The sequence below is a fragment of the Streptomyces saintjeani genome (genome assembly GCF_055409605.1).
Map to the genome: position 1 here is coordinate 8,400,250 of NZ_CP189624.1, position 55,301 is coordinate 8,455,550.

Here is a 55,301-nt window from a genome sequence, read left to right on the forward strand (position 1 = left end):
AGGACGGTCAGGAGGACATCTACTACCTGACCGGCGAGTCCCGCGAGAGCATCGAGAACTCCCCGCAGATGGAGGCGTTCTCGGCCCGCGGCATCGAAGTGCTGCTGCTCACCGACGCAGTTGACGAAGTATGGGTCGACGCCGTCCCCGAGTTCGAGGGCAAGCGGCTGCGGTCCGTCGCCAAGGGCGAGATCGACCTCGACGCGAAGGACGACGAACAGGCCGGTGAGGAACGGGAGAAGCAGACCGAGGAGTACGCCGGGCTGCTCGACTGGATGAAGGAGCGGCTCGCCGAGGAGGTCAAGGACGTACGGCTCTCCTCCCGCCTCACCGTCTCCCCGGCCTGCGTCGTCTCCGACACGGACGACATCACGCCCGCGCTCCAGAACATGTACCGGGCCATGGGCCAGGAGATCCCCGCCGCCAAGCGCATCCTCGAACTCAACGCCGGGCATGCGCTCGTGCAGGGCCTGAACCGGGCCTACCAGGAGGAGGCGCGGCGCGAAGGGCTCGTGGAGACCGCCGAGTTGCTGTACGGGCTGGCGGTCCTCGCCGAGGGCGGGCGGCCGAAGGAGCCGGGCAAGTTCGTACGGGTGGTGGCGGAGCGGCTGGAGAAGTCGCTCTGACCCGCTGACGTACCCGGCCGGGCGCGCACTCCGAACGCGGAGTGCGCGCCCGGCTCATTTCCCCACATAATCCCCCCACTCTCTGGTTGCTTAAGTCAATCAATCGGGCGTACATTCGTCGGCGGCGTACCGGCCCGACATCCCCCCACGGAGGCCCGACCATGTCCCACGCTCAACCCCGGTCCGTGGCGCCGGGGGTGGAGCCCGCGCCCCGGGTGAACCTCGTCGTCGCGGTGCTCGCCTTCGGCGGGATCGTCGTCTCGCTGATGCAGACGCTGGTCATCCCGATCGTCCCCGAACTCCCGAAACTCCTGGACGCCTCGGCCTCCGACGCGACCTGGGCGGTCACCGCGACCCTCCTCGCCGCGGCGGTTGCCACGCCGGTGATGGGCCGCCTCGGCGACATGTACGGCAAGCGGCGGATGCTGCTGGTCAGCCTGGTGACGCTGGTCGCCGGGTCGGTCGTCGCCGCGCTCAGCGACGCGCTCGCCCCCATGATCGTCGGCCGCGCCCTCCAGGGACTCGCCTCCGGGGTGATCCCGCTCGGCATCAGCATCATGCGCGACGAACTCCCCGCCGAACGGCTCGGCTCCGCGACCGCCCTCATGAGTGCCTCCCTCGGCATCGGCGGCGCCCTCGGCCTGCCCGCCGCCGCGCTCATCGCCGACCACTTCGACTGGCACATGCTGTTCTGGACGTCCGCCGCGCTCGGCGCCGTCGCGCTGGTACTGGTACCGGCGTTCGTCCCCGAGTCCCGGGTGCGCACCGGTGGACGTTTCGACTTCCCCGGCGCCGCCGGGATGGCGGCAGGGCTGATCTGCCTGCTGCTCGGCATCTCCAAGGGCGCCGACTGGGGCTGGACCAGCGGGACGACGCTCGGGCTGTTCGCCGCCGCCGTCGTGGTCCTCGTCGGCTGGGGCTTCTTCGAACTGCGGGTCGCCGCACCGCTGGTGGACCTGCGCACCACCGCCCGCCGCCAGGTCCTCGTCACCAACCTCGCGTCCCTGGCCTTCGGGTTCTCCATGTTCGCGATGTCCCTCGTCCTGCCGCAACTGCTCCAGCTCCCCGAGGCCACCGGGTACGGACTCGGCAGGTCGCTCCTCGACGCGGGCCTCGTCATGGCGCCGACCGGGCTCGTGATGATGGCCGTCGCCCCGGTGTCCGCGCTCATATCCAGGAAGTGGGGCGCCAAGGTCACGCTGATGGCCGGGGCGGTGATCGTCGCCGTCGGCTACGGCCTCGGCGTCGTCCTGATGTCCGAGGTCTGGCAGCTCGTCCTGGTGTCCTGCGTCGTCGGTGCCGGGATCGGGTTCGCCTACGGCGCGATGCCCGCACTGATCATGGGCGCGGTGGACCCGGCCGAGACCGCCGCCGCGAACAGCCTCAACACCCTGATGCGCTCCATCGGCACGTCGACCGCCAGCGCCGTCGCCGGGGTGATCCTCGCGCAGCTGACGACCGGGTTCCACGGGGCGGCGCTGCCGTCGGAGAACGGGTTCAAGGTGGTCATGGCGGCCGGGTCGGGGGCGGCGGTGCTGGCGTTCGTGGTGGCGGCGTTCATTCCGCGACGGCGGACGGCGGGTACGGGTATCGAGGCTGGTACCAGTACTGAGGCCGGTACGGGTACCGAGCCGGTGACGAGCGCGCCGGATGCACGTGCAGCCGCACCGCAGCCGTACGGAGCGAACGCACCGGCATCCGCGAGCGCGGGCCCGCAGGCCGCGACTCCCGACGCCCGCACCATCGGTGCCGCCGTGGCCGTCCCCCTCTCCCGCGCCGTCGCCGAACTCGTCGCGACCGTCCCGCACCTCGGTGACGGCCTCCCGGGCGGCACCGGACGTCCGGTGCGCGGCCAGGTGCGCGGCGCCGAGAACGTCCCCGTCCCCGGCGCCGCCGTGACGCTGATCTCCCTGGACGGACGGCAGTTGGGCCGCGCGGTCGCCGGGACCGACGGCACGTACGAGGTCCAGGCGCCCGGTGAGGGCACGTACGTCCTGCTCGCCGCCGCCGACGGGCTCCAGCCGCAGGCGACCACCGTCGTCGTGGGCGCCACGCCCGTGTCGTACGACGTCCTCCTGAGCGGCGGCAGCGGCCTCGCCGGCGTCGTGCGCGGCGCGGACGGCGGCGCGCCGGTCGCGGGGGCGGTGGTGATCGTGACCGATGTGCGCGGCGACGTCCTCGCGACGACGCGCACCGACGGGCTCGGGGAGTTCGCGCTCACCGAACTGGTCCCCGGCGCGGTCACGGTCGCCGTCAGCTCGCCCAAGCACCGGCCCCTCGCGCTCCCCGTCGAGATCGCCGCCACCGGCGTCACCCGGATCGAGGCCGAACTCCAGCCCGGCGCGCACGTGCGGGGGACCGTGCGCGGCGCCGGGTTCCCGCTCGGCGACGCCCGGGTGACGCTGGTGGACGCCGCCGGGAACGTCGTCGCCACGACCACGACCGGCGCCGACGGCGCGTACGCCTTCTCCGACCTCGACAGCGGCCAGTACACCGTCATCGCGACCGGCTACCCGCCCCGCGCGACCGGCGTCAGCCTGGCCGGTGACCTCGACGGCCACGACATCGAACTCGCCCACGCGGAGTAGAAGTTGTCGGGTCCCGTGTGTGAAGTGCCGTGTACACGGGACCTGTTCGCGCACCGAACCGTTCGCGGGCCCGGGGCGTCCTACAGTGCGTCACTCTCTCAGCATCCGCACAAGGGGAAACAATGCGACGCACAGCAGCGGCAGTTGCGGCTCTGGCCCTCGCCGTGACGGCACTCGGTACCGCGGCGACCACCGCGACCGCGGCCACGGGGGAGACGGTCGCCGCCTGTCCCACCGGCTGGGGAAGCCTCGACAAGTCCACCTCCTCGTCCACCTACGCCTCGCTGACGAACATCCGGACCGGGCAGCACGACTGCTACGACCGCATGGTCTTCGACATACCGGGCGGCGGCACCGGTATCGGCTACAACGTCCGGTACGTCGACGCCCTGTACCAGGACGGCAGCGGCGACCTCATCCCCGTCTCGGGCGGCGCGATCCTGGAGGTCCGCGTCTCGGCGCCCAGCTACAACTACGAGACGGGCAAGCCGAGTTACCCCGGCCGCGCCCGGCAGCCCCTCCCCGGTGTCGACATCACCGGCTACAGCGCCTTCCGTGACACCCGCTTCGCCAGCAGCTTCGAGGGCGACACCCAGATAGGGCTGGGCCTGCGGGCCCGACTCCCGTTCCGCGTCCAGCAGTTGACGGACAAGATCGTCGTCGACGTGGCGCACTCCTGGTGAGACCCCCGCCGGGGGCCGGTCGTCCCGCACCGGCCCCCGGCTCCGCCCCGCAGGCGAGCTGGTTGACTGTGCACGAGCACGTGCACGGCGAAGGAGGACCATGCCCGACCTGCGGATCGACGGAATCCGGCTCCAGTACGACGACGAGGGCACCGGCGACCCCGTCGTCCTGGTGATGGGACGAGGCGCCGGGGGGCGCGTCTGGCACCTCCACCAGGTTCCCGCGCTCAAGGCGGCCGGGCACCGCGTCATCACCTTCACCAACCGGGGCATCCCGCCGAGCGACCCGAGCCCGCAGGGGTTCACCATCGACGACATGGTCGCCGACACGGCCGGCCTCATCGAGCGGCTCGGCCTCGGCCCGTGCCGCGTCGTCGGCACCTCCCTGGGCGCGTACGTCGTCCAGGAACTCATGCTCGCCCGGCCCGAGTTGGTCAGCCAGGGCGTCCTGATGGCCACCCACGGCCGCACCGACGCCTACCGCCGGGCCGCGATCGCCGCCGAACGCGCCCTGTACGCCGAGGGGTTGACGCTCCCCGCCGCCTACACCGCCTGGAACCGCGCCCTGCGCAACCTCTCCCCGGCCACCCTCGACGACGAACAGAGCCTCCAGGACTGGCTGGACCTCTTCGAGTTCGCCCGCGAGGACACCGGCCCCGGCAGCCGCGTCCAGCTCGAACTCAACGCCCCCGAAGGACGGTTGGCCGCCTACCGGCAGATCAGGACGCCCACCCTGGTGATCGGGTTCGCCGACGACGCGGCCCTCCCCGCCAGGCTCGGCCGCGAGGTCGCCGACGCGATCCCCGGGGCCGTGTACCGGGAGGTCAAGGACTGCGGCCACTACGGCTACCTCGAACGCCCGGACGCCGTCAACCGGTTGATGCTCGACTTCTTCCGGGGCGCCGGCCGCTGACTTCGAGGAACAAGCCGAGGCGTTCTTGAAGCCCCGCGCCGAGCCGCCGTACCGTGCGGGGACGATCGTCGTCGGGGAGAGGCGGGGCATGACCCACGTCGAGGACGAACTGCTGACCCAGCCCGAGTGCTGGACCCGCGCCGTGTCCCAAGCCGCCGACCACAACGCCGAGTTACCCGCACCCGGCGAACGCGTCGCGATCGTCGGCTGCGGCACCTCGTACTACATGGCCCAGGCAGCAGCGGCCCTGCGGGGCGGCGAGACGGACGCCTGGGCCGCCTCGGAGTTCCCGTACGACCGGCCCTACGACCGCGTCGTCGCCCTCACCCGCTCCGGTACGACCACGGAAGTGCTGGACCTGCTGCGGCGGGTGCGCGGACGGGCCCGCACGACCGCCGTCACCGCCGACCCGGACACGCCCGTCTCGTCGGCCGCCGACGCAGTCGTCACCCTCGCCTACGCCGACGAACGCTCCGTCGTCCAGACCCGGTTCGCCACCACGGCCCTCACCCTCCTGCGCGCCCACCTCGGCCTCCACCCGGACACGGCAATATCCGACGCCCGTACGGCACTTGCCGAGCCGCTGCCCCAAGGGATCGTCGGATGCGGCCAGTTCACGTTCCTCGGGCGCGGCTGGACCGTCGGGCTCGCGAACGAGGCCGCGCTGAAGATGCGGGAGGCGTCGCTGGCGTGGACCGAGGCGTATCCGGCGATGGAGTACCGGCACGGGCCCATCAGCGTCAGCGCGGCCGGGACGGCGACCTGGATGTTCGGCGAGGCACCCGACGGGCTCGCCCGACAGGTGTGTGACACCGGGGCGTTGTGGGTCCAGGGGGAGCTGGATCCGCTGGCCGAACTGGTCCGGGCGCAGCGGCTCGCGGTGGCCGTCGCGGCGGCCCGGGGGCTCGATCCCGACCGGCCTCGTCACCTCACGCGTTCGGTGATCCTCACGCCCTGACGTCCGGAGGCGCACGATGACCCTCACCACCACGGCCGACCTCGTCACCCGCGCCGCCCGACTCCGGTCCGCCGTCGCCGCGTTCAACATCATCACCCTGGAGCACGTCGAGGCGGTCGTCGAAGGCGCCGAGTCCCTCGGGGCGCCGGTCGTGCTCCAAGTCAGCGAGAACGCGGTCGGGTTCCGCCGTGGCCGCGTCCGCCCCCTCGCCCGCGCCGCTCTCGCCGTTGCCCGACAGGCCGCTGTACCGGTCGCGTTGCACCTCGACCACGTCCGTGACGATCGCCTCCTCCGGCAGGCCGCCGACGCCGGGTTCAGCTCCGTGATGTACGACGCCTCGCACCTGCCGTACGACGGGAACCTCGCCGCTACGCGGAGCGCCGTCGGCTGGGCGCACTCCCAAGGGCTCTGGATCGAGGCCGAGTTGGGGGAGATCGGCGGGAAGCGGGGTGCGCACGCGCCGGGTGTCCGTACCGATCCCGGTGAGGCGCGGGCGTTCGTCGCGGACTCCGGAGCGGACGCACTGGCCGTCGCCATCGGCAGCACGCACGCCATGACCAGCCGCACCGCCACCCTGGATCACGACCTGCTGAAACGGCTCGCGGACGCCGTCGACGTACCCCTCGTCCTGCACGGCTCCTCCGGCGTCCCCGACCCCGAACTCACCGCCGCCGTCGCGGGCGGCATCACCAAGGTGAACGTCGGCACGGCCCTCAACGTCGCGCTGACCGAGGCGATTCGCGTGCACCTGCGCGAGCATCCGGACGCGGCGGACTCCCGTGCGTACCTCGGCGCGGGCCGGGAGGCGATGGCGCGGGAGACCGCGCGGATCATCCGGGTGCTCAGCTCCGCTTGACCGCCCTCAGCACCACGAACTTCGGGTTCCCGGCGACGACTTCGCTGTTCCCGAACAGCTTCCGCAGCTTCACGTGGTACCCGAGGTGCCGGTTGCCCACCACCCACAGTTCGCCGCCCGGCCGCAGCACCCGCCGCGCGCCGGTGAACATGCGCCACGACGTCGCGTCCGTCGTCGCCTGGTGGGAGTGGAACGGCGGGTTGTTGAGGACGACGTCCACGCTGGCGTCCGGCACGCCCGTGAGGCCGTCGCCGACCCTGAACTCGGCATGTCCGGGTACCCCGTTGGCCTTGTACGTCGCCTCCGCCGAGGCCACCGCCTGGAACGACTCGTCCGTGAAGAGGACCTCGGCCTCGGGGTTGGCGAGCGCCACCGCCGTACCGACGACGCCGTTGCCGCAGCCGAGGTCCACGACCCGGCGCACACCCGTCGTCGCGGGCAGATGCGTGAGGAAGAAGCGCGTGCCGATGTCGAGGCGGTCGGCGCAGAAGACGCCCGCGTGCCCGACGACCGGGTGGCCGGAGAGGGCCCCGACGTCGTCCGGGAGGGTGTAGCCGTACGGCCACGGGTTGGCCGGGCGCTCCAGCGCCGGGTCCGGGGCGGAGAAGATCAGGCGGGCCTTCTGGTGGGCCAGGGACGTACGGGTCGGTCCCAGGATCCGCTCGAACAGGCGGAGCGTCGAGGTGTGGATCTCCTTGACCATGCCGGTGCCGACGACGACCGTGCCCGCGTGCAGCGACGGCGCGAGCCGCAGGAGCTGGTCCTCCAGGAGGGCGAGGCTCTTCGGGACGCGCACGAGCAGTACGTCGATACGGGCGGGCGGCGGGTCCTGCGAGGTCAGCAGCCGTACGGCGCCGGTCGCGACACCGGCGCGCGCGAGGTTGGCGCGGGTCGCCTCCTGGCCCAGCCACGAGTCGGTGATCTGCGTCGGCCCCGCGTGCGCGAGCGCCGTCACCAGCGCACCCCACCGGTCGCCGGACACGACGACCGTGCCGGTCAGCGGCACCGCCTGCTCGTGCAGATGCGTGAGCAGATACGCGTCGGCGGCGTCCCAGGCACGCAGCCGGTCGCGCGGGTCCTCGGGGTAGCGGCTCAGCTCCAGCTCGCCCCACGGCGTCGTCATACGGTCGTTCATCGTCAGCCAGGCTAGCCGAACCGCAGCTCAGACCGGGTGCGGCAGGATGGTCCGATGGACGACGAGCTGTTTCCCCGGGAACGTACGCAGGTCGCGCCGGGCGCCGTGCACGTGCCCGACTGGCTGGACGCCCCCGCCCAGCGCGACCTGCTCGAAGCGTGCCGGGAGTGGGCGCGCCCGCCCGCCGGCCTGCGCACGGTCCGCACCCCGGGCGGCGGCACCATGACCGCCCGCCAGGTCTGCCTGGGCTGGCACTGGCACCCGTACGCGTACTCCCGCACGGCCGTCGACGGCGACGGCAGCGCGGTGAAACCATTCCCCGCCTGGCTGGGGGAGCTGGGGCGGCGGGCGGTCGCGGCGGCGTACGACGGACCGCCGGAGCCCGGCCCGGCGTACGACATCGGCCTCGTCAACTTCTACGACGGCGACGCCCGGATGGGCATGCACCAGGACGCCGACGAGCGGTCGGACGCGCCGGTGGTGTCGCTGAGCCTGGGGGACCGGTGCGTGTTCCGGTTCGGGAACACCGCGTCGCGGGGGAAGCCGTACACGGACGTCGAGCTGCGCAGCGGGGACCTGTTCGTGTTCGGCGGGGCGTCGCGGAGGGCGTACCACGCGGTGCCGAAGGTGCTCCCGGGGACGGCGCCGGCCGGGCTCGGGCTCACGGGGCGGCTGAACGTGACGCTGCGCGTCAGCGGTCTCGCGCACGGCCACGGCACCGAGCGGATCATGGGAGACTCGCTCTCATGAGCGGCAAGGCGGACCCCCGGCCGGCGGGGGAAGGGACCACCTCAAGGGCGCGGCTGGACCGGGGGCGCGGCGCGCTCGGGCCCGCGCTGGAGCTCGTGCACACCGGGCGGGCGCCGACGCGCGCGGTCCTCACGGCCGAACTCGGTGTGACGCGTGCCACCGCGGGCGCGGTCGCCGCCGAGCTGGAGGCGCTCGGCCTGATCCGGGTCGACGCGCACCCCACGGCCGCCGCCGGCTCCCAGGGCCGCCCCTCGCACCGGCTCGAACTCGCCGAGGACGGGCCGGTGGTGCTGGCCGCGCAGGTCCATACCGACGGTTTCCGGGCCGCGTTGGTCGCGCTGGGCGGCCGGATCGTGGCGACGACCCCGAGTTGCGAGGCGGTCGACGCGGACCCGGCGAAGATCCTCAGCGCGGTCGTCGAGGCGGGCGCCGAGCTGCTGCGGACCAGCGGACGCCGCTGCGTCGGCGCCGGGCTCGCCGTACCGTCGGCCGTCGCCGAACCCGAGGGCCTCGCCCTCAATCCCCTTCACCTGGCCTGGCCGGTGGGGGCACCGGTGCGGGAGATCTTCGCCGAGCGGATCGCGGCGGCCGGTGTCGAGGGCCCCGCGTTCGCCGCGAACGACGTGAACCTCGCGGCGCTCGCCGAGCACCGGCACGGCGCCGGGCGGGGCGCTCGCGACCTGCTGTGCGTGGCTACCGGACACCGGGGCGTCGGCGGCGCGCTCGTCCTCGACGGCCGTCTGCACACGGGGAGTTCGGGGCTCGCGCTGGAGGTCGGCCACCTCACCGTGAACCCCGAGGGCCGCCCCTGTCACTGCGGCAGCCGTGGCTGTCTCGACGTCGAGGCCGACCCGCTGGCCCTGTTGACCACCGCCGGGCGCGAACCCGGGCCCGGGGGCTCGCTGTTGCACCAGGCGGACCGGCTGGTGCGTGATGAGTACGGCGACCCCGTGGTCCGTGCGGCGGCCGAATCCCTCATCGACCGGCTGGGGTTGGGGCTCGCCGGGCTGGTGAACATCCTCAACCCCGACCGGATCATCCTCGGCGGGCTCCACCGCACGCTCTTCGACGCCGACCCGGAGCGGCTGCGGGCCGTCGTCGCCGACCGGAGCCTGTGGGGCAGGAGCGGTGGGGTGCCGATCCTCGCGTGTTCGCTGGACCACAACAGCCTTGTCGGAGCTGCCGAGTTGGCGTGGCAGCCGGTGCTGGACGATCCGTTGGGGACGGTGAGCGCGTAGGCGGGGTGCGCCGGCTCAGAGGGTCGTCCCGCCGTCGATCACCAGGTCCGTGCCGACCAGCGGGGCCGCGTCCTGCGACGCCAGGTACAGGACGGCGCGGGCGACTTCGTCCGTCGTGACGGCCCGGCCCAGCGGCGACTGCTCCTTCATCCGTGCCGCGCGGCCCTCCTCCGTCTCGCCCGGCAGCAGGGACATGGAGGTCCGAGTGGCGCCGGGGCTCACGGAGTTGATGCGGACGCCGTCCCGGATGTGCTCCAGGGCGGCGCCCCGGGTGAGGGAGGTGACGGCGGCCTTGCTCGCGGAGTAGGCGGCCGAGCCCGGCTTCTGCGCGTGGACGCCGAGGGTGGAGGCGACGTTGACGATCGCGCCGCCGCGCGGCTGGGCGCGCATCTGCCGTACCTCGGCGCGCAGCGCGAGGAAGAGGCCGGTCAGGTTGGTGTCCATGAGCGCGTGCCAGTCCGCGAGGCCGGTGTCGGCGAGCGGCTGCCCGGCCCGGGCGATGCCGGCGTTGTTCACCGCGACGTCCAGGGAGCCGAACCGTTCCACGGCGGCCCCGATCAGCGCGTCGACGCTGTCGGGGTCCGTCACGTCGGCCGGCTGGGCGATCGCGACGCCGCCCGCCCGCTCGACGAGCGTGACCGTCTCCTCCAGCGCGGTCCGGGTGCGCCCGGAGGCGACGACGTACGCGCCCTCGGCGGCGAAGGCGAGCGCGAGGGCGCGGCCGATACCGGAACCGGCGCCGGTGATCAGGGCTGTGCGGCCGGAGAAACGGGGCTGAGGCATGGTGAACCTTTCGAGAATGGTCGGTCTTGAATGAGGGTGAGAGTGTCTGAGGCAGGAGGTGTCTGAGGCGGGGGATGTCTGTTGCCGGTGTCGGTCGAGCGGACCGTCAGTCGAGCAGCGTCAGCGCCTGCTCCACCGCGTCCCGCACCCGTGCCGTCGGATCGGCCGACGCCTTGCCGATGATCCGCAGGCCCTGGAGGAAGACCAGCAGCATCCGGGCGAGCGCGCGCGGATCGCGGTCCCGCGTCAACTCGCCCTGCGCCTGGGCCCGTACGAGGGCGGAGTGCAGCAGCGTCTCCAGCTGCTCCCAGCCCGCCTCGACGCGGCGCGCGGCGGCGGGGTCGTGCGGGGCCAGCTCGGCGGCCGTGTTGACGACGAAACAGCCGCATCTGCGGCCGGGGTCACCGGTGGCCTCGGCGGCGAACCGCCGCACGACCGCCCGGACGCCGGGCAGCGCCGGACCCGGTGCCGACAACTCCCGTACCAGAAAAGAGAGGTTGAGGTCGCTGTAGCGGTCCAGTGCCTTCAGGTACAGGTCGTGCTTGCTGCCGAAGGTCGCGTAGATGCTGGCGCGGGCGATGCCGAGGTGCTCGACGAGGTCGGCCATCGAGGTGGCCTCGTAGCCGCGCCGCCAGAACAGGTCCAGAGCGGACTGGAGGGCGGCGTCCGGGTCGAATTCCTTGGTCCTCGCCATGGGGGGAGCGTAGGCCATTCGAGAACGAGTGGTCAATTAAGGGCGGTGAGGGCCAACAGGCCCGCGTGGCCCTCGGGTTCGCACGCGATCTCGGGGGTTGTGCCCTGGGCCCGGAACCAGCGGTCGGCGGCTTCGCGGACCAGACCGCGTCGGTTCGCCCGCCCCGCACGTGACCAGCGAGGATGGGCGGGATCACCCCGCCCGGGAACCACCCCGCTGCCCCGGGACCACCCCCGCCGCACCAGAAAGCTGACGTCATGACCGAGAAACTCACCGTGACCGTCCTCGGCACCGGCATCATGGGCGCCGCGATGGCCCGCAACCTCGCCCGCGCCGGACACACCGTCCGCGCCTGGAACCGCACCCGCGCCAAGGCCGAACCGCTGGCCGCCGACGGGGTCGCCGTCGTCGACTCCGCCGCCGAGGCGGTGCGCGGCGCGGACGCCGTCGTCACCATGCTCTACGACGGCGGCGCGGTACGGGACGTCATGCGCGACGCGCTGCCGGGCCTCGGGGACGGGACGCTGTGGGTGCAGTCGACCACCGCGGCGCTCGACTCCGTCGCGGAATTCGCGGAGTTCGCGCGCGAGCACGGCCTCGTGTTCTTCGACGCGCCCGTCCTCGGCACCCGGCAGCCGGCCGAGGCGGGTCGGCTCACGGTGCTGGCGGCCGGTGCCGTGCCCCAACGCGCCGCCGTAGCCCCGGTGTTCGACGCGGTCGGCGCCCGCACCGTCTGGACCGGCGAGGAGCCGGGCGGCGCGACCCGCCTCAAACTGGTCGCCAACAGCTGGGTGCTGGCCGCCACCGCCGCCACCGGCGAGGTCCTCGCCCTCGCCCAGTCCCTCGACGTCGATCCCCAGGACTTCTTCGCCCTGATCGCCGACGGCCCCCTCGACATGGGCTACCTGCACGCCAAGGCGGCCCTCATCCTCGAAGACCGCCTCTCCCCGGCCCAGTTCGGCGTGACGACGGCGGAGAAGGACGCCCGCCTGATCGTCGAGGCGGGCAGGGCGGGAGGTATCCGCCTCGACGTGGCCGAAGCCGCAGCGGAGCGCCTGGCCCGGGCCGCAGCGGCGGGACACGGCGAGGAGGACATGGCGGCGGCGTACTTCGCGAGCTTCGGGCCGGACGCCTCGGGTACCGGCTCCGGCGAGCAGCAGAGCGGCTGAGCACTCGAACTCACCGCCACGTCCGTCCGGGCTCACCCCCCATATGCACGGCCGCCCCAACTCACCGCCACGCCACGGAGAACGCCCGCCCCGCGTTCTCCGTGAGCATCCTCCCCACCACCCCCTCCCCGACGACCGCCGTCAACCGCTCCCGCACCCGCCGCAACAGATACGGCATCCCCGGCCCCCCGTTCACCGACCGCGCGCCGGCGGTCGTCGTGTCGCCCCCGAGGAGCAGCCGGTCCCCGAACCCGGCCTCCACGAGGGCGAGTACGGCGTCCGGCATCCGCCAGTCGGTGGCGTGATGAGCGTGGGACGGACCGTCGAACGCCAAGTAGCAGCCGCTCTCCGCGATGTGACGGTGCGTCAAGAAGTCGGGTGAACGGTTCAGGTGCCCCAGGACCACGGACTCCGGCGCAACCCCCAACTCCCCGCACAGCAGGTCGAGTACGTCGAGCGCCCCCGTCCCCAGCTCCAGATGCACGGCGACCGGCGCCCCCGTCGCATGGTGGGCCTCGGCGGCGGCTGCCATGGTCCAGCGGGCGTGCGCATCCAGCCCGTGGAACCCGCCCGCCACCTTCACGAACCCCGCCCGCACTCCCGACGTCCCGATCCCCGCGGTGAGTTCGGCGACGAACACCTCCGCGAGCCGGGACCCGCGCACCTCCTCGACGACGCCCTCGTCGTAGTGCCGGGCCTGGTGCAACCCGGTCGCGGCGACGACGTACACCCCCGACTCCCGTGCCAGCGACGGCAGATCGGCCGCACGCCGGCCCATCCGGTACGGCGTCCACTGCATCACGGCCCCGCCGCCCAGCTCCCGGAACGCGGCCAGTTCCGCCCGTGCGGCCGAGGCGCTGCGCAGCTCCTGCCCGGGCAGGAGCGGGCTGCTGAGGAAGAGGTGGTCGTGGGCGTCGCAGATGCCGAGCCGTTCGGGCGGCACGTCGCCGACGACCGTCCGGACGGTCCTCACCACTGGCGTCCCCTCGGCAGGTCCGCGAGCCCCGGCGCCGACAGGTGCAGCACGCGGAACACGTCGCCCTCAGCCCCCGGCGCGTCGTGCGCCCACAGCGAGAACCGCACGATCTCCCACCGCGAGGTGTCCACCCCCGCCGCGGCCACCACCACCCCGTCCTCCCGGGCCAGCTTCCCGACCGCCTCCGCCTCGCCCTCCATCACCTCGGCGTACACCGCGCCGTCCGGCGGAACCGGTACCCGCTGCCGCACGGCCACGGCGGCGGGCGAGCCGACGGCGCCGCCGACGTCGTACGCCGCGCCGCTCCACTGCCGTACGGCCGGCCGGCCGAAGTCGTCGCTCAGCCGCTGGAACGCGCCGCCCCAGAGGAAACGGTTCATGCCCCGCGCGGTGTGCCACAGGTAGAACGGGGCGTACTGGTTGACGGGCGAGCCGTCGGCGCCGCGTTCGCGCAGGAGGTACGCCTTGAGGCCGAGGCCCTGCCAGTCGTCCAGGAGATGCCCGGCGCGGGCCACGCGCGCGTGCACGATGCTCATGTCGTAGTCGGCGGGGAGGGTGAGTTCGTACTGCATCGCATGCATGACGGCTCCTCAGGCGGAGTGCGCGCGGGCGTAGTCGTGCGGGTCGACGTGGTCGGCCCAGTCGACGGTCGTGCCGTCGGCGGCGGCCTCGACGGTGGCGATGTGCGACATGCCGGTGCGGGGCCCGGCGCCGTGCCAGTGCGACTCGCCGGGTTCGATCCACACGGTGTCACCCGCGCGGATCGCCTCCACGGCACCGCCCTCGCGCTGCACCAGACCCTCGCCGTCGACGACGTGCAGGACCTGGCCGTGCGGATGGCGGTGCCAGGCGGTGTGCGCGCCGGGGGAGAAGTGGACGTGGTAGATCCGCAGCCGGGACGGCGCGGGCGGCACGGCGATCTCGTCGAGCCGGACGGCGCCGGTGAAGTGCTCGGCGGGACCCTGTGCGGAGTCGGGCCGGCGTCGGGTGATGTGCATGGGAGTTCCTCTAACTCTGGGGTGCCAGCAGGGCGAGCAGACCTCGGACACCGGCGTCGAACGCGTCCGGGGAGCCGGAGGCGCGGGCCAGGACGTAACCGCCCTGGACGGTCGCGACGACCGCCGAGGCGATCTCCGTGGCGTCCAGTGAGGGCGCGAACTCGCCCTGCTCCTGGCCCAGTTCGACGACCTCGGCGATCCGCGCGCGGATGCGGGCGAGCGTCTCGTCGACGGGTGCGCGCAGTTCTGGGCTGGCCATGATGTCGGGGTCCATCGTGAGACGGCCGACCGGGCAGCCGCGCAGCACGTCGCGCTCACGGCGCAGGTACGCCGCGATGCGCTCGTACGGAGTGCCCGGCGCGTCCAGGACCGCCTCGGCCGTGGCCAGCAACTCCTCGGCCGTACGCCGGATCGCGGCCAGCGCCAGATCGGGCTTGCCCTTGAAGTGGTGGTACATGCTGCCCTGCCCGGCGCCCGCGCGCTCCAGGATCGCCTTGGGGCTGGTGCCCACGTAACCGCGCTCCCACAGCAGCTCGCGGGTGGACTCGATGAGGCGTTCCGAGGTGCTCATGACCGTACTGTACATACTAGTAGTTACAGAATCCAGGCTCCGGGGGAGTACCGCGTGATCCCTCACGTACTCCCCCGGAGGTACGCGAGGTACCGCCACCCGTGCGACGCCCCGACCCCCCTCCCGGCGAGAGCCTCGGCAGTGACAGATGAATCACTGCCGAAGGAGATGACCGGCGATGGACACCCTCGCGAGCGGATACGGCGGCCCCGGCCCCTGGATCCTGCTGTTCCCCCTGTTCTGGGCGGCTGCCGTGGCCGCAGTCGTCACCGTCGTACGCCGTACGGGTGGATGGCGCGGGCGCACGCGCCCCGGCACACGCCTCCTCGGGGACGCGCCCCTCGCCGTCCTCGGGCGGCGCTTCGCCGCCGGGGAGATCGACGAAGAGGAGTACTGGCGCCGGCAGTCGGTGCTGGAGGAGCACTTCGGGCGCAAGGGCGGTGACGCGTGATGGCGGCGACGGCCGCCGCGCGGGTCACCGGCGCCGTGAAGGTGTACGGCGCCGGAGACACCGCCGTACGCGCGCTGGACGGCGTGAGTGTGGAGTTCCCGGCCGGGCGGTTCACCGCGATCATGGGGCCGTCGGGGTCGGGGAAGTCGACGCTGATGCACTGTGCGGCGGGGCTCGACACGCTGTCCTCGGGGGCCGCGTGGATCGGTGACACCGAGCTGGGCGCGCTGGACGACCGGCGGCTGACGGTGCTGCGCAGGGACCGGGTGGGGTTCGTGTTCCAGGCGTTCAACCTGCTGCCGACGCTCACCGTCGCCGAGAACATCCGGCTGCCCCTCGACCTCGCCGGGCGGCGCGGGGACGGCGAGTGGATCGACGCGCTGATCGACGTCGTCGGCCTGCGCGACCGGCTCCACCACCGCCCCGCGCAGCTCTCCGGCGGCCAGCAGCAGCGCGTCGCCGTGGCCCGCGCCTTCGCCGGACGCCCCGAGGTCGTCTTCGCCGACGAGCCGACCGGCAACCTCGACTCGCGCGCGGGCGAGGAGGTCCTCGGCCTCCTCGGCCGTACCGCGCGGGAGACGGGCCGCGCGGTCGTCATGGTCACCCACGACCCGCTCGCGGCGGCCCACGCGGACGAGATCGTCTTCCTGGCGGACGGCCGCTTGGCCGACCGGATGGAGGCGCCGACGGCGGAACGGGTGCTGGACCGGGTGAAGGCGTTCGAGGTACGGCAGGGGGAGGTGCGGTCATGAACGACGTCACGCGCGACAACCCCCCAGCCACCGCGCCCACTCCCGCCCCCGCCCGCACCACCCTCCGCCTGAGCCTCTCCGCCCTCCGAGCCCACCGCCGCCGCTTCGCCGGAACCTTCCTCGCCGTGTTCCTCGGTGTCTCCTTCCTCGCGGGCACCCTCGTGATGGGCGACACCCTGCGCGCCGGCTTCGACACGATGTTCGGCAGCGCGACGGCCGGTACGGACGCCGTCGTACGCGGCGCGGACGCGATCACCACGCCGGGCGACAGCCAGGGCGTACGGCGGCCGGTGCCGACCGCGCTGGTGCGTGACCTGGCGGGCGTCCCCGGCGTCGCCGCCGCCGAGCCCGACATCCAGGGCGCCGGACAGCTCCTCGGCCGCGACGGGAACCCCATCGGCGGCAAGGGCCCGCCCACCCTCGCGGGCAACTGGATCACCGACCCGCGCCTCAACCCGTACCGCCTGGCCGAGGGCCGCGCCCCCGCGCACCCCGGAGAGGCGGTCGTGAACCGGGCCACCGCGAAGAAGGGCGGCCTGCGCCTCGGCGACACGACGATCCTGCGCACCCCCGACCCCGTACGGGTCAGGATCGTGGGCCTGGCGACCTTCGGCGGCGCCGACGGCATGGCCCAGGTCACCTACACGGGCCTGACCCGAGCGGACGCGGAACGGTACCTCACCGCACGCCCCGGCCTCGCGACGAGCATCCTCGTGCGGGCGGCGGACGGAGTGAGCCAGAAGGAGCTGGTCGAGCGGCTGACTCCCGTACTCCCCGAAGGAGTCGAGGCCATCACCGGCCAGGAGGTCGCCCGCGAGGACACGGACATGATCGGCCGTCAGTTCCTCGACGTCTTCACGGCGTTGCTGCTGGTCTTCTCCGGAATCGCCCTGCTGGTCGCGACGTTCTCCATCCACAACACGTTCGCGATCGTCGTCGCCCAACGCACCAGGGAGAACGCCCTGTTGAGGGCCGTGGGAGCATCCCGGCGCCAGGTCACGGCAACCACCCTCACCGAGGCGGCGGTTGTGGCGCTCACCGCGTCGGCCGCCGGACTCGCGGGCGGCATCGGCATCGCCGCCGGACTGAAAGCCCTGTTCCCGGCGATCGGATTCCCCTTCCCCGACGGCGAGTTGGTGATCGGCGCGCTCTCGCTCGCCCTGCCGCTGCTGGTCGGCACGGTGGTGTGCCTGGTCTCCGCGCTGCTGCCCGCCGTACGGGCCGGACGTACGGCACCGCTCGCGGCGCTGCGGGACATGGCGGTCGACGCGTCGGGTACGTCGCGACGGCGGGCCGTCGTCGGGGTCGCGCTGCTGGCGACCTCGGCCGGCGTGCTGGTCCCACCGTCCTTGTGGACGGCGGGAGTCGGCGCCGTCCTCGTCCTGGTGGCCTTCGTGGTGCTGGGCCCGGTCGCATCGTCGGCCGTGATCCGGGTGCTGGGCGGACCGCCGGCGAGACTGCGAGGCGTCACCGGTGCCCTGGCCCTGCGCAACGCCCTGCGCAGCCCCCGGCGGACGGCCGCCACGGCGAGCGCGCTGATGATCGGCGTGACCGTGGTGTCCCTGTTCACCGTGTTCGGCGCCTCGCTGAAGGCGACGATGGACCGGACCGTCGCGAGGTCGTTCGCGGGCGATCTCGCCGTGAGCGCACCGGCGTTCGGCGCGGGCGGCAGCGGACTGAGCCCGAAGCTGGCCCCGGCGATCGACAGGCTGCCCGAGGTCGACACGGCCGTCGGTCTCGGCAAGGGAGTGGCCGAAGTCAACGGCGACGGACGCGAGTTGACGGTCACCGACCCCACCGCCCTCGCCCGCACCTTCGAACTCGGCACGGTCCAGGGCGACCTGAACTCCCTCGGCGCCGACGGCATCGCCGTCACCCGCACGGAGGCCCGCAAGCAGCACCTCACGGTCGGCTCCACCACCCGTCTCACCTTCACCGACGGACAGCGCCTCACCTTCACCGTCCGCGCCCTGTACGGCCGTTCGGAACTCGCCGGCGACTACGTCATCACCCGCCAGGCATGGTCCCCGCACCGCACGCAGGACCACGACACCCTGGTCGCGGTGTCCCTCAAGAAGGGCGTCGGCGAACAGGCCGGCAAGGCGGCCGTCGAGCAAGTCGCCGAGCGGTACGGCGATCCGGAGGTGCGGACCCGGGACGAGTACGCCGAGTCCTCGGCGGGCGGCATCGACATGATGCTCACCCTCGTCTACGCGCTGCTGGCGCTCGCCGTCCTCATCGCCCTGCTCGGCATCGCCAACACGCTGACCCTCGCGATCCATGAACGCACCCGGGAACTGGGCTTGTTGAGGGCGGTCGGCCAGACCCGCGCGCAACTGCGGGCGATGGTCCGCTGGGAGTCCGTGCTGGTCGCGGCGTTCGGCACGACGGGCGGGCTCGCGCTGGGCGGCTTCCTCGGCTGGGTGCTCGTGAGGGCCTCCGACGGGGCGAGCGACAGCGAATTCGCCTTCGCCGTACCGGTGTCGCGGCTGGCGATCGTCGCGCTGGTAGGGCTGGCGGCGGGCGTCCTGGCCGCGCTGAGGCCGGCGCGCAGGGCGGCCCGGCTCAGTGTGCTGGGAGCCGTGGCCGTGGAGTGAGACCGGGAAGAACGTGCCGGGCCCGCATCGGTTGCGGCCCGGCACGTACCCGCCCCACCGGTTCCCAGGGGTTCGTCAGACCCGGGCCGCCGCCCGGTGCGGCTCGGCCACGGGCTGCGGGGCGGCGAGATCGGCGGGCGGCATCACGTTCCCCAGAGGGCTCGCCGGGTCCGTCGCCGACAGCGTGAACCACACGACCTTCCCGTCCGCCCCCTCCGACCGCGCGCCCCAGCTCTCGCTGACCGCCGCCACCATCGCGAGGCCCCGGCCGCAGGTGGCCAGCGCGTCGATGTCGTCCATCGCGGCCACCACCGGCAGCCGGGGATCCCGGTCGCGCACCGAGACGGTCAACTGCCCGAGCAGCAGTTCCATCTCCACCACGCAGGTGTTGTCCGGCCGCGCGTGCCGGTGGACGTTGGCCAGCAGCTCCGTCACACCGAGCGCGGCCCGGTCCATGAGGGGGTCCAGCTGCCAGTACCGCAGATGTGCGGCAACGATTCTGCGGACCTGGCCGATCCGAGACGGCAGAGCTTGCAGCTCCACCGTGCAGTGCCTGTTCGGGTTGCTGATCACGCTGCGACTCCCCGACGTGAGGTCCGGAGGAACACGGAGTTCGGATCGTTTCGGCAGCGCGTCCCGGACAGCGGCCGGCTGCGTTGGTGGCCGGCGGGCTGGTTCGCAGCGTTATCGCCGGTAAACCCAGAGTGACGTCAGTTCAGAGTGGCTCAGGGGGAGCGGGGGCGCAACTTCGGGCGAGAGGGGCGTACGGCTGTCTTGCGCGCCCCTCGGTACCGGCGCGCACGCCTGGCGATGCCGCGTGGTGTGCTCCCCGGCACCGGCGTGCGCGCCCTGCCGTACGGCATCACGCACCCCCGGCCGGTCTCACCCGCCCCCGGCCCTCCGCACCGCCTCGACGAACCTCCGCGCGGCCGGAGCCCCGGTCCGCCCCCGATCCGGCGTGGCTAAAGTCAGCGAGTACCGCGTCCCGTTGACCTCGGCACGCGCGCGGCCGTCCGCGCCGAACCAGGCCCTGGACGCACGGACCGAGCCCACGGGCGCGCTGTCGATCTCGCTGCCGTGGCTGTTGAGCAGCTCCAGCCGGCCGTCGCTGATCCGGACCCGCCCGGCCCGGGTCAGCGACCGGAGTCTTCTGCCGATGCGGACGCCCGTCGCCGTGAACTCCGGCTCCGCCATGCCGCTCCGCCCCCTCGCCGCCCCGTGAGTGATGTCTGCCCCCCGGTGCCGTGCAGTCTGCCGCCCGGGGGCGTACGGCACCAGTGGGTCGGGAGGACCCGTGGCGCTCGCCCGGAGCACTCGCGCGAATGCGCCCCCTGAGGGTTCCTTTGGGGTGCTCAAAGGTGTGTTTATGCAGGTGGGAAGCGTGTGACGGATGTCTATGATCGAGGCGACGGCCGCTTGAGCGAGCGTATGAGGAGCCCCACCGTGACCACCCCCCAGCAGACCTCGACCCTGGACGAGGACCGCAGCGACGACGCGTACCGCGCATGGCTGAAGGACGCCGTGCGCAAGGTGCAGGCGGACGCGAACCGCTCCGCGGACACCCACCTGCTCAAGTTCCCGCTCCCCGAGGCCTGGGGCATCGACCTGTACCTGAAGGACGAGTCGACGCACCCCACCGGCAGCCTCAAGCACCGCCTCGCCCGCTCGCTCTTCCTGTACGGCCTGTGCAACGGCTGGGTCCGCCCCGGGCGCCCGGTCATCGAGGCGTCCAGCGGTTCCACGGCCGTGTCGGAGGCGTACTTCGCGAAGCTGATCGGCGTCCCGTTCGTCGCCGTCATGCCGCGCACGACCAGCGCGGAGAAGTGCCGGCTGATCGAGTTCCACGGCGGCCGATGTCATTACGTCGACGACCCCCGCACGATGTACGAGGAGTCCGCCCGGCTCGCCGCCGAGACCGGCGGGCACTACATGGACCAGTTCACGTACGCCGAGCGCGCCACCGACTGGCGCGGCAACAACAACATCGCCGAATCCATCTTCAGGCAACTGGAGTCGGAGCCGTTCCCCGAGCCCGCGTGGATCGTCGCGACGGCCGGTACGGGCGGCACCTCGGCGACGATCGCCCGGTACGTCCACTACATGCAGTACGACACCCGGATCTGCGTCGCCGATCCCGACAACTCCTGCTTCTACGAGGGCTGGACGACCGGCGACCCCGACGTCACCTACGACTGCGGCTCCCGTATCGAGGGCATCGGACGGCCGCGCATGGAGCCGAGTTTCGTGCCCGGCGCGATCGACCGGATGATGAAGGTCCCGGACGCCGCGAGCGTCGCCGCCGTACGGGCCCTGGAGTCGGCCATCGGGCGCAAGGCGGGCGGCTCGACGGGGACCGGGCTGTGGAGCGCGCTGAAGATCGTCGCGGAGATGGCCGAGGAGGGGCGCCAGGGGAGTGTCGTCACGCTGCTGTGCGACCCCGGGGACCGGTATCTCGACAAGTACTACTCCGACGCGTGGCTCGCGGAGCAGGGGCTGGACATCACGCCGTACAGCGAGGTGATCGAGACGCTGCTGACGACGGGGAAGTGGCAGGACTGAACCTCCGGTCGCCCGGGGCGAGTTCGCGGCCGGGCCCTCAACTCCCGGGCTTCCCCAGCCTCTTGTCCAACTCCCGTACGGCGCCCCGGAACGCGGTCCCGAGCCCCGGCCGGGCCACCTTGAGCGCGACCCGCAGCGCCGGCACCCCGTCCGCCGCGAACGTCCACCGCACCCGCGTCCCCGCGCCCACCGGAATCAGCCGCCACTCCTCCACGAGGGCTTTCAGCCCCGGTGCGTTGAGGGTGTCCAGACGGTAGGCGTACACCTCGGGAGCCTTCGCCGCGAGGACCGTCTCGCGGAACCTGCCGCCGCCCACGAGGTGGATCTCCCGCTGCCCGCCGTCCCCGAGGGGCCGCGCGAGCCTGACCTGACGGAACCAGTCGGCCCAGCCGGGGACGTCCTCGGCGAGGGCGTGGAAGACGGCCTCGGGAGCCGCGGACATCTCCTGCGCGAACAGCAAGCGGACGGGGGCGGTCTCGACGAACTCAAGACCCACCGGGGCCAGATGACGCTCCACGCGAAGTCCCCTCCCGCTGACGCACTGCGACGATCAGGAAACCCACCCTAGTTGACGGACCGTCAGAAGTCGTCGCCCGTGCGTCACATGTCCACGGCCCGCACGGCTTCCCCCGCCACCACGACCCGCAGATGCTCGGCCATCTCCGCACGAGCCGCCGCCGGCAGCCCCGCGTCCGTCACCAGCGAGTCCACCTGGTCCAGCGCCGCGAACGAACTCAGGCCCACGACACCCCACTTGGTGTGGTCGGCGACCACCACGACCCGTCGCGCGGAGTGCACGAGGCGCCGATTGGTCTCCGCCTCCGCGAGGTTGGGCGTCGACAGACCCGCCTCGACCGATATGCCGTGCACGCCGAGGAACAGCACGTCGAAGTGGAGCGCGGCGATCGCCTGGTCGGCGACGGGGCCGACGAGGGAGTCCGAGGGGGTGCGGACCCCGCCGGTGAGGACGACGGTCGCGGCGCCCTGACGCGGCCCGGACGTGCGCTGCGCGGCGTGGAAGACGTCCGCGACACGCACCGAGTTGGTGACGACGGTCAGGTCCGGCACGTCCACCAGCCGGTGGGCGAGCGCGAAGGTCGTCGTACCGCCGGAGAGGGCGATCGCACTGCCGGGGGCGACGAGCCCGGCGGCCGTACGCGCGATGTCCTCCTTCGCGGTGAGTTCGAGGCCCGACTTCGCCTCGAAGCCCGGCTCGTGGGTACTGGCCTCGACGACCGGTACGGCGCCGCCGTGCACCTTCTCGACGACGCCCTGCTTGGCGAGCGCGTCGAGGTCGCGGCGGATCGTCATGTCGGACACGCCGAGCCTGCGCGTGAGTTCGTTGACGCGGACACCGCCCCGGCGGCGCACCTCGTCGAGGATCAGGGCGCGGCGCTGCTCCGCGAGGAGGTTCTGATTCTCGCTCACGTACGCTCCGGTCCTTCCCGCGTCGAACCCCGCCCGGTCGGGTCGGGACGGCCCATCCTCGCACGTCGCAGGCGCTGTCGCGGCCCGTTCGGAAGGGACCGGAGAGCACAAGCGCTTGCTCCCGCACACCGTCTCGTCACGGTTGCCTCACGGAACGGGGAGATTCCGTGACAACGGGTGTGTTCAAGGGCCGTAGCGGCCATCCTGGCTGGGCACGGAAAGATGCCGACGGCGCGTCACGGGGGAAGTGCGGAGTGGAACTCATCGTGGGCGGGGTACCGAGCCCTGCCGCACCACCAGCGGAAGAACCGACCGGACGGGAGAGGGCGACGCAGCCGGTGGCCGCTCTCGAACTCCTCGTCCACGGCGTGGGCGGGGCCACGCCGGAGAAGATGCTCGACGACCCGCGCACGGTACGGGTCACCGGCGACGACACGGCGGCCGTCTACCGCCGGGCCGACGACACGGAGGCGGAGACCCGCGCGGGCGCGCGCGCCGACCGGCCGATCCCGGAGGCGTACGTCTGGTCCAACCTCACCTCCGGCAACGGCACCCGCGCGCTGTGGCTGTTGCTGCTGCCGTTCATGGTCGTCAACCTCGCCCACTGGATGCGCCCGGCGGCCCGCGCGGGCACGCGTACGGTCCGTGCCTACGGCCTCCTCGTCCGCCTCGCCGCCCTCTCCCTGACCGTCCTCCTGGTCGCCGCCGCCTGCGAGGTCGCCCTCGACCTCACCGCCTGGCAGTGCGCGGGCACGCACGCGTGCGCGCAGGCCCACTCCTGGCTCGGCTTCCTCGAACCCGGCGGCTGGTGGGGCCAGCCCGGCCGCCGCCTCGCGCTCGCGGCCCTCGTCCCGACCGCCCTGGTCACCCTGCTGTGGTACCTCTCGCACCGCACCTGGCGCGCGTACGAGTCGCAGGAGCCGCTGCCCCGCACGGACGGCGCCGACGCGGTGACGACCCTCAGCCGCCCCGGCTTCTGGTACGGCCGCCGCCTGGTCTCCCGGCTGCGTGCCGCGCACACCGCGGCGGGCCTCCTGACGGTCGCGGCGACCGTCGGCACGGCCGCGGCCCGCCGGGACCACGAAAGCGGCTCACCGGCCCTCCTGGACGCCCTGGGGCACATCCTGGAGGCCGTCCTGCTCGTCGGCGCGGTCTGTGTCGTGTGGGTGGTCTGCGGCCGGGGCCGCACCGAGGAGCGCCTCGACCACAAGATCGACCGCCACCTCGTACGCCGCCTGCCGCTCGGCTCCCTCGCCGTGCTGGCGTTCTCCCTGCTGTACGCGGCCTGGTCGCGGCCCGGCTGGACGTCGACGGGACGCCTGCCCGGCGACCTCACGTTCGGCGGCATCGCGGTCGCCCAAGGCGTGGTCGCGGTCGCCCTCGCGGTCGTCGCCCGCAAGCTGTACGGCGCCGACCCCGAGCACCGCTCGGCCCTGCGCGGCCTCGGCGGCCCCGCCGTCGTCATGCTGGCGTGCGCGCTCGGCGGCGTGATGTCCGGCGGCGTCGCCCAGCGCGTCGCCGACTGGCTGGACGGCACCGGCGGCATCCTGCCCGGCCCGCCCGTCCTGCTGACCTGGCAGGCGTCCGTCATCCCGGCCGTCCTGCTCGTCGTGCTCGCCCACTGCTCGCTCCTCGGACAGCGCGCCATGAGCAGGGCGAAGGCGCAGGAGCCGGCCGTCGAGAAGCAGTACGGCGTTGATGACGGCGACCCCGCGCGCACGCGCACGATCTCCCGCGCGCGGGCGATGGCCGGGCTCACCGACCGGGCGCCCCTGCTCGTCGGCGTCACCTCAGGGGCGACGCTCCTGCTGGGCGCGGCGGCCGTCGTGGGCGCGCTGGCCAGCGGGAAGACCCCGGTGGGGGCCGCCGCCGGGACGTACCCGTTCGTCGAGGGGGCCGCGCGCACGGGGCAGGCGCTCGGGTCGTGGCTCATCGGGTTCGCGTTCCTGTCGTTCGTCACCTGGGGGCGGCGCGCCTACAAGGACCCGCACGCCCGGCGCACGATCGGGATCCTCTGGGACGTCGGTACGTTCTGGCCGCGCGCCGCACACCCCTTCGCGCCCCCCTGCTACGCCGAGCGCGCCGTCCCCGACCTCACCTGGCGCATGACGACCTGGACCCGCGCCACCGGCGGCCGGCTCGTCATCTCCGGCCACTCCCAGGGCAGCGTCCTCGCCGCAGCCGCCGCCTGGCAGCTGGAACCCGCCGACCGCAAACGCGTCGCCCTGCTCACCTACGGCTCGCCGATCGAGCGCCTCTACGGCCGCTGGTTCCCCGCCCACTTCGGCCCCGCCTCCCTCAAGGCCCTCCACGAAGACGTCGACTGCTGGCGCAACCTGTACCGCCTCACCGACCCGATAGGCGGCCCGGTGCGCCTCCCGGACGTCGACTGCGGGCCGTTCGCGGACCCGCTGGAGTACGGCCGGACGACGCTGCACCCGCTGCCGGCGCCGTTGCTGGGGCACTCCGACTACCAGGCCGATCCGGGGTTCGCGCGGGAGCGGGGGCATCTGCTGGCGCGGCTGGGGCTGGGGGGACGGGTGGCGCGGCCGACGGGGGAGGTCTGACCGAGGGTGCCCCGGCCGTCGGAGTTCCCGGCCGGTGAGTGGCCGGGCCGACCACCGCCCCGGTCAGTCGCAGACGACATCCCGCGCGGGCCGCTCGCCCGTCACCAGGTACCGGGTCACGAGCCGGTCCGCGCAGGGGTGTTGACCGAGGTAGACACCGTGTCCGCCACCTTCCACGGTGACCATCCGCGCCCGGTCGCCGAGTGCCGAGCGCAGCTTCAGCGCGCCCGCGTACGGGGTGGCCGGGTCGCGGCGGAACTGGACCATCAGCACGTTGGACGGACCCTCGCCGGTGATCCGGACCGGCTTCTCGGTGGGCGCGTCCTTCCAGAACGAGCACGGCGTGATGTTCGCCGGCATCCCGGCGGTCAGCGGATACCGGGCACGGTTCTCGGCGACGGAACGCTCGTACGCGGGTACGGAGTCGGGCCAGCGGACGTCGTTGCAGATGACCGCCATGGTGACCGCCGCGTCCTCGTCGGGCAGCGGGCCCGCGACGTCCGGGGTGAGTACGGGGGTGGCCGCCGGGTCCATCACCTGCCGCATGAGCAGGGCGAGTTGAGGGAACGAGGCGTCGTTGTAGAGCACCGTCTGCATCGCCTGCCGCAGCCGGTTCCCGGTCAGCGGCACACCCGCAGTGGTCGTCTTGCGCGGCTGCCGGTCCAGCCCGGCGGCGAGCGACAGGAACAACTCCCGCACCTGCTCCGGGCGTTCGGCCAGCCGCAGGTTCCCGCGCGCGGGGTCGGCGGCCCACGCCGCGAAGTCCGGGAACCTGGCCTCCGCGCCGACCGCCATGTTCGCCAGCCAACCCCGGGCGACCCTGCGGGGGTCGGGGTCGTCGTTGCTGTCCAGCACCCAACGGTCCGTGCGCGCCGGGTACTTCTGCGCGTAGACGGCTCCCACGTACGTCCCGTACGACACCCCGTACGCCGACAGCTTCTCCTCGCCGAGCGCCGCCCGGAGCCGGTCGATGTCGCGGGCCTCGTTCAGGGTGCTGAGGCTGCGCAGCAGGGGCCCGCCGTTGTCGGCGCAGGCCTGAGCGGTACGCCGGGCCCTCCCGACGTTCTCGGCGATACCGCCGTCCGCCGCGGGCCAGGACCTCAGGGTCACCAGATGCCGGTCCTCGCCCGGCAGTTCACAGCCGGCCCGCGAACTGGCGCCCACACCACGGGGATCGAAGCTGACGAGGTCGTAAGTGCCGCCCAACTCCCGCCGCAGCGCCTCCCCTTGCTGGGACAGCCGCTTGACGCCGGAGCCGCCCGGACCGCCGGGGATCACCAGCAGGGTGCCGCGCCGGGCCTCAGGGTCAGTGCTCGCCAACCGGGAGACGGCAAGGGTGACTTGGGCGCCGCCGGGGTCGTCGTACGAGAGCGGGACGGAGAGGTCGGCGCACTCCTGGCCGGGGATGCCGCAAGGGTGCCAGTCGAGGGCGGGGGCCGCCGAGGAGGGAGCGGCGGAGAGCGTCAGGGCCGTGAGGGCCAGAGCGAGTACGCGGGAGATCGTCATGCCGACCATGCTGTCCGGGCGCCGGACGCGTCACCATCCGACGGACAGCATGATCGGGGTGGGGCTTACCCCCGTACGAACACCCTTGTTCCTCACGGCAGTTCGGGCAGGTCCACCGCGTACAGCAGGGTCAGTTCGTCCGTGCTCGGCTCCAGGACCTGGGCGATCCGGCTCGCATGCCGCTCCACCATCGCCTCGAACGTCTGGCGCGCGGTACGGCCGTTGCCGAACGCGGGGCCCTTCGGGATCGCCGCGAAGTACTTGAGGAGGGCCTCGGGGGCGCCACCCGCGAGCCGGTACTCGTGCTCGTCCGTCTGCTGCTCGACGATCCTCAGCAGCTCCTCGGGACCGTAGTCGCCGAAGGTGATGGTCCGTGAGAAACGGGACGCCACACCGGGGTTGACGGCGAGGAAGCGCTCCATCTCGGCGGTGTACCCGGCGACGATCACCACGACCGCGTCGCGGTGGTCCTCCATCAGCTTCACCAGCGTGTCGATGGCCTCCTTGCCGAAGTCCCGCCCCGCGTCCTCCGGCGACAGCGCGTACGCCTCGTCGATGAACAGGACGCCGCCACGCGCCCGTTCGAACGCCTCCTGCGTGCGGATCGCCGTCGACCCGATGTGCTCGCCGACCAGGTCGACGCGGGACACCTCGACCAGGTGCCCCTTCTCCAGGACGTCCAGCGCGGCGAGGATCTCCCCGTACAGGCGCGCGACCGTCGTCTTGCCGGTGCCGGGGGAGCCCGTGAACACCAAGTGCCGTTTGACGGACGCCGCCTTGAGGCCCGCGCGCTGGCGGCGCCGGCCGACCTCGATCATGTCGATCAGCGCCCGCACCTCGCGCTTCACGCTGTCCAGGCCCACCAGCGCGTCGAGTTCGCCCAGGACGTCCTTCGGCGCCTTGATCTCCATCGTCCGCTCGGACACCGACAGCTCCGCCGCCACGACCGGCCGTTGCTCCGGGAGCGCGCTCAGCAGCCCGGGGGTGTGGGCGGCGGTCTGCACGGCCGGCGCGAACGCCCCTGCGGACGCCGTCGACGTGCGTGCGCCGGCGCTCTCGTCGCTCGTGCAGTCCTCGACCAGCGGCCCCGAACCCGGCGCCGAGTCGGGAGCCTCCGCGAACTCGTAGCCACCGCGCGCGCACCGCTCCGTACGGCACTTGCGCAGGGTCGTGCGGCTGCCGTCTATCACGTGGAAGCCGTAGCCGCCGCTGCCCGTGACCTTGCAGCCGACGAACGAGCCCCGGCCGCCCGCCGACACGTAGAACCCGGCCTCGGCGGGGGAGTCGACGGTGCACCGCTCGACCGTCGGGTCGGCGCCCTTCGTGACGATCACGCCAGTCTGGACCGAGCCCACCGTGCAGTTGCTGAGCGTGCCGCCGCTGCCGTGGTCGCGGAACCAGGCGCCCGTCGCGGCCTCGCGGATCCGGCAGTCGTCGAGCTGCGCGGTCGCCCCGTCGCTCACCGAGACGGCCGTGTTGCGGACCTGCGTGAGGTCGCTGTCGACGACGTCCGCGCGCGAGCCCCGGTCGAGGACGAACAGGGCGTCCGGCACGTCGTGGACGCGGCAGGAGTCGAGGACGGCCGTCGCCCCGTCGCTCACCCACACCGCCGGGTAGTCGCCGGTGCTGTCGAAGATCTCGCACTGGTTGGCGTCCACCCGCGTGCCCGGGTCCCACACCGACAGGCCGTTGCGGCCGAACTGCCGCACCGAGGTGCGGGTCAGCGTCAGGACACTGCGCGAGCGCAGGTCCACCGCGTTCTCCGGGATGTCGTGGATGCGGCAGTCCGCGAGCGTCAGCACCGCGTCCGTGTCGAGGGTGACGCCGTCGGCGGTGGTGCGGTGCACGTCGCAGTCCGTGAAGTGCGCGGTGGCGCGCGCGGTGATCTGTACGCCGCTGCCGCGCACCTCGTAGATCTCGCAACCCACCGCTTCCAGCGCCGAGTTGTCGCCCGTCACGCTGACACCCGTACCCGAGGTGTGGTGCACGCGGGAGCGCTCCAGGCGCGGGTGCGCGCCCCCTCGTACGGAGACCCCGGCCTGTCCGGCGGCCAGCACCTCGCACTCCTCGAAGACCCCGCCGGCCCCGTCGAGGACGGCGATGCCGATGCCCGCCGGGTTGTCGACCGTGCACCTGCGCACCGTCGGCCGGGCGCCGCCGCGCACCTCGATGCCGGCCGCCGAGCGCGTCACGACCCGCACGTCCAGCAGCTCCGGCGTGCCCTCCTCGACCAGCAGCGCGGGCGACGTCGTGTCCTGGCCCTCGACGTGCAGGTCCTGGACGACGGCGGAGGCGCGCACGGTCAGCGGCACGCCGTCCACGGGGGCGATCCGCACCGAGCCCGGGGCGCCCTCGGGGCCGCGCAGGGTGACCGAACGCTCGACGACGAGGTTCTCCCGGTACGTGCCGGGGGCGACGGTGAGGACGTCCCCGTCGGCCGCGGCCTCCAGGGCGGCGGCGAGCGAAGCGTACTCACCCGTGCGGCGCCGCCACCGCGATGTACCGGTGTGCGTCACCTGGACCGTGCCCTGTGCCATGACGATGCTGTGCCCCCACCTCGTGATACGCGGGTCGATGCCGAAGAAGGTCGGCTGGTCCACCGTAGCGTGCGCGCGGGTGGTGGGTTGACCACCGGCGAGGCGTGCGGTGCACCCGCCTCAACTGCCGGTGCCGGTACGCCCCCAGTCCGGTCCCGCGCGGTCCCACGCCTGGTCCCAGCGGGCGTAACGGCGGCGGACCATCGTCCACACGACCGCCCGGCGCGCGCTCTCGACGAGGCCCGCGGCGCACAGGGCGGCGCCCAGGCCGGCCAGCACGCCGTGGGTCTCGGCCGTCGCCACGTCCAGCGGGCGGCTCATCGGGCGGCCCGCGCCGTCCGTCCACAGGGAGAAGCGGTCGCCCGCGTGCGGGGTGTCCAGCGCGGCCGTCACCGGGCCGTGGTGCGCGCTGCCGTCCGGCGCGGTCCAGTCGGCCTCCACGCGGCTGCGCGCCTCCCGGCCGGAGACGGCCTCCGGGTCCGTCACGAACGCGGAGCCCTTCAGCTCCTTCACGACCGTCGCCGTCGTCTCGAACCGGGTGCTCGCCTGGTCGCGCACCGACCTCAGGAGCGCGTCCTGCACGAAGGCGCCGACGGCCGTGCCCGCCACCGGCGCGACGACCAGCACCAGCAGCAGGGCGCCCGCCGCCACCCACGCCTCGACCAGGTCCGTCGTACGGCGCACCGGGTTGTGCCGCCAGCGCCACAGTCCACGGATCGCTCGCACCGCCTCGCACCCCCTTCCCGCTCCGTCATAACCCCCGAGCCCGCCGTTCATCCTCGATCCCGGTCGAAGAGAGAGCGAAATCACCTGCGTACGGGCTCTCCCGGGGATCTCTCATGAACTTCTCACGATGCGTCAACGCCCGAGGTCCGGCCGCGGGTTCCCGGGACGAAGGAGGAAATGTCGGCGCGGTCTCAGTCCAGGATCCGCACCGGGTCGCCGACCCGGATCAGGCCGCGCGTGAGGGGCACCAGGTTCTGGCCGAAGATCAGCCTGCCGTCGATACGGCGGTGTCGGCCGAGGGTGTACAGGGGTTCCTTGCCGCGCTCGGCGGTGGCCTGGTCGGTGGTGGTGACCACGCACCGGCCGCACTTCTTGGCGGCCCGGAAGGCGACCTCGCCGATCGTCAGGCGCGACCAGCCGTCCTCGGCCCACGGCTCGGTGCCGCCGACCACCGCGTTCGGCCGGAAGCGGTTCATCGGCAGCGGGCCCTCGACGGCGTGCTCACCGTGCGCGATCAGGGAGTTGAGGGCGTCCAGGGAGGCCGTCGTCGTGACGAGCAGGGGATAGCCGTCCGCGAAGCCGACCGTCTCGCCGGGGCGCGCGTACGCGGGGTCGACCGGACGGCGGGTCGCCGGGTCGTCCATGTGCACCAGGCGCACGTCCGCACCGAGGAACTCGCTGCACCACGCGTGCGCGCGGGCGTCTGCCGGGACGCCCTCCACCTTGTCGCGGAAGATCTCCACGACGACCGTCTTCGCCGGCTCGGGCACCGCGACCTCCAGCGGCGCGACACCGGGCGCGGACAGCAGAACGCCGCCACCGGGCAACGGCTCGGCGGCGGCGAGCGCCAGACGCGGCCTCTGGCGCTGGGTGACGACCTTCCCCCCGTCGTCGATCAGCGCCCACCGCCGGTCCCCGGCCGGTCCCCAGGGCTCCACGACGGCCTCCCGGGGACTCACCCCCCGGAGCGCCTTCACCGGGTGGACGTGGATCGACAACAGTTCCGCAGAGGCCATGGGACCCATCCTGCCAGGCGGCAGGGGCCGGTCCCGGGGGCCTAGTAACCCCGGTACTGCTGCTGGTTGTACGGGTCCTGGTAGGGAGCCGGGTTCGGGCGGGGTGCCGCCGGACGCATCGCCTCGTACCCCGTACCGGCCGCCATCGGGTTCATCCCCATGGGAGCGCCCATCTGGCCCGGCTGCTGCTGCATCGGCATCGGCATCGGCGCCTGCGCGGCCGGGTACCCGCGCTGCATGCCGCCCTGCGGCGGGACGTACGCCGCCGGGGCCTGCTGGAGCGGAGCGGGCTGCTGGGCCTGCGGATAGCCGTAGGGCGCCTGCGAGGGGCCCGCCGGGAGGGCGGGGAGCGCCGACGGCAGCGCGGGCAGGTGGCTGCTCGGCATGCTCGGCACGTCGTAGGCGGCCGGGACCCGGATCGGGGCGATCTGCGGGGTCCCCCGCTCGGCCACGAGGGAGTCGTAGATCGGGGTGTCCGGGAAGGAGGCGGACGAGTAGTAGCCGCCACCATAGGTGGAGCGGGGGGAGGTCATGGCACCTAAGGTAAGCCCACGAAGAGCCGGTTGGGGAGACGGGTATGCGGGTTGTTTTCCGTGCCGGGAGTGGCCCTGTATCCCCAATACGAGCGAACGTGGGAAAAAGGGGCGACAATGCGGGTTGGAATTGTGTAAAGAGCAAGTTCCGGCGGGGTTTCCGGGGGCCGAACGGACGTGTTCCCGTGCCCCCGGCGGGAGTTGAAAGGGGCCGCGTGCCGATGCCGTCGTTGTCCAGGGGAGCGAACGTACCGGTGCCCACGACGGCGCTGACGATCGAATGCGGACGCCGCTCGGGCCCGGGCGTCCCCGACGTCGACGCCTCCGCGCTCCTGCTCGTCGGCGGAAAGGTGCGCTCCGACGACGACTTCGTGTTCTACAACCAGCCCGCGCACGCGTCAGGGACCGTCCGCCACGAGGGCAAGCGCACGTCCGGCGACCTGGTCACCGACACGCTCGTCGTCGACCTCGCGCGCGTGGAGCCCGACGTCGACACCGTCCTGCTCGCCGCCTCCGCCGACGGCGGCCCCTTCGGGCGCGTCCCCGGGCTGTACGTCGAGGTCCGCGACGCCGCGCGCGGGACGGTCGTCGCCCGCTTCGACAGCACCGGCGCGAGCGTGGAGACCGCGTTCGTCCTCGGCGAGCTGTACCGCCGCCAGGGCGCCTGGAAGTTCCGCGCGGTCGGACAGGGCTACGACAGCGGCCTGGAGGGCCTCGCGACGGACTACGGCATCACCGTCGACGAACCCCAGCACACCGCCCCTCCCGTACGGCTCACGAAAGTCACCCTCACGAAGTCGGCACCGTCCGTCTCGCTCGCCAAGCAGGGCGGTACGTCGGGTGCCCTGCGCGTCAACCTCAACTGGCAGTCCCGCTCCGGCTTTGCGCACACCGGCCTCGACCTCGACCTGTGCGCCCTGTACGAGCTCACCGACGGCCGCAAAGGCGTCGTCCAGGCCCTCGGCAACGCCTTCGGCGCGCTGGAGAGGCCGCCCTACATCCACCTCGACGGCGACGACCGCACGGGCGCCGTCGCGACCGGCGAGAACCTCACCGTCAACCTCGACCACACCGCCGACCTGCGGCGCGTCCTGGTCTTCGTGACCATCTACGCGGGCGCGCGCTCGTTCGCCGACCTGCACGCGACGGTCACCCTGAGGCCGCAGCACGGCGCGCCGGTCGACTTCTCGCTCGACGAGTGCACGGTCGCGTCGACCGTGTGCGCGCTCGCGCTGATCACCAACACCGGGGGCGATCTCGTCGTCCGCAGGGAGGCGCGGTATCTGGTCCCGGAACGCGGGGTGAGTCCGCAGCGGACCGTCGACCGCGCTTATGGGTGGGGCATGAACTGGACGCCGGGCAGGAAGTGAAGGCGCGGGGAGCACAAGAAGACGCCGGGAGTAATTGAGGGAAAAACCTTTTCCTTGATTACTCAAGTTTCGTCGGGGACGGCTTCCGGGCGCGCATAAGTCCGCCCCTTCCACGCCGCTCCCCGCCCCCGGTAGTGCTGCACCGCCGAGTCCACCGTCATCAGCAGGTACAGGAACGCCGTGAACGGCAGCAGGAGCGCCAGCCACAGAGGCTCACGGTAGTAGCGGACCATCGGGACGTACGTCGCCGTCATCACCGCCCACGCGAGGCCGCCCGGCACGGCCACGGGCGCGCTCCCCGCCGCGACGCCCGCGACGAGGGCCAGCGGCGGCACCAGGTACACCAGCGCCAGCCCCAGGACCGTGCCGGCGAGCAGCAGGGGGTTGTGCCGCAACTGCGCGTACGCGCTGCGCGAGACCATCCGCCACAGGTCGTGCAGACGCGGATACGGCCGCACGCTGTCGACCCGCTCGGCGAGCCCCAGCCAGATCCGCCCACCGCTCCCCTTGACGGCCCGCGCGACAGCCACGTCGTCGATCACCGCGTGCCGGACCGCGTCCGGGATCCGCGCCCGCTCGGCGGCCTCCGTCCGCAGCAGGACACACCCGCCCGCCGCCGCTGCCGTACGCCCGCCCGTGCGCGCGATCCGACGGAACGGGTAGAGCTGCGCGAAGAAGTACACGAAAGCGGGTACGACGAGCCGCTCCCAGAAGCTCTCCACGCGCAGGCGCGCCATCTGGGACACCAGGTCGTAGCCCCCCGCGCGCGCCGACGCCACCAGCCCGCGCAGACTGCCACGCGCGTGCGCGATGTCGGCGTCCGTCAGCAGCAGGAACTCGGGCTTCCGTGCGCGTGCCAGCGCGACACCGTGCCGTACGGCCCACAGCTTGCCCGTCCAGCCGGCCGGCGGCTCACCCGGCGACGACACCGTCAGCGGCAGACCGCCGTACTGATCGGCCAGTGCGCGCGCGAGGTCGCCGGTGCCGTCGGTGCTGCCGTCGTCGACCAGGAAGACCTCCGCCCGGCCCGGATAGTCCTGCGCCAGCAGGGACGGCAGGCTCAGGGGGAGCACGGCGGCCTCGTCGCGCGCGGGGACGACGACGCACACGTCCGGCCAGTCGGCGGGGTCCTCGGGCGCGGGCGGCAGGCGCACGTCCGTGCGCCAGAAGAAGCCCTGGCACAGCAGCAGCCACAGCCAGGACACGAGGGACAGGGCGGCGATCCACACGAAGGCGCTCACCAGCGCAGTCTGCCCCACGGCCGGGGCCCGGGCCGGGCCATCGTCTATCGTGGCCGGGTGAAGATCGCGCTCATGGACTCCGGAATCGGCCTGCTGGCGGCCACCGCTGCGGTACGGCGACTGCGACCCGACGCCGATCTCGTCCTCTCCTTCGACCCCGAGGGCATGCCCTGGGGCCCGCGCACCCCCGAGGACGTCACCACGCGCGCGCTGGCCGTCGCCGAAGCCGCAGCCGCGCACGCGCCGGACGCGCTGATCATTGGCTGCAACACCGCCACCGTGCACTCCCTGCCCGCCCTGCGCGCGCGCCTGGAGCCCGGTATTCCCGTCGTCGGCACCGTCCCCGCGATCAAGCCCGCCGCCGCCCTCGGCGGCCCCGTCGCCATCTGGGCCACGCCCGCCACCACCGGCAGCCCCTACCAGCGCGGCCTCATCCGCGACTTCGCGGGCGGCGTCAGCGTCGCCGAGGTGCCCTGCTGGGGGCTCGCCGAGGCCGTCGAGCACGCCGACGAACCCGCCATCGACGCCGCGATCACCGCCGCCGCCGCGCTCACGCCGGACGATGTAACGACCGTCGTCCTGGGCTGCACCCATTACGAACTCCTCGCCGAACGCATCCGCACGGCCCTCCAGCGGCCCGGCCGCTCCCCGCTCGTCCTGCACGCCTCCGCCGACGCCGTCGCCGCCCAGACGCTGCGCCGCATCGGCGCCCCGCCCGCGCCCGACGCCCCCGCCACCGGCGGGCTGACCGTGCTCCTCAACGGGCGCGAGGGCGTGCTGCCGGACGCCGCGTTCGCGTACGCGGAAGGCCGCTCCCTGCCGGTTCCGACGGTCGCCTCGTAGCGCGTGACCCGCTCGGACCAGCCACTCCGCGAGACAGGCTCCCCGCCGGGAGAAACCTGAGTAACCTCGTAGGCATGAGGGACCCCCGCGACGAGCACGACGAGCAGACCCCGCACCCGGACGTGTGGACCGGACGGGCCACGAACCGGTTCCAGTGGCTGCCCGCGCTCGCGGGCGCCGCCTGCCTGGCACTCGGCATCGAACTCGCCGTGGACTCCGCCTGGACCTCCGGGGTCGCCCCCCTCGCGATGTCCGTGGTCGGCTGCATCGCCGCCGGGCTCCTCGTCCTCTTCGGCACCCTCGCCTTCCTCCACGTCGCCCTCAAGGTCGACCGCGACAGCCTCGAAGTGCGCTGCGGGCACATGGGGCTGCCGCGCCGCCGCATCCCCCTCGCACAGGTCGCCGACGCCGACTTCGACCCCCACGTCACGCCGCGCCACTGGGGCGGCTGGGGCTACCGCTGGCGGCCCGAGAAGGGGACCGCCGTCGTCGTACGCCGGGGCGAAGGCGTCGTGCTGCGGCTCTGGGACGGGCACATGTTCACGATCACCGTGGACGACGCGGAGGCGGCCGTACGGGTCATCAGGGACCGGCTGAGGTCGGCGCGGCCGGGGGCGGCGCACTGAGGCCGTGAGCGACGGCTCGCTTCCGCGCAGGCACGCGCGCGGGGGCTCGTTCCCGCACAGGTACGCGCGCGTGGAGACTGGTCTTCGAGCAGGCGCCCACGTGCGCGTGACCCTCACCTCGCCACGTCCCCCTCGTACGCCCGCACCACCCCGCCCGGCCCCCGCGTCTCCTCCGGCAGGGGTCTCGCCGTCGCGATGCCCGCCAGGAGGCCCACGCCCGCCGAGACCGTCGTGAAGCTCAGGACGTTGCCCACCAGGGCGAGGGCCGCGAGGGCGGTCAGGCAGGCGCCCGCCGTGAGAGCGACCGGGGTGGGGCGGGGCGAGCGCCACAGGGCGTGCAGGAGCCAGGCGAAGGCGGCGGCCAGCCCCACGACACCCGCGCCCCGGCCCGTGCGCCCGGCCGCCAGGGACGCCAGGAGGACCCCGCAGCACGTCACCACCGCCGCGACCGAACCGAGCGCCGCCCCCGTGACCGCCGCCAGAAGCCTCAGGGGGAGCCGTAACGCCACCACAGGGCTCGCCCAGGCCGCGCAGCACGCCAGGCCCGCCACGAGCGTCAGGACAGCCGCCTCGGCCCCCGCACGCCCCAGCGGAGCCGCGCTCTCCGGACCCGGCGACAGCTCGGGCGCCGCGACCGTCAGCGCGAGACCCGCGAACGCGGCGGCACAGGGCGCGGCCACCGGCAGCAGCGCACCCGACATCCGGCCCGCCGCGTACCCGGCGGCGACGGCCAGCACCGCGAGCAGCATCCCCTCGGCCCGCCCGCCGTTCGCGCCCGCCGACACCAGCGCCCACCCGGCACACGCCGCGAGCACCGCCATGCCGACCGCGTCGGAAACGTTTCGTCTCTCACCGTCCGTACCGTCACCGGTCACGGACGTCCCCGTCGGTCCCACCCAGCCCCCCGAGCGTCTCCGCCCCGGACGCGCGCCCCCCACCGGCCGTTCGCCGGAGCTGGCCACACCGTAACGGCTGGACGGGATTTTGTGGATGACCTGTGGACAACGCCGAGCTGTGAGGTCCGCCGACCGAACTGTCGGCCAAAAGGTCACCCGCCGTACACTCCCCGAGTGACCGTCACCGCACCCCCCGCAGAGCCCGCAGGACAGCTGGAGCCCGAGGCCGCGCCTCCCGCGCGCGGGCGCCGCTTCCTGCGGTTCGCCCCGGCCGCCGTCGCCGTGCTCTCCGGCGTGCTCCTCTACCTCAGCTTCCCGCCGCGCCCCCTGTGGTGGCTCGCGCTCCCCGCGTTCGCCGCGTTCGGCTGGGTCCTGCGCGGGCGGAGCTGGAAGCCCGCCCTCGGTCTCGGCTACCTCTTCGGCCTCGGCTTCCTCGTCCCCCTGCTGAAGTGGACCGGCGTCGAGGTCGGACCGCTGCCGTGGCTCGCGCTCGCGGCCATCGAGGCCCTCTTCGTCGCCCTGGTCGGCGTCGGCGTCGCCGCCGTGTCCAAGCTGCCCGGGTCGCCGGTGTGGGCGGCGGCCCTGTGGACCGCCGGGGAGGCGGCCCGCGCGCGGGCGCCGTTCAGCGGGTTCCCGTGGGGGAAGATCGCGTTCGGGCAGGCCGACGGGGTGTTCCTGCCGCTCGCGGCCGTGGGCGGGACGCCGGTGCTGGGCTTCGCCGTCGTCCTGTGCGGGTTCGGGCTGTACGAGGCCGTCCGCCTCGTCCGGGAACGCCGTCTCGCGCGCGCGGTGACGCGTCCGGCTGCCGCGGTCGCGCTGCTCAGCGTCGCCGTCCCCGTGGCCGGTGCGCTCGCCGCCCGCACGCTGGTCAGCGACAAGGCCGAGGACGGCACCGTCACGGTCGCCGCGATCCAGGGCAACGTGCCCCGCCTCGGGCTGGAGTTCAACGCCCAGCGGCGCGCCGTACTCGACTACCACGCGCGCGAGACGGAGCGGCTGGCCGCCGAGGTGAAGGCCGGGAAGGTTGCCAAGCCCGACTTCGTGCTGTGGCCGGAGAACTCCTCCGACGTCAACCCCTTCACCGACGCCGAGGCCACCGCCGTCATCGACCAGGCGGTGCGGGCCATCGGCGCACCCGTCTCGGTCGGCAGCGTCGTCGAGCGCGACGGGAAGCTGTTCAACGAGCAGATCCTGTGGGACCCCGAGAAGGGGCCCACACAGACCTACGACAAGCGGCAGATCCAGCCGTTCGGCGAGTACATGCCGCTCCAGGGCCTGGTCAAGGCGATCAACCCCCAGTGGACCGCGATGGCCTCGAACTTCACCCGGGGCACCAGGCCCGGCGTGTTCACGATCAACGGCACGAAGGTCGGCATCGCCACCTGCTACGAGGCCGCGTTCGACTGGGACGTCCGCGACACCGTCACGCACGGCGCGCAGCTCATCTCCGTCCCCAGCAACAACGCCACCTTCGACCGCAGCGAGATGACCTACCAGCAGCTCGCGATGTCCCGCGTGCGCGCGGTGGAGCACAGCCGCACGGTCGTCGTCCCGGTCACCAGCGGCGTCAGCGCGATCATCATGCCGGACGGGCGGATCACGCAGAAGACCGGCATGTTCGTCGCCGACTCGCTTGTGCAGAAGGTGCCGCTGCGGTCCTCCGAGACGCCGGCGACGAAGATGGGGATCCTGCCCGAGATGCTGCTCGTGCTGGTCGCCGCCGGTGGGCTCGGGTGGGCGATCGGCTCGGGGCTGCGCGCCCGGCGCGCGGGGGACGCGTAGGCGTACGCGGGCGCTTGCCGGCGGGGCGTGCGCGCGGTGTTGTACGTGACGGGTGTGCGCCCGGCGCGTGGGTGCGCTGCGTCGGGGCGTGTGCTGCGCTGCGCGCGCCGGTGACCCCTGGCCGTACATCCGGCGTACTGCGTCCGACACCGGCCGGTCCACCAAGATCGGCCGGTTAGGGTCGGGGCATGGCAACTCCTGAGTTCATCCGCGCGATCCGGGCCTTTGCCGGACACCAGCTCCTGTGGCTTCCCGGGGTCACCGCCATCGTCTTCGACGACGAGGGCCGGGTGCTCCTCGGGCGCCGCTCGGACACCGGCGAGTGGTCGGTCATCGGCGGCATCCCCGACCCCGGCGAGCAGCCCGCCGTGTGCGCGGTGCGGGAGGTGTACGAGGAGACGGCGGTGCACTGCGTCGCCGAACGCGTCGTCCTCGTCCAGGCGTTGGAGGAGCACACCTACCCCAACGGCGACAACGTCCAGTTCATGGACATCACGATCCGCTGCCGCGCGACCGGCGGCGAGGCCCGTGTGAACGACGACGAGTCCCTCGAAGTCGGCTGGTTCGCCGTGGACGACCTGCCCGAGCTGCCCGAGTTCGCGGTCGCCCGCATCAAGCAGGCCCAGGCGGACGACGGCCCCACCTGGTTCGAGAACCCCGCTCGGACGCTGTAGCCGCCGGCCACGCCGAGCACCTGCCCGGTGACGAACCCGGCACGGTCCGAGGCGAGGAACGCGACCGCCTCCGCGACGTCCCGCGCCGTACCGAACCGGCGCAGCGGGATGTTGCGCCGGGTCACCGCGCGCGCCGCCTCGTCGAGTTCACCGGTGCTGATCAGACGGCCCGCGATGCCGTCGCTGAGCAGCCCGGGGGCCACGCGGTTCACGCGGACCCCGTACCGGCCCTCCTCGGCGGCCGGCGCGCACCGGGTAGCGGCGGGTCGCCACCGTCGTCACGGCCACGATGGTGCCCTTGTTCTCCCGGAGTTGCGGCAGGGCGGGCTGTACGAGGTTGAAGAACGCGACGCCGGGCCTGTGCGAGAAGTCGTCCGGGGGACTGGTGGGGCTCATGTGGTTCACGATCCCAGGGACTTGGCGACGATGACCTTCATGACCTCGCTCGTTCCCGCGTAGATGCGGGCGATCGGGTACTCCAGCATGTAGCCGTATCCGCCGAAGAGTTGGAGGCACCGGTCGACGGCGCGGGCCTGGACCTCCGTGCAGGACGGCTTGACCTTCGCCGCGGCGGCGCCGGAGAGGCGGCCGTCGACGAGGGCCTGTGCGGCCTCCAACTCCGTGGCGACGGAGGCCAGTTCGAACTCGGTGTTCTGGAAGGAGGTGACCGGTTTCCCGAACGCCCGGCGTTCCTTGACGTGGTCGACGGTGGTGTCGAGCGCGGCCCGCGTCTGCGCGACCGAGCCGACGGTGACCGCCATCCGCTCCAGCGGCGGATTGTGGCCCAAGTAGCCGACGGCGGCGCCCTCTTCGCCGAGCCGGTTCGCGGCCGGCACCCGGACGTCGTCGAAGGACAGCTCGACCGTGTCCCGGCCCGCCGGTGATGAAGGTCTTCGCGCCGTTCAACACGTAGTCGAGGACGACGTTGCAGCGGCAGTCCGGCTGCCCGCCGCCCCCGTACTCCTCGGGGACCGCCATGCCCAACAGGCCGAGTGTGCCGAGCTGTTCGAAGAACGACCGGGGCACGCGCCCCGCCTTCTCCCCCTCGCCGTAGTGCTGCACGGCCTCCTTGGCGACGACATCTCTGACCGGCTCGCGGAACGCCCCGTGACCGGCGGTGAAGACTTCCCGGCGCACAGCGACACCCCCTGTCGGCAGGCGAGTTCGACGAGCGTGGCGTTGGCGGTGCCGCCGCCGAGCGGATTGAGGCGGGTCGGGGCGGCGCCGGTCTCGGCGAGCCACGCCGACGGGACCCCTCAGGTCTTGACGTGGAAGTACCAGCGGACCCCGAACTGGTCGAACACCCCGTGGGCCTGGTCCTCCTGCGCCGTCTCGGTCATCTCGAAGTGGACCTCGCCCTCGCCGTGCGTCAGCGCGGTCGACAGCCGCTCGGCCTCCTCCACGGAGTCGAGGACGAGGAGGATCGAGTACCCCCCGTACTGGATCGGCTCCAGCATCACGTCACCGCAGGTCAGGCGGCCCTCACCGATCTTCAGCGTGGCCAGGAGCACCTTGTGCCCCAACTCGTCGGGCACGTTGTGGAACTCCGGCAAGTCGCTGTAGCGGTGCAGGACCTCGACCTCCGCGCCGAGGGCGGACTTGTAGAACTCGACGGCCTCCTCGCAACGCCCGAAGAAGTCCACGTGCGGCAGTACCTGCATGGTCACTTTCCTCTCCGCTGACGGGGTCGGGGCAGGGGAGGGGCGCCGACAGGTGTCCCCCCGGACGCACGTGCGCCGACACGGTCCAGGCTATCCGCCGAGGGGACGCCACAGGGAAAATTGTCCGAAAAGCAGACCTCTCCTCCCCAACGCCACGAAAGCCACACGACTGGGCGTCCGCCTCGTGACTACCGCCCCCGTGACGGGATTTCCACACACGTTCGGCCGAACGTGTACAGCTGTCCGATGCCTCCTTGTTCGAATTGCAGAGGTGTGTTCCACGCCACTACGTTGTCGAACATGCTGACGATCGGTTTGAACGGAAACTTCTCCCCCGAGAACTCCGATATCGTGCCCGGTCTGCGCGAGTACATGTACCACGACGCCGCTGCCGCCCTCGTCCAGGACGGCGTGCTGATCGCGGCGGTCGAGGAGGAACGGCTCAACCGGATCAAACACACAACCAAATTCCCCGGCAACGCCGTTCGGGCCTGCCTGGAGATCGCCGGGGCGACCCCGGCCGACATCGACGGGGTCGGCTACTACTTTCCCGAGCAGTACCTCGACCTGATGCTCAACGGCCTCTACGCCGACCACCCCGCCGTCCCCCTGCGCTATTCGCGCCGGCTCATCAAGGACCGCCTCAAGGAGGCCCTGGCCTGGGACCTTCCCGACGAGAAGCTGTTCCACGCCTCGCACCACCGCGCCCACGCCGTCTCCGGCCTCGTGCGCTCCGGGATGTCGGAGGCCCTCGTCGTCGTCCTCGACGGCATGGGCGAGGATTCCTCCGGGACCGTGTTCGGCGCCACCGGCGGCGAGTTGGAGATCCTCACCAAGTTCGCGATGCACAAATCGCTGGGCCTCCTCTACCTGAATGCCACGAGACACCTGGGATTCAGGTTCGGCGACGAGTACAAGGTGATGGGACTCGCGCCGTACGGAGACCCCGCCGTATACCGGCCGGTGTTCGACTCGATGTACACGCTCGGACCGGACGGCGATTACGAATTCCCGCCGCACGCCCTCGCCTTCGAATACGTCAGCAACACGTTCTTCTCCTGCGGAATGCCGCCCCGGCGCTCGACCGAACCGCTGGAACAGCACCACAAGGATTTCGCCGCCGGACTCCAGGAAATGCTGGAGCGGATCGTCCTGCACGTGCTGACGCACTGGCGCCGCACCACCCGGCACACCAAGCTCGTGCTCAGCGGCGGCGTCGCCCACAACTGCAGCCTCAACGGCGCCGTCCTGCGCTCGGGCCTGTTCACCGAGATGTTCGTGCACCCCGCTTCCCACGACGCGGGCACCGCCGAAGGCGCCGCGCTGCTCGCGCAGGAGGCGCTGTCCGGGACGGTACGCCTCAAGGAGCGGATGCGCGGCGCGAGCCTCGGGCCCGGCCTCGGCAGCGCGGACGCCGTCGAGGAGACGGTCCGGGCGTGGAGCGGGCTCGTGGAGTACGAGCGGCCCGCCGACATCGTCGAGACCACCGCCCGCCTGCTCGCCGAGGGCGCCGTCGTCGGATGGGCGTACGGGCGCTCGGAGTTCGGGCCCCGCGCACTCGGCCACCGCAGCATCCTCGCCGACCCGCGCCCCGCCGGGAACCGCACCCGGATCAACGCGATGATCAAGAAACGGGAGAGCTTCAGGCCGTTCGCGCCGATGGTCGTCCCCGAGGCCGCCGACACGTACTTCGACCTCACCGACACCACCGCGCACCACGACTTCATGTCGTACGTCGTGAGCGTGCGCCCCGAACACCGCGAGCACCTCGGCGCGGTCACCCACGTCGACGGCACGGCCCGCGTCCAGATCGTCGACCCCGAGGCGAACGCGCGCGTCCATCGCCTGATCAGCCGCTTCGGCGCGCTCACGGGGACGCCGGTGCTGCTCAACACGTCGATGAACAACAACGCCGAGCCGATCGTGCAGAGCGTGCGGGACGTGCTGACGTGTCTGCTGACGACCGAGCTGGACTGCGCCGTCGTCGACGACCTCCTGGTCCGCAGACGCCCGGGGTTCATGGCCGGCCTCGACGACCTCGTCCTGACGTTCCGCCCGGTGACCAGGCTGGTCAGGACGGTGGCGGAGGGCGCCGTCAGTCACGAGATCCTCCTCGACTACGCCACCGGACCCCGGGCCGCCGTGTCCCCCGAGCTGTTCGCGGTGCTGGAGAAGGCGGACGGCACGAGCCCGGTCGGGCCGCTCACCGACGAGACCCGGTCCGAACTGCACGCTCTGTGGCAGCAACGATTCTTCACCCTCGCCCCGGCCTCCCCGAAGACACCGGCCTCCCCGAAGACACCGGCCTCCTGAACGACACCCGAAAGGCAACCGCATGCGCAACGCCGAGTACCTGGAGCTGGTGAGGACCCCCGAGGACCGGGAGCACCACTACGCCCGCGTCGTCGACCGGTACTACGAACAGGTCACCGACGTCTGCCGGGACGTCTGGTCCGACTCCTTCCACCTCGCCTGGTTCACCGAGGGCCAGCAGCTCCACGACGCCCAGCACACGATGCAGCGCTGGCTCGCCGACCAGGGACGCTTCACCGCCGGCGACCGCCTCCTCGACGTCGGCTGCGGCATCGGCGGCCCCGCCGCGACCGTCGCCGAGCACACCGGGGCCGAGGTGACCGGCGTCAACATCTGCGGTCACCAGGTACGCGTGGCCCGCTCGCTGCACGCCGACACCGAGCGGCTCACGTTCGTCGAGGCCGACGCGATGAACCTGCCTTTCGGCGCGGGGGAGTTCGACGGCGTCTTCTCCATCGAGGCGCTCTGCTACGCGCCGGACAAGCGGCAGGTGTACGCCGGGATCGCGAAGGTGCTGCGGCCCGGCGGGGCCTTCGTCGGCGCGGACTGGTTCTGCGCCGACGGTCTCTCCGAGGCGGAGCACGCGCGCTGGGTGGAGCCGATGTGCCAGGGCTTCGCGATCCCGCACGTCATCCCGTTCGGCGAGCTGAAGGGGTACCTGGAGGAGGCCGGGTTCGAGGTCGAGTCGGTGTCCCGGTACGACGACCACGGCGACATCGGGCCCAACTGGGCGCCTGCCGAGCCGGGTTCGGACCCGGCGGGGGACGAGCGGCCGGACCTGACGGCGGACGGGTTCGAGAACCTGCTCGCGCGGTCGCTGCCCGCGCTGCGGGACGGGTGCGTGGAGGGGAAGGTGATCATGGGGTGCTGGGTGGCGCGGAAACGTACGGACGAAGGCGCCGGTCCACGTGAGTACGACCGTGCGGGCGCACAAGCCCCGGCACCCGCCCGCGCCGACACGGCCCCCCGAGCATGACCACCCCCGTACGAGTCGCCCCCGCCCCCGGCGCGCTCCCCGTCCTCGGCCACGCGCTCCCCCTCGGCAGACACCCCCTCGCCTTCCTCGCGTCCCTGCCCGCGCACGGCGACCTCGTCCGGATCAAGCTCGGCCCGGTGCCCTTCCACGTGCTGTGCGATCCCGACCTGGTGCATCAGGTGCTGGTCGACGACCGGACGTACGACAAGGGCGGCGCGATCTTCGACCTCGTACGGACGGTCGCCGGGAACGGCCTCGCGACCTGTCCGTACAAGGACCACCGGCGCCAGCGCAGGCTGCTCCAGCCCGCCTTCCACCGCGAACGCCTGCCCGGCTACGCGAAGGTGATGTCCTCGGAGATCACCGCGATGCTCCAGGGCTGGACCGAGGGCCGTGAACTCGACGTCCTCGCCACGATGAACGAACTCACCGCGAACCTCGCGACCCGCACGCTGTTCGCCGCCGAACTCGACGACGAGACGTTCGGGGAGCTGCGGCTGTGCATGCACGACGTGATGACCGGCATGATGCGCCGGATGCTGCTGCCCTGGTCGGTCCTGAACCGGCTGCCGACGCCGGGCAACCGCCGTTTCGTCAGGGCCCGTTCACGCCTGCGGCAGTACGTCGCGCAGCTCACCGACGACTACCGGCGCGCGGGCGTCGACCACGGCGACCTGCTGTCGATCCTGCTCGCGGTCCGCGACGACGACGGGAACGGCCTCACCGAGGACGAACTCCACGACCAGGTCTTCACGTTCTACCTCGGCGGCAGCGAGACCACCGCTCCCCTGCTGTCCTGGGCGCTGTACCTGCTCGGCCGGCACCCCGCCGTCCGGGAGGAGTTGCACGCCGAGGTGGACTCCGTCCTCGCCGGACGGGTCGCCGTGCACGACGACGTCCCGCGCCTGGACGTGACCCGCAGGGTCGTCATGGAGACGCTGCGCCTGTACCCGCCGGGCTGGCTGTTCACCCGAGTCACCACCAGGGCAGCCGAGTTGGCGGGCCACCGGCTCCCGGCCGGCTCGATCGTCATCTACAGCCCGCACATCGTGCACCACCGCGCCGACCTCTTCCCCGACCCCGAACGCTTCGACCCCGACCGCTGGCGCGAGGGCGAAGGACGGCCGCCGCGCGGGGTGTTCACGCCGTTCGGCAGCGGCGCCCGCAAGTGCATCGGGGAGGTCTTCGCCCTCACGGAGGCGACCCTCGCGCTCGCGTCGATCGTGGCCCGCTGGCAACTCGACCCGCTGCCGGGGGCACACGCACGGATGACACCCCGGCTCTCCTCCACGCCGCGCTCGCTGCCGATGTCCCTGCGGGAGCGGCCGGGGAAAAGGGAGCAGCCGGGGAAGAGGGAGCAGCCGGGGAACGCCGAGCGGCCGGGCAGCCGCGATCCGTCGGCATACGCGGACCCGAGGTGATCCGTACGCCGCCCCCGGCCCCCGACCCCCTCACCCCCCTCCGCTCACCACTCCACCGGCATCCGCCGCACCCCCCTCAGCGACATCCGCGTCTTCCACTCCACGTCCCCCGCCAGACGCAGCCCCGGCAACCCCAACAGCAGTCCCCGCAACGCCTCTTGGATCTCCAGCCGGGCCAACGCCGAGCCGGGGCAGTAGTGGACGCCGTACCCGAACGCCACATGCTGGTTCCCCGTCCGGCCGAGGTCGAGGAGGCCGGGCTCGGCGAACCGCCGCGCGTCCCGGTTCGCCGACCCGACCGAGACGACCACCGGCTCGCCCTCAAGGACCAGCGTCCCGCCGACCCGGACGTCCTCGGTGGCCCAGCGGGCGGCGAGCGCGCCGGTGCGCAGCGGGACGTACCGGAGCAACTCCTCGACGGCGGACGGGATCAGCGAGGGGTCCTCACGCAACCGCCGCAGCTGGTCGGGGTGCTGGAGGAGCGTGTACAGGAAATTCGGCACCGAGGTTGCCGTCGTCTCGTGGCCCGCGATCAGCAGCCCCACGCACTGCTCGAACAACTCCGCCTCGGACAACCGGTCTTCGTCGTCCCGCGCCGCGATCAGCGCCGACATCAGATCGTCCCCCGGCCGCTCCCGGCGTTCGGCGACGAGGCCGGACATGTAGGCGTGGAAGTCCCGGCGGCTGGCCTCGGCCTCCCGTGCGCCGACCGCGCTCGACACCGTGTTCTCGCTCCAGGTACGGAACAGATGCTGGTCGGCCTCGGGCACGCCGAGCATCCGGCAGATCACCGTGACGGGGAGCGGCAGCGCGAGGGACTCCACGAGGTCGGCGGGCGGACCGGCGGCGACCATGCCGGCGAGCAGACGCTCCGTCAACTCCCGTACCTGGGGCCGCATCCGCTCGATGCGCTGCACGGTGAACGCCTTCGACAGGAGCCGCCGCAACCGGGTGTGGTCCGGCGGGTCCATGGCCATCATCCCCTGGTTGACCTGGAGTTCGGCCTCGCGGGGTTCGTCGTTGACGGCGCAGGCGGCGCGGCTGAAGCGGGGATCGCCCAGGACGGTGCGGACGTCCGCGTACCGGGTGGCGAGCCACGCCGGTGTGCCGTACGGCAGCCGTACGCGCCGCAGCCCGTCGTCCGCGAGCGCCTCCTCGTACAGGTCGGACAGTTCCAGGCTGTGCCCTTCGTTGAAGGGGTAGTCGAGGGGCTCGGGCATCGGGACCTCTTTCGCGTGGGTGACGGGACGTTCCCCGCTCGCGCGCCGCCCGCCCTCCGCGAAGTACCCATACGGCGTCAGCATTTCCCTCGAACGGTGCCTCTCCCGGCGGGAAGCGTTTCGTGCGAGGGCCGACGGAAACAGAGTTCAGGCACCCGAGGAGGACCAGATGACGACAGACCCCGTGACGACCCCCGCCCCCGTGGCCGAGGAGGTCGGCCTGATGTACGACCGCATGACCCTGCTCGCCGCCGACCTCGTCGGGGGCGACGGCTTCAACGCCCACCTCGGGTACTGGGACACCCCGGACAGCGCGCTCACCTACGGCGAGGCCGCCGACCGGCTCACCGACGTCATGACCGACCGCCTGCGCATCGGTGCCGGATCCCGGCTGTTGGACGTCGGCTGCGGGGTGGGCGCCCCGGCGCTGCGGATCGCGCGCCGGACCGGTGCGGAGGTCGTCGGCATCTCGGTCAGCGGCGAACAGGTCGCCCGCGCCCGGCAGTTGGCCGCCCAGCTCCCGGGTCAGGTCGCCTTCGAGCAGGCGGACGCCATGCGACTGCCCTACGGCGACGACTCGTTCGACGCGGCCTTCGCCCTCGAATCCATGCCGCACATGCCCGACCGGCCGCACGTCCTGCGGGAGGTGAGGCGCGTCCTGCGTCCCGGCGGGCGGGTCGTCCTCACCGACTTCTTCCGCCGTCCCGCACCCTCGGACGGAGCCCGCGCCCTGCACGAGACGATGGGCTCGACCAGCGCGCGACTCGACGACTATCCGGCCCTTCTGCGGTCGGCGGGACTGGAGTTCGTGGAGATGCTGGACATCACCGACGAGACCGTCCCCCGGTCGTTCACCGAACTCGCCGAACGCGCACGGGCGTTGGACATCCCGCCCGACGACACCGAAGCCCGCTGCTACTTCGACCCGCAAGCCGTGATCGACCCCGCCCTGCTCGGCTACCTCCTGGTCGTCGCCCGGCACCCCCGCGCATGACCGCCGTGACCCGACTCCCCTTCGAACAAGGGGACCCGCTACGGATGGCGGCCCGGCTGCGCGAACTCCAGGACCGGGGAACGGTGCACCGGGTCCGTACGGCGATGGGCGACCCGGCCTGGCTGGTCACCGGCCACGAGCACGTCCGGAACCTGCTGGACGACGACCGGCTCGGCCGCACCCACCCCACCCCCGAGACCGCCGCGCGCACGGACGAGACCGTCTTCAACGGCCTGCTCGGCGACTTCGCCACCGAGGCCGCCGACCACGCCCGCATCCGCTCCCTGCTGCGCCCGCACTTCTCCCCCCGGATCATGAGGGACCTCACACCCCGCGTCGAGACCCTGACCGCGCGACTGCTGGACGACCTCGCCGAACACGGCCCCCCGGCCGACCTGCACGCCACACTCGCCGTCCCGCTGCCGGTCCTCGTCATCTGCGAACTCCTCGGCGTCCCCTACGAGGACCGCGACCGCTTCCGCGCCTGGACCGACGACGCCGCCACCCTCGGCGACCCGGCGAGATGCGAGCGAGGGATGCTCGAACTCTTCGGGTACGGCCGCGAGTTGGTCGCTCGCAAGCGTGCCGGACCCGGCGACGACGTGATCTCCCGGCTGGTCGCGACCGGGGGCGTCCCGGACGACGAGATCGCCGGGCTGTCGATGGCCCTGCTGTTCGCCGGGCACGAGACGACGGTCGTCCATATCGGCCTGGGCGTCCTGCTGTTGCTGACGAACCCGGAGCAGTGGCGGGCGCTGGTGGACGATCCCTCGCTGATCCCCGGCGCGGTCGAGGAACTGCTCCGCGCCTCGACGAAGGGGACGGGCGGCGGCATTCCCCGGTACGCGCGCGAGGACCTGGACATCGACGGGACGACCGTCCGCGCCGGTGACCTCGTCCTGCTCGCCAACAGCGCGGCCAACCATGACCCCTGCGTCTTTCCGGACCCGCACCGGCTCGACATCACGCGCCGGGCGGCGGGGCACGTCACGTTCGGGTACGGGGGCCGGTACTGTCAGGGGGCACCGCTGGCGCGGATCGAACTCGGCGTGGTGCTGGGGCAGTTGGCGAGGCGGTTCCCGACACTGGAACTGGCCGTGGAACCAGCTGAGTTGACGATGCGTCAGAACGCCTTGACCGGCGGACTGGCCGAACTGCCGGTGCGGTGGTGACGGGCGTGGCGCTTCTCCTCGGACGCCGGCATCTGAAGCTGTTCCGGCACGGCGCGGGGGCGACACCCACCACCTTCGACGGAGTGACCCCCCTGCCCCACCCCGACGGCTGGTTCTGCCTCGCTCTCAGCCACGAGATCCGCCCCGGCGCCCTCCTCACCCGCCGCCTCGCGGACGCGGACGTCGTCCTCGCCCGAGGCGCGAGCGGCGTCCTGCGCGCCCTGCACCCCCACTGCCCCCACCTCGGCGCGCACCTCGGCGTCCTGGGCGAAGTCTCCGGCGACGAGATCACCTGCGGATTCCACCGGTTCACGTTCAGCCTCGACGGCCCCTGCCTGCGCACCTCGTACCAACACCCCGCGCCCCGCGCCACGCTCGGTACGCTGCACGTGCGCGAGACCGGCGGCCTCGTCCTCGTGTGGCACGGCCAGGAACCCCCGTCCTGGGAACCCCCGGCGATCCCGGCCGCCGGCTGGCAGCGCCCGCGCGGGACGATGTACGAGGTCGCGAGCCACCCGCAGCAGATGACCGAGAACGTCATCGACTTCGGCCACCTGGAACAGCTCCACGGCGCGACCCTCGCGAGGACACCGGACGTGGCGTTCGACGGCCCCAGCTGCACGGGCGGATTCCAGGTCGTCAGCACGCTCCCGCGCATCGGACGGGTCGAGACGGAGTACACGTTCGCCGTCCACGGCCTCGGCCTGACCGTCATCGAATGCGCCCTGCCCTTCGGCGCCGCCCGCACCAGGTTCTTCGCCCTGCCCACCCCGGTCGGCCCCTGGCGGACCCAGTTCCGGTTCGCGGCGACGGCGACGACCGGCTCGCACGGCCCGCTGGGCACCCTGGGCGCGCGCCTCCTGCGGGAGGTCTTCTACGCCGTCCACGCCACCGGCAGCCTCCCGGACCTGCCGGTGTGGCAGTACCAGGCGTACCAGCGCACGCCGCGCCTGTCGGCCGGGGACGGCCCGATCGGCAGGTACCGGAAGTGGGCCGAGCAGTTCTATCCCGCCGAGCGGTCCCGTACCGCCGAGCGGTCCCGCACCGAGGAGCGTTAGGAGCACCCATGCCGTTCACGACATGTATCAGCGTCCGGGACACCGCCGCCAGCATCGCCTTCTACGAGTCCCTCGGATTCCAGGTGGACTCCACGATCGCGCGCCCCGGCGACGACGTCCATCTCCTGCTGCGCCAGGGCGAGTTCTGCGGCCTGCTCTACAGCAACGCCGACCTCAAGGAGTGGCTGCCCCCGCTCGCCGAGCAGCCCATCGGCCTCGCCGGGATGCTCTATCTGACCGTCGACGACTTCGACGCCTTCCACGACCGCGTCGCCCGCAAGGCCGAGATCCTCAAAGGGCCGTTGACGGACGACGTGGGCCAACGGGTCTTCTACTTCCGGGACATCGACGGGTACGTCATCGGTATCCACGACAACGCGGCTTTCCGGGCGAGTGAGTTGGCCGGCGAGTTGGCCAGGAACCTCACAGCAGGCAGGCCATCAGACTCCGCGTCTCCACATTGACGTAATACCCCATCCGCATCAGCCGGTTGAGCAACCCCAACGTCATCCAACGGTAGTTGGGCGGCGCCTCGACCGTCAGGCCGTCGGGGACCCGGACGACGAGGTGCCGCGTGTCGGCGTTCTGGAAACGCCCCCCGTCCTCGGACTGCACACTGTCGAGGACCGTCCACGACGGATCGCGGTCCAACAGCTCGGCCAGCGGCGGCAGATCCCCCAGCCCCCGATACGTGCCCGGCGTCAGCTGGACCGTCGGGGCCAGCTCCACCCGGTCCGTGGCACCCGGCTGGGCCATCGCCTGGACCAGGAACTGGAGTGTCCCGTCGCGGAGCTGGCAGACGAACGCGGCGACGTTGCCGGGGTTGGGCCGCAGCATCGGCTGTGTCCAGGAGGTCACCTCGCGGCTGGTCGCCCCGACGGACAGGCCGACGATCTGGAAGTAACGGCCCTCCTCGTGCCGGACGCTGTGCCCGTCGCAGATCCAGCCCGGCATGTCACGCAGGCTGATACGCCGCACGTCCAGGTCGAACCGCGCCTTCTGGTCGATGAGCCAGGTCATCGCCGCCGCGACGTCACCGTCCGAGGTCTGCCGCTGATGGGACCCGACGATCCCCGTGTCGGGCGGGGCGGCGGGGTCCGCGTAGGTGACGGCGGACAGGACGGTCCGCGCGTTCATGTTCACCCGGTCGCCCAGCGCGAGCATCCCCCGCAGCTGCCCCAGCGTCAGCCAGGTGAACTCCTCCCCGACCGGCACCTCTTCGTGCTCCGGGATCTCCACGATCATGTTCCGGTTCCTCTTGTAGAGGTACCAGGAGGAATGCTCGGACAGGAGCTGGTCGAAGACGACGGCGCGCGAGCCGGGGCGCAGGAAGTAGTCCAGGTAGGGCGTCGCCCTCCCGCCGTGCACCCGCTCGTAGTTGCTGGGCGTCGCCTGCACGGTCGCGGAGTACTGGACCAGCGCCGTGTTGCCGGGCTCCATCTTGGCCTGCATCAGGAAGTGGTGGACGCCGTCGATGCGCTTGACCAGGATGCCGAGGATCCCGATGTCGGGCTGCACGATGACCGGCTGGCACCACCGGGGCGTCGTACCGAAGGTCGTGCGCACGGACAGCCCCTCGACCGTGAAGAACCGGCCCGAGACATGGCCGAGTCGATGGCCGAGGCGCCAGTTCGTGAGGGAGTCCAGCGGGACCTGTTCCACCCGGAACGCGGACGCGGCGGCGCGTTCGCGCAGGAAGGCTTCCGGGTCCGGCGTCAGCGAGGTCTCGGCCGTACGCGCCGAGGACAGGAAGTCCCGGGCGCCGCTGATCAGAACCGACATGTCAACTCCCGTGCCATCAGGGCGAATCCGGCGGCCGGGGGCAGCGGCTCGAAGTCGACGAGGGAGCGCAGCAGCGACACGTCCACGATCAGATCGCCGGTGTCGGTCCCGGCGCTCGGCCCCGCCTCGACGGGGATGTGCCGCTCCGTCGCGGCGGACACCAGGTCGACCACCTCGGCGACCGAACACCCCACGCCGGAGCCGATGTTGACGGTCCCCGGCAGCTCCCCGCGCAGGGCGAGCAGTCCGAGGACGGCCTGGACGAGGTCGTCCACGTGCAGGAAGTCCCGACGCTGTGCACCGGTCCCGTGCAGCACGAACGCCTTCCCGGTCAGCGCGCAGCGGAACGCCGCCGACACCACGCCCTGCCCCCGCTCCTGAGGCAGCAGACGGCCGTACACGTTGGAACAGCGCAGCGCGGTCGCCGACAGGCCGTGCACCCGGCGGTAGAAGTCGAGGTACTCCTCGGCCGCCAGCCGCGACATGCCGTACGGGGAGACGGGGCGCGCGGGATGGGACTCGGTGCGCGGTCCGGGGCCCGGCGCGTAGACGCCGCCCGCCGAGGAGAGGAACACGACGCGGGTGGCGGGGCTGAGGGTGCGGACCGTCTCGCAGACGGTGACGATCAGCGACAGGGTCTCCACGACGTCGGCCTCCGGCTCGTCCGCCGACGGAACCGGGAAGCGGCCCCCGGCGGCGATGACGACCGAGTCGACACCCCGGGCGAGGACAGCAGGCAACTCCTCGGCCCCGTCGCCCCGCACGAACCGCAGCGGGTCCCGCCCGCGCAGCGCGTACGGATCGGAACGCCCGATCACGGTGACGTCCCACTCCCGGTCCACCGCCCCGAAGGCGAGCGCGCTGCCCAGGAATCCGGCGCCTACGACGGCGACCCGCGTGAGTGAAGTCATGGTCATCCGGTCCTCTCCTCGACCCACCCATCCGTTGTCCGTTCGGAGCGCGGGGACCCCGCGGGAGCGCGCGGGTTAACCCAGGTGCCGTAGCCGAGAGCCCGATGTGAACTCGATCGGCCTATACGGATGTACGACCGGACCCGGCCCCGGGAAGGCTGGCGGCACCCCCGCACCCCCTTGGAGCCCCGCATGCGCGTAGTCCTGGCGGTCCTGCCCGTGAAAGCGCACCTCAACGCGGTGATCCCGCTCGCCTGGGCCCTGCGCGCCGCCGGACACGAGGTCGTGGTCACCGGCGACTGGGGCCCGGAGCGCGAGGCGGCCCGGCACATCGAGGAGGCGGGCCTCACCGCCGTACCGCTCGGCGGCGAGGGCGACATCTCGCCCGTACGCCCCGGCGCCCACAACGAGTCCGGCTTCCTGGCCCTGGACCCCGACTCCGACGACCCCCGGGAGTGGGACCGCTTCCACGAAGCGCTGCGGTTCCTGTGCACGGAGGTGTACGCGCCGGACGTCCCCCTCGGCGAACGGCACGGCCTGCTGCGGAAACTCGTCGCGTTCACCGGCGCCTGGCGGCCCGACCTCGTCCTGTGGGACATGCTCATGTTCCCCGCGCCGGTCGCCGCCCGCCTCTGCGGCGCCGCCCACGGCCGGCTGGTCTGGGGCACGGACACCGTCGCCCTGCTCCGCGACCGCCTCCTCGAAGCGGACCCGGCGACCGACCCCGGCGCCGACTGGCTCGGCCGGCTGCTCGCCCCGTACGGCCTGGAGTTCACCGCCGCGACCCTGCTCGGGGACTGGTCCGTCGACCTGAACCGCCCCCACCCGTACCCCGCGCACGGCACGACCGTCCCCGTCCGCCGCATCCCCTACGGCGGACCCGCCGAACTCGCCCCCTGGCTCCACGAACCCCCGGCCCGCCCCCGGGTCGTCCTCACCCTCGGCATGACCCGGCAGGAGATCCGCTGCCACGAGAGAGCGTTCCCGCTCGGCGACTTCCTGCGCGCTTCCTCGGACCTCGACATCGACCTCCTCGTCACCCTGACGACCGACCAGCTCTCCGACCTCGCCCCGTACCCCGCCAACGTCCGGCCCGTCGGATACGTTCCCTTCGACCACCTTCTTCCGTCCTGCTCCGCGATCGTCCACCAGGGCGGGCGCGGCACCTTCGCCACGGCCGCCGCCTGCCGGGTCCCGCAGATCGTCGTACCGCAGCCCCTGTGGGACGAGGTGGCCACCGCGCGCCAGGTCACCGCGTACGGCGCCGGACTCGCGCTCGACCTGGCCGGGCTCGACGGGGAGGCCCTGCGCAAGGCGCTCGTGCGCGTCCTCGAAGAACCCGGCTTCCGGGAGGGGGCCGAGCTGCTGTACGACGATCTGACCGCCGACCCGCCGCCGACGTCCTGCGTGCCCCGCCTGGAGGAGCTGACCGCGCTCCACCGCGCCTCATGACCGGCGCCCACTACCTCGTCTGCCCGGCGGGCATCCCCAACTACGGCGACGAGGTCATCGCCGCGACCTGGCTGCGCCACCTCGCCGGGACGGCCCCCGGGACCGACGTCGTCGTCGACTGCCTCTACCCCGGGACCGCCGCCGCCCACCTCGACGGCATCCATCCGCGTGCCCGCTTCACGAACACGCTGTGGAACCTGTGCCTGCGCCTGTGGCCCGAGGACGATCCGGCCGTCGTCTGCGCGTGCGTGACGGACGCGGTACGGGACCCGGGCCTCACGGACCTGTACGGGGCTCAGGTGATCCACCTCGCGGGCGGCGGCTACCTCAACGCGATCTGGCCGTACTTCGCCGGGCTTCCGGCGGGCATCGCCACCGTCGCGGAGGTGAGCGGGGCGCGGACGGCGGCGACCGGGCAGGGGCTGTGGCCGCCGGCCGACGACAGCGGGCTGACCCGGTCCTTCCTCGACCGCTTCGACGTCGTCGACGTACGGGACCCGGCGTCCGCCGAGTTCGCCGGGCTCGCGCCCAACGGGGCTTACTGCGACGACGTGTTCCTTGCCCCGGGGCCCCAACTCCTGCGTACGGACGAGGAGGTGCCGGAGGTCATGGTGAGCGTCCAGTCGCTGCTGGCCGACAACTCGCCCGAGGACACGGCCCGTTACGTCGCCGAGGTGTTGCGCGCGTGGGGTGCCACGGACGTCGGGCTGCTGGAGTGCTCGCCGGAGAAGGACCGGGACGTGCTCGACGCCGTCGCGAAGGAGGTGCCCGGGGTGCGCCGGTACGGCCTCGACGACGTCCTCGCGAACGGGCTGCCCGCGCGGGCCGGTCAGCGGTGGCTCGGGACGCGGTTCCATCCGCATCTGGTGGCTGCTGCCGCAGGTGCGTACGGGGTGGGGCTGGTCGTGGGGGACGGGTACTACGGGACCAAGCATCAGTCGTTGATCGACGCCGGGTCGGGGTGGGGGCTGGTGCGCGCGCCCGAGATCCCTCCGCCGCCCGACTCCGGTGGTTTCGGCGGGGATCGGCTGGCGGAACTGCGTGCCGCCAAGCTGGCCGTCGCCGAGCGCGTGTACGGACGGGGCTGACGATGGACCTCCTGCTCATCGGCCTCTCCGCGTTCGCCCGGCGCAGGGTGCTGCCCGCCGCCGCGAACCTGCCGGGCATCACGGCCGTCGACATCGCCAGCCGCCACGCGACGCCGGACGACGTGGACGGGCTGCCCAAGTCGCGGGCGCTGTACGGGGATTGGCGCAAGGCCCTTGCGGAGTGCCCGCCGGGGCTGGCGTACGTGTCGCT

At 72.7% G+C, this 55,301-nt stretch carries 52 protein-coding genes and 2 pseudogenes (2 of these 54 only partly in view); 29 read left to right on the plus strand and 25 right to left on the minus strand.

What is annotated here, in order from left to right; translation table 11 throughout:
* The 6 genes from htpG to ACQCO7_RS37535 form a co-directional block, all read left to right on the plus strand.
* Positions 1–626, plus strand: partial view of a molecular chaperone HtpG gene (htpG, locus tag ACQCO7_RS37510; protein WP_464075987.1) — the end only. Its footprint begins 1,258 nt before the window's first position; 626 of the gene's 1,884 nt are visible here — the last part of the coding sequence; its start codon lies beyond the left edge, outside the window; it ends in the stop codon at positions 624–626.
* Between the two features lie 161 nt (positions 627–787).
* Positions 788–3,214: an MFS transporter gene (locus tag ACQCO7_RS37515; RefSeq protein ID WP_464075988.1), complete on the plus strand. Its 2,427-nt coding sequence runs from the start codon at positions 788–790 to the stop codon at positions 3,212–3,214.
* Positions 3,215–3,336: 122 nt separating this feature from the next.
* A complete protein-coding gene (locus ACQCO7_RS37520) occupies positions 3,337–3,897 on the plus strand; it encodes an AMIN-like domain-containing (lipo)protein (RefSeq protein WP_464075989.1) in 561 nt (186 codons plus the stop codon).
* Positions 3,898–3,997: 100 nt separating this feature from the next.
* On the plus strand, positions 3,998–4,810 hold the full coding sequence (locus ACQCO7_RS37525; protein ID WP_464075990.1) for an alpha/beta fold hydrolase: 813 nt from the start codon (positions 3,998–4,000) through the stop codon (positions 4,808–4,810).
* 88 nt (positions 4,811–4,898) lie between these two features.
* The gene (locus ACQCO7_RS37530; protein ID WP_464075991.1) at positions 4,899–5,768 is read left to right on the plus strand and encodes an SIS domain-containing protein; all 870 of its coding nucleotides are present in this window, start codon (positions 4,899–4,901) and stop codon (positions 5,766–5,768) included.
* Positions 5,769–5,784: 16 nt separating this feature from the next.
* Positions 5,785–6,624: a class II fructose-bisphosphate aldolase gene (locus ACQCO7_RS37535; protein WP_464075992.1), complete on the plus strand. Its 840-nt coding sequence runs from the start codon at positions 5,785–5,787 to the stop codon at positions 6,622–6,624.
* Here ACQCO7_RS37535 and ACQCO7_RS37540 read toward each other — a convergent pair.
* Entirely contained in the window at positions 6,611–7,747 is a 1,137-nt protein-coding gene (locus tag ACQCO7_RS37540; RefSeq protein WP_464077389.1) for a methyltransferase, read from the minus strand. The genes ACQCO7_RS37535 and ACQCO7_RS37540 overlap by 14 nt on opposite strands.
* A 66-nt stretch (positions 7,748–7,813) precedes the next feature.
* On the opposite strand from ACQCO7_RS37540, the gene ACQCO7_RS37545 reads away from it, so the two are divergent.
* Complete coding sequence (locus ACQCO7_RS37545) at positions 7,814–8,509, plus strand: alpha-ketoglutarate-dependent dioxygenase AlkB family protein (RefSeq protein WP_464075993.1); 696 nt, start codon at positions 7,814–7,816, stop codon at positions 8,507–8,509.
* Positions 8,506–9,747 carry an ROK family protein gene (locus tag ACQCO7_RS37550; RefSeq protein ID WP_464075994.1) on the plus strand — a complete coding sequence of 414 codons (1,242 nt, stop codon included), beginning with the start codon at positions 8,506–8,508 and terminating at the stop codon, positions 9,745–9,747. Before ACQCO7_RS37545 ends, ACQCO7_RS37550 begins: the two co-directional genes overlap by 4 nt.
* Positions 9,748–9,762: 15 nt before the next feature.
* Here the strand turns inward: ACQCO7_RS37550 and ACQCO7_RS37555 are convergent, their stop codons facing one another.
* Positions 9,763–10,530 (minus strand): SDR family NAD(P)-dependent oxidoreductase, encoded by a 768-nt coding sequence (locus tag ACQCO7_RS37555; RefSeq protein WP_464075995.1) that lies wholly within the window; start codon positions 10,528–10,530, stop codon positions 9,763–9,765.
* Between the two features lie 106 nt (positions 10,531–10,636).
* Positions 10,637–11,224, minus strand: a complete 588-nt coding sequence (locus ACQCO7_RS37560; protein WP_464075996.1) for a TetR/AcrR family transcriptional regulator — start codon at positions 11,222–11,224, stop codon at positions 10,637–10,639.
* A gap of 257 nt (positions 11,225–11,481) precedes the next feature.
* Between ACQCO7_RS37560 and ACQCO7_RS37565 the strand changes: the two genes are divergently transcribed.
* The gene (locus ACQCO7_RS37565) at positions 11,482–12,393 is read left to right on the plus strand and encodes an NAD(P)-dependent oxidoreductase (protein ID WP_464075997.1); all 912 of its coding nucleotides are present in this window, start codon (positions 11,482–11,484) and stop codon (positions 12,391–12,393) included.
* Positions 12,394–12,454: 61 nt separating this feature from the next.
* Here ACQCO7_RS37565 and ACQCO7_RS37570 read toward each other — a convergent pair whose 3' ends face one another.
* The 4 genes from ACQCO7_RS37570 to ACQCO7_RS37585 are packed head-to-tail and all read right to left on the minus strand — an operon-like array spanning position 12,455 to position 14,953.
* Positions 12,455–13,366, minus strand: a complete 912-nt coding sequence (locus tag ACQCO7_RS37570; protein WP_464077390.1) for a phosphotriesterase family protein — start codon at positions 13,364–13,366, stop codon at positions 12,455–12,457.
* Entirely contained in the window at positions 13,363–13,950 is a 588-nt protein-coding gene (locus tag ACQCO7_RS37575) for a DUF4865 family protein (RefSeq protein ID WP_409118276.1), read from the minus strand. The genes ACQCO7_RS37570 and ACQCO7_RS37575 overlap by 4 nt, the downstream gene beginning before the upstream one ends.
* Before the next feature lie 9 nt (positions 13,951–13,959).
* The gene (locus ACQCO7_RS37580; protein WP_464075998.1) at positions 13,960–14,367 is read right to left on the minus strand and encodes a (R)-mandelonitrile lyase; all 408 of its coding nucleotides are present in this window, start codon (positions 14,365–14,367) and stop codon (positions 13,960–13,962) included.
* Positions 14,368–14,377: 10 nt separating this feature from the next.
* Positions 14,378–14,953, minus strand: a complete 576-nt coding sequence (locus ACQCO7_RS37585) for a TetR/AcrR family transcriptional regulator (RefSeq protein ID WP_409118278.1) — start codon at positions 14,951–14,953, stop codon at positions 14,378–14,380.
* A 163-nt stretch (positions 14,954–15,116) separates the two neighbouring features.
* Between ACQCO7_RS37585 and ACQCO7_RS37590 the strand changes: the two genes are divergently transcribed.
* The 3 genes from ACQCO7_RS37590 to ACQCO7_RS37600 are packed head-to-tail and all read left to right on the plus strand — an operon-like array spanning position 15,117 to position 18,738.
* A complete protein-coding gene (locus ACQCO7_RS37590) occupies positions 15,117–15,389 on the plus strand; it encodes an SHOCT domain-containing protein (RefSeq protein WP_464075999.1) in 273 nt (90 codons plus the stop codon).
* A complete protein-coding gene (locus ACQCO7_RS37595; protein WP_464076000.1) occupies positions 15,389–16,141 on the plus strand; it encodes an ABC transporter ATP-binding protein in 753 nt (250 codons plus the stop codon). The genes ACQCO7_RS37590 and ACQCO7_RS37595 overlap by 1 nt, the downstream gene beginning before the upstream one ends.
* A complete protein-coding gene (locus ACQCO7_RS37600; RefSeq protein WP_464076001.1) occupies positions 16,138–18,738 on the plus strand; it encodes an ABC transporter permease in 2,601 nt (866 codons plus the stop codon). The genes ACQCO7_RS37595 and ACQCO7_RS37600 overlap by 4 nt, the downstream gene beginning before the upstream one ends.
* A 75-nt stretch (positions 18,739–18,813) precedes the next feature.
* Here the strand turns inward: ACQCO7_RS37600 and ACQCO7_RS37605 are convergent, their stop codons facing one another.
* Positions 18,814–19,311, minus strand: coding sequence for an ATP-binding protein (locus ACQCO7_RS37605; protein WP_464076002.1), 498 nt, complete (start codon positions 19,309–19,311; stop codon positions 18,814–18,816).
* Positions 19,312–19,620: 309 nt separating this feature from the next.
* A complete protein-coding gene (locus ACQCO7_RS37610; RefSeq protein WP_464076003.1) occupies positions 19,621–19,932 on the minus strand; it encodes a hypothetical protein in 312 nt (103 codons plus the stop codon).
* Positions 19,933–20,166: 234 nt separating this feature from the next.
* On the opposite strand from ACQCO7_RS37610, the gene cds1 reads away from it, so the two are divergent.
* Positions 20,167–21,297 carry an L-cysteine desulfhydrase Cds1 gene (gene cds1, locus ACQCO7_RS37615; RefSeq protein WP_464076004.1) on the plus strand — a complete coding sequence of 377 codons (1,131 nt, stop codon included), beginning with the start codon at positions 20,167–20,169 and terminating at the stop codon, positions 21,295–21,297.
* A 37-nt stretch (positions 21,298–21,334) separates the two neighbouring features.
* Here cds1 and ACQCO7_RS37620 read toward each other — a convergent pair whose 3' ends face one another.
* Together ACQCO7_RS37620 and ACQCO7_RS37625 are read right to left on the minus strand one after the other, a co-directional pair.
* Positions 21,335–21,814, minus strand: a complete 480-nt coding sequence (locus ACQCO7_RS37620; RefSeq protein WP_464076005.1) for an SRPBCC family protein — start codon at positions 21,812–21,814, stop codon at positions 21,335–21,337.
* An 83-nt stretch (positions 21,815–21,897) separates the two neighbouring features.
* The gene (locus ACQCO7_RS37625; RefSeq protein ID WP_464076006.1) at positions 21,898–22,725 is read right to left on the minus strand and encodes a DeoR/GlpR family DNA-binding transcription regulator; all 828 of its coding nucleotides are present in this window, start codon (positions 22,723–22,725) and stop codon (positions 21,898–21,900) included.
* A gap of 263 nt (positions 22,726–22,988) precedes the next feature.
* On the opposite strand from ACQCO7_RS37625, the gene ACQCO7_RS37630 reads away from it, so the two are divergent.
* Positions 22,989–25,292, plus strand: a complete 2,304-nt coding sequence (locus tag ACQCO7_RS37630) for a hypothetical protein (protein ID WP_464077391.1) — start codon at positions 22,989–22,991, stop codon at positions 25,290–25,292.
* A gap of 63 nt (positions 25,293–25,355) precedes the next feature.
* Here the strand turns inward: ACQCO7_RS37630 and ACQCO7_RS37635 are convergent, their stop codons facing one another.
* The 5 genes from ACQCO7_RS37635 to ACQCO7_RS37655 all read right to left on the minus strand — a co-directional run bounded on the left by ACQCO7_RS37635 (position 25,356) and on the right by ACQCO7_RS37655 (position 31,610).
* Positions 25,356–26,807, minus strand: a complete 1,452-nt coding sequence (locus tag ACQCO7_RS37635; RefSeq protein ID WP_464076007.1) for an alpha/beta hydrolase — start codon at positions 26,805–26,807, stop codon at positions 25,356–25,358.
* A gap of 83 nt (positions 26,808–26,890) precedes the next feature.
* Positions 26,891–29,335 (minus strand): right-handed parallel beta-helix repeat-containing protein, encoded by a 2,445-nt coding sequence (locus ACQCO7_RS37640; protein WP_464077392.1) that lies wholly within the window; start codon positions 29,333–29,335, stop codon positions 26,891–26,893.
* Between the two features lie 120 nt (positions 29,336–29,455).
* Positions 29,456–30,061 carry an Rv1733c family protein gene (locus tag ACQCO7_RS37645; protein ID WP_464076008.1) on the minus strand — a complete coding sequence of 202 codons (606 nt, stop codon included), beginning with the start codon at positions 30,059–30,061 and terminating at the stop codon, positions 29,456–29,458.
* Positions 30,062–30,252: 191 nt separating this feature from the next.
* Complete coding sequence (locus ACQCO7_RS37650; RefSeq protein ID WP_464076009.1) at positions 30,253–31,077, minus strand: MOSC domain-containing protein; 825 nt, start codon at positions 31,075–31,077, stop codon at positions 30,253–30,255.
* Between the two features lie 41 nt (positions 31,078–31,118).
* Positions 31,119–31,610 carry a DUF6643 family protein gene (locus ACQCO7_RS37655; protein WP_464076010.1) on the minus strand — a complete coding sequence of 164 codons (492 nt, stop codon included), beginning with the start codon at positions 31,608–31,610 and terminating at the stop codon, positions 31,119–31,121.
* Positions 31,611–31,831: 221 nt separating this feature from the next.
* On the opposite strand from ACQCO7_RS37655, the gene ACQCO7_RS37660 reads away from it, so the two are divergent.
* On the plus strand, positions 31,832–32,980 hold the full coding sequence (locus tag ACQCO7_RS37660; protein ID WP_464076011.1) for a TerD family protein: 1,149 nt from the start codon (positions 31,832–31,834) through the stop codon (positions 32,978–32,980).
* A 62-nt stretch (positions 32,981–33,042) separates the two neighbouring features.
* Here ACQCO7_RS37660 and ACQCO7_RS37665 read toward each other — a convergent pair whose 3' ends face one another.
* Complete coding sequence (locus tag ACQCO7_RS37665) at positions 33,043–34,221, minus strand: glycosyltransferase (RefSeq protein WP_464076012.1); 1,179 nt, start codon at positions 34,219–34,221, stop codon at positions 33,043–33,045.
* Between the two features lie 57 nt (positions 34,222–34,278).
* On the opposite strand from ACQCO7_RS37665, the gene ACQCO7_RS37670 reads away from it, so the two are divergent.
* Both ACQCO7_RS37670 and ACQCO7_RS37675 read left to right on the plus strand, forming a co-directional pair.
* Positions 34,279–35,064 carry a glutamate racemase gene (locus ACQCO7_RS37670; RefSeq protein WP_464076013.1) on the plus strand — a complete coding sequence of 262 codons (786 nt, stop codon included), beginning with the start codon at positions 34,279–34,281 and terminating at the stop codon, positions 35,062–35,064.
* 74 nt (positions 35,065–35,138) lie between these two features.
* Complete coding sequence (locus ACQCO7_RS37675; protein ID WP_464076014.1) at positions 35,139–35,690, plus strand: hypothetical protein; 552 nt, start codon at positions 35,139–35,141, stop codon at positions 35,688–35,690.
* Between the two features lie 113 nt (positions 35,691–35,803).
* Here ACQCO7_RS37675 and ACQCO7_RS37680 read toward each other — a convergent pair whose 3' ends face one another.
* Positions 35,804–36,511 carry a hypothetical protein gene (locus tag ACQCO7_RS37680; protein ID WP_464076015.1) on the minus strand — a complete coding sequence of 236 codons (708 nt, stop codon included), beginning with the start codon at positions 36,509–36,511 and terminating at the stop codon, positions 35,804–35,806.
* Between the two features lie 249 nt (positions 36,512–36,760).
* On the opposite strand from ACQCO7_RS37680, the gene lnt reads away from it, so the two are divergent.
* Positions 36,761–38,368: an apolipoprotein N-acyltransferase gene (lnt, locus tag ACQCO7_RS37685; protein ID WP_464076016.1), complete on the plus strand. Its 1,608-nt coding sequence runs from the start codon at positions 36,761–36,763 to the stop codon at positions 38,366–38,368.
* A 188-nt stretch (positions 38,369–38,556) separates the two neighbouring features.
* Positions 38,557–39,042: an NUDIX hydrolase gene (locus ACQCO7_RS37690; protein WP_464076017.1), complete on the plus strand. Its 486-nt coding sequence runs from the start codon at positions 38,557–38,559 to the stop codon at positions 39,040–39,042.
* 53 nt (positions 39,043–39,095) lie between these two features.
* Here ACQCO7_RS37690 and ACQCO7_RS37695 read toward each other — a convergent pair.
* The 4 genes and pseudogenes from ACQCO7_RS37695 to ACQCO7_RS37710 all read right to left on the minus strand — a co-directional run.
* Positions 39,096–39,254, minus strand: a pseudogene (locus ACQCO7_RS37695) (dehydrogenase); the annotation flags it as partial.
* Positions 39,190–39,438 (minus strand): hypothetical protein, encoded by a 249-nt coding sequence (locus tag ACQCO7_RS37700; RefSeq protein WP_464077450.1) that lies wholly within the window; start codon positions 39,436–39,438, stop codon positions 39,190–39,192. The gene ACQCO7_RS37700 and the pseudogene ACQCO7_RS37695, both read right to left, overlap by 65 nt.
* Positions 39,439–39,443: 5 nt before the next feature.
* Positions 39,444–40,179, minus strand: a pseudogene (locus ACQCO7_RS37705) (acyl-CoA dehydrogenase family protein).
* Positions 40,180–40,298: 119 nt separating this feature from the next.
* On the minus strand, positions 40,299–40,703 hold the full coding sequence (locus tag ACQCO7_RS37710; protein WP_050374939.1) for a VOC family protein: 405 nt from the start codon (positions 40,701–40,703) through the stop codon (positions 40,299–40,301).
* Between the two features lie 300 nt (positions 40,704–41,003).
* On the opposite strand from ACQCO7_RS37710, the gene ACQCO7_RS37715 reads away from it, so the two are divergent.
* Genes ACQCO7_RS37715 through ACQCO7_RS37725 form a run of 3 tightly spaced genes read left to right on the plus strand, consistent with a single transcriptional unit; the run spans position 41,004 to position 45,413 of the window.
* Positions 41,004–43,016: a carbamoyltransferase family protein gene (locus tag ACQCO7_RS37715; RefSeq protein ID WP_464076018.1), complete on the plus strand. Its 2,013-nt coding sequence runs from the start codon at positions 41,004–41,006 to the stop codon at positions 43,014–43,016.
* Between the two features lie 22 nt (positions 43,017–43,038).
* Positions 43,039–43,992, plus strand: a complete 954-nt coding sequence (locus ACQCO7_RS37720) for an SAM-dependent methyltransferase (protein ID WP_464076019.1) — start codon at positions 43,039–43,041, stop codon at positions 43,990–43,992.
* Positions 43,989–45,413, plus strand: a complete 1,425-nt coding sequence (locus tag ACQCO7_RS37725; protein ID WP_464076020.1) for a cytochrome P450 — start codon at positions 43,989–43,991, stop codon at positions 45,411–45,413. The genes ACQCO7_RS37720 and ACQCO7_RS37725 overlap by 4 nt, the downstream gene beginning before the upstream one ends.
* A 44-nt stretch (positions 45,414–45,457) precedes the next feature.
* On the opposite strand, the gene ACQCO7_RS37730 is transcribed toward ACQCO7_RS37725, so the two are convergent.
* On the minus strand, positions 45,458–46,633 hold the full coding sequence (locus ACQCO7_RS37730) for a cytochrome P450 (protein WP_464077393.1): 1,176 nt from the start codon (positions 46,631–46,633) through the stop codon (positions 45,458–45,460).
* 169 nt (positions 46,634–46,802) lie between these two features.
* On the opposite strand from ACQCO7_RS37730, the gene ACQCO7_RS37735 reads away from it, so the two are divergent.
* From ACQCO7_RS37735 to ACQCO7_RS37750, 4 genes are read left to right on the plus strand one after another with little or no spacing between them, the layout of a single operon-like run.
* On the plus strand, positions 46,803–47,627 hold the full coding sequence (locus tag ACQCO7_RS37735; protein ID WP_464076021.1) for a class I SAM-dependent methyltransferase: 825 nt from the start codon (positions 46,803–46,805) through the stop codon (positions 47,625–47,627).
* Positions 47,624–48,799, plus strand: coding sequence for a cytochrome P450 (locus ACQCO7_RS37740; RefSeq protein WP_464076022.1), 1,176 nt, complete (start codon positions 47,624–47,626; stop codon positions 48,797–48,799). The genes ACQCO7_RS37735 and ACQCO7_RS37740 overlap by 4 nt, the downstream gene beginning before the upstream one ends.
* Positions 48,800–48,804: 5 nt before the next feature.
* The gene (locus ACQCO7_RS37745; protein ID WP_464076023.1) at positions 48,805–49,857 is read left to right on the plus strand and encodes a Rieske 2Fe-2S domain-containing protein; all 1,053 of its coding nucleotides are present in this window, start codon (positions 48,805–48,807) and stop codon (positions 49,855–49,857) included.
* An 8-nt stretch (positions 49,858–49,865) separates the two neighbouring features.
* Entirely contained in the window at positions 49,866–50,321 is a 456-nt protein-coding gene (locus ACQCO7_RS37750) for a VOC family protein (protein WP_464076024.1), read from the plus strand.
* Here ACQCO7_RS37750 and ACQCO7_RS37755 read toward each other — a convergent pair.
* Together ACQCO7_RS37755 and ACQCO7_RS37760 are read right to left on the minus strand one after the other, a co-directional pair.
* Positions 50,281–51,639, minus strand: coding sequence for an NDP-hexose 2,3-dehydratase family protein (locus ACQCO7_RS37755; protein WP_464076025.1), 1,359 nt, complete (start codon positions 51,637–51,639; stop codon positions 50,281–50,283). The genes ACQCO7_RS37750 and ACQCO7_RS37755 overlap by 41 nt on opposite strands.
* On the minus strand, positions 51,627–52,556 hold the full coding sequence (locus tag ACQCO7_RS37760; RefSeq protein WP_464076026.1) for an NAD-dependent epimerase/dehydratase family protein: 930 nt from the start codon (positions 52,554–52,556) through the stop codon (positions 51,627–51,629). Before ACQCO7_RS37760 ends, ACQCO7_RS37755 begins: the two co-directional genes overlap by 13 nt.
* 186 nt (positions 52,557–52,742) lie before the next feature.
* On the opposite strand from ACQCO7_RS37760, the gene ACQCO7_RS37765 reads away from it, so the two are divergent.
* The 3 genes in view from ACQCO7_RS37765 to ACQCO7_RS37775 are tightly spaced (at most 2 nt apart) and all read left to right on the plus strand, a layout consistent with a single transcriptional unit that may run on beyond the window.
* Positions 52,743–54,002 carry a nucleotide disphospho-sugar-binding domain-containing protein gene (locus ACQCO7_RS37765; protein WP_464076027.1) on the plus strand — a complete coding sequence of 420 codons (1,260 nt, stop codon included), beginning with the start codon at positions 52,743–52,745 and terminating at the stop codon, positions 54,000–54,002.
* Entirely contained in the window at positions 53,999–55,090 is a 1,092-nt protein-coding gene (locus tag ACQCO7_RS37770; protein ID WP_464076028.1) for a polysaccharide pyruvyl transferase family protein, read from the plus strand. The genes ACQCO7_RS37765 and ACQCO7_RS37770 overlap by 4 nt, the downstream gene beginning before the upstream one ends.
* A 2-nt stretch (positions 55,091–55,092) precedes the next feature.
* Positions 55,093–55,301, plus strand: partial view of a Gfo/Idh/MocA family protein gene (locus tag ACQCO7_RS37775; protein WP_464076029.1) — the start only. 727 nt of this gene lie beyond the right edge of the window; 209 of the gene's 936 nt are visible here — the first part of the coding sequence; its start codon is at positions 55,093–55,095; its stop codon lies beyond the right edge, outside the window.

Excerpts from the sequence above, each read along its gene's own strand:
- ACQCO7_RS37715 (WP_464076018.1), top strand. The coding sequence starts at position 41,004 with ATGCTGACGATCGGTTTGAACGGAAACTTCTCCCCCGAGAACTCCGAT.
- ACQCO7_RS37740 (WP_464076022.1), top strand. The coding sequence starts at position 47,624 with ATGACCGCCGTGACCCGACTCCCCTTCGAACAAGGGGACCCGCTACGG.
- ACQCO7_RS37725 (WP_464076020.1), top strand. The coding sequence starts at position 43,989 with ATGACCACCCCCGTACGAGTCGCCCCCGCCCCCGGCGCGCTCCCCGTC.
- ACQCO7_RS37540 (WP_464077389.1), bottom strand. The coding sequence starts at position 7,747 with ATGACGACGCCGTGGGGCGAGCTGGAGCTGAGCCGCTACCCCGAGGAC.
- cds1 (WP_464076004.1), top strand. The coding sequence starts at position 20,167 with ATGAGGAGCCCCACCGTGACCACCCCCCAGCAGACCTCGACCCTGGAC.
- ACQCO7_RS37590 (WP_464075999.1), top strand. The coding sequence starts at position 15,117 with ATGGACACCCTCGCGAGCGGATACGGCGGCCCCGGCCCCTGGATCCTG.
- ACQCO7_RS37550 (WP_464075994.1), top strand. The coding sequence starts at position 8,506 with ATGAGCGGCAAGGCGGACCCCCGGCCGGCGGGGGAAGGGACCACCTCA.
- ACQCO7_RS37710 (WP_050374939.1), bottom strand. The coding sequence starts at position 40,703 with ATGCAGGTACTGCCGCACGTGGACTTCTTCGGGCGTTGCGAGGAGGCC.
- ACQCO7_RS37755 (WP_464076025.1), bottom strand. The coding sequence starts at position 51,639 with ATGTCGGTTCTGATCAGCGGCGCCCGGGACTTCCTGTCCTCGGCGCGT.
- ACQCO7_RS37525 (WP_464075990.1), top strand. The coding sequence starts at position 3,998 with ATGCCCGACCTGCGGATCGACGGAATCCGGCTCCAGTACGACGACGAG.
- ACQCO7_RS37610 (WP_464076003.1), bottom strand. The coding sequence starts at position 19,932 with ATGGCGGAGCCGGAGTTCACGGCGACGGGCGTCCGCATCGGCAGAAGA.
- ACQCO7_RS37535 (WP_464075992.1), top strand. The coding sequence starts at position 5,785 with ATGACCCTCACCACCACGGCCGACCTCGTCACCCGCGCCGCCCGACTC.
- ACQCO7_RS37750 (WP_464076024.1), top strand. The coding sequence starts at position 49,866 with ATGCCGTTCACGACATGTATCAGCGTCCGGGACACCGCCGCCAGCATC.
- ACQCO7_RS37520 (WP_464075989.1), top strand. The coding sequence starts at position 3,337 with ATGCGACGCACAGCAGCGGCAGTTGCGGCTCTGGCCCTCGCCGTGACG.
- ACQCO7_RS37580 (WP_464075998.1), bottom strand. The coding sequence starts at position 14,367 with ATGCACATCACCCGACGCCGGCCCGACTCCGCACAGGGTCCCGCCGAG.
- ACQCO7_RS37655 (WP_464076010.1), bottom strand. The coding sequence starts at position 31,610 with ATGACCTCCCCCCGCTCCACCTATGGTGGCGGCTACTACTCGTCCGCC.
- ACQCO7_RS37595 (WP_464076000.1), top strand. The coding sequence starts at position 15,389 with ATGGCGGCGACGGCCGCCGCGCGGGTCACCGGCGCCGTGAAGGTGTAC.
- ACQCO7_RS37680 (WP_464076015.1), bottom strand. The coding sequence starts at position 36,511 with ATGGCGGTGCTCGCGGCGTGTGCCGGGTGGGCGCTGGTGTCGGCGGGC.
- ACQCO7_RS37560 (WP_464075996.1), bottom strand. The coding sequence starts at position 11,224 with ATGGCGAGGACCAAGGAATTCGACCCGGACGCCGCCCTCCAGTCCGCT.
- ACQCO7_RS37565 (WP_464075997.1), top strand. The coding sequence starts at position 11,482 with ATGACCGAGAAACTCACCGTGACCGTCCTCGGCACCGGCATCATGGGC.
- ACQCO7_RS37585 (WP_409118278.1), bottom strand. The coding sequence starts at position 14,953 with ATGTACAGTACGGTCATGAGCACCTCGGAACGCCTCATCGAGTCCACC.
- ACQCO7_RS37690 (WP_464076017.1), top strand. The coding sequence starts at position 38,557 with ATGGCAACTCCTGAGTTCATCCGCGCGATCCGGGCCTTTGCCGGACAC.
- ACQCO7_RS37515 (WP_464075988.1), top strand. The coding sequence starts at position 788 with ATGTCCCACGCTCAACCCCGGTCCGTGGCGCCGGGGGTGGAGCCCGCG.
- ACQCO7_RS37650 (WP_464076009.1), bottom strand. The coding sequence starts at position 31,077 with ATGGCCTCTGCGGAACTGTTGTCGATCCACGTCCACCCGGTGAAGGCG.
- ACQCO7_RS37640 (WP_464077392.1), bottom strand. The coding sequence starts at position 29,335 with ATGGCACAGGGCACGGTCCAGGTGACGCACACCGGTACATCGCGGTGG.
- ACQCO7_RS37600 (WP_464076001.1), top strand. The coding sequence starts at position 16,138 with ATGAACGACGTCACGCGCGACAACCCCCCAGCCACCGCGCCCACTCCC.
- ACQCO7_RS37660 (WP_464076011.1), top strand. The coding sequence starts at position 31,832 with ATGCCGTCGTTGTCCAGGGGAGCGAACGTACCGGTGCCCACGACGGCG.
- ACQCO7_RS37720 (WP_464076019.1), top strand. The coding sequence starts at position 43,039 with ATGCGCAACGCCGAGTACCTGGAGCTGGTGAGGACCCCCGAGGACCGG.
- ACQCO7_RS37700 (WP_464077450.1), bottom strand. The coding sequence starts at position 39,438 with ATGAGCCCCACCAGTCCCCCGGACGACTTCTCGCACAGGCCCGGCGTC.
- ACQCO7_RS37635 (WP_464076007.1), bottom strand. The coding sequence starts at position 26,807 with ATGGTCGGCATGACGATCTCCCGCGTACTCGCTCTGGCCCTCACGGCC.
- ACQCO7_RS37735 (WP_464076021.1), top strand. The coding sequence starts at position 46,803 with ATGACGACAGACCCCGTGACGACCCCCGCCCCCGTGGCCGAGGAGGTC.
- ACQCO7_RS37760 (WP_464076026.1), bottom strand. The coding sequence starts at position 52,556 with ATGACCATGACTTCACTCACGCGGGTCGCCGTCGTAGGCGCCGGATTC.
- ACQCO7_RS37770 (WP_464076028.1), top strand. The coding sequence starts at position 53,999 with ATGACCGGCGCCCACTACCTCGTCTGCCCGGCGGGCATCCCCAACTAC.
- ACQCO7_RS37555 (WP_464075995.1), bottom strand. The coding sequence starts at position 10,530 with ATGCCTCAGCCCCGTTTCTCCGGCCGCACAGCCCTGATCACCGGCGCC.
- ACQCO7_RS37530 (WP_464075991.1), top strand. The coding sequence starts at position 4,899 with ATGACCCACGTCGAGGACGAACTGCTGACCCAGCCCGAGTGCTGGACC.
- ACQCO7_RS37765 (WP_464076027.1), top strand. The coding sequence starts at position 52,743 with ATGCGCGTAGTCCTGGCGGTCCTGCCCGTGAAAGCGCACCTCAACGCG.
- ACQCO7_RS37675 (WP_464076014.1), top strand. The coding sequence starts at position 35,139 with ATGAGGGACCCCCGCGACGAGCACGACGAGCAGACCCCGCACCCGGAC.
- ACQCO7_RS37545 (WP_464075993.1), top strand. The coding sequence starts at position 7,814 with ATGGACGACGAGCTGTTTCCCCGGGAACGTACGCAGGTCGCGCCGGGC.
- ACQCO7_RS37730 (WP_464077393.1), bottom strand. The coding sequence starts at position 46,633 with ATGCCCGAGCCCCTCGACTACCCCTTCAACGAAGGGCACAGCCTGGAA.
- ACQCO7_RS37575 (WP_409118276.1), bottom strand. The coding sequence starts at position 13,950 with ATGCATGCGATGCAGTACGAACTCACCCTCCCCGCCGACTACGACATG.